General features: G+C 74.6%; 44 protein-coding genes. 11 read left to right on the top strand and 33 right to left on the bottom strand.

Going from position 1 to position 44768, the window contains the following annotated elements; all coding sequences use genetic code 11:
• Nucleotides 1–150: 150 nt before the first annotated feature.
• From ACFWH7_RS10935 to ACFWH7_RS10920, 4 genes are all read left to right on the top strand, one after another.
• Nucleotides 151–522 carry a DUF1844 domain-containing protein gene (locus tag ACFWH7_RS10935; RefSeq protein ID WP_371861946.1) on the top strand — a complete coding sequence of 124 codons (372 nt, stop codon included), beginning with the start codon at nt 151–153 and terminating at the stop codon, nt 520–522.
• A gap of 344 nt (nt 523–866) precedes the next feature.
• The gene (locus tag ACFWH7_RS10930; RefSeq protein ID WP_378216531.1) at nt 867–1358 is read left to right on the top strand and encodes a hypothetical protein; all 492 of its coding nucleotides are present in this window, start codon (nt 867–869) and stop codon (nt 1356–1358) included.
• Nucleotides 1355–2146 (top strand): S1C family serine protease, encoded by a 792-nt coding sequence (locus ACFWH7_RS10925; protein ID WP_378216530.1) that lies wholly within the window; start codon nt 1355–1357, stop codon nt 2144–2146. The genes ACFWH7_RS10930 and ACFWH7_RS10925 overlap by 4 nt, the downstream gene beginning before the upstream one ends.
• A gap of 91 nt (nt 2147–2237) precedes the next feature.
• On the top strand, nt 2238–2765 hold the full coding sequence (locus ACFWH7_RS10920; RefSeq protein WP_378216529.1) for a hypothetical protein: 528 nt from the start codon (nt 2238–2240) through the stop codon (nt 2763–2765).
• A gap of 45 nt (nt 2766–2810) precedes the next feature.
• Here ACFWH7_RS10920 and ACFWH7_RS10915 read toward each other — a convergent pair whose 3' ends face one another.
• The 7 genes from ACFWH7_RS10915 to ACFWH7_RS10885 all read right to left on the bottom strand — a co-directional run bounded on the left by ACFWH7_RS10915 (nt 2811) and on the right by ACFWH7_RS10885 (nt 7985).
• A complete protein-coding gene (locus tag ACFWH7_RS10915; protein ID WP_378216528.1) occupies nt 2811–3551 on the bottom strand; it encodes an SseB family protein in 741 nt (246 codons plus the stop codon).
• Nucleotides 3548–4279, bottom strand: coding sequence for a bifunctional 1-(5-phosphoribosyl)-5-((5-phosphoribosylamino)methylideneamino)imidazole-4-carboxamide isomerase/phosphoribosylanthranilate isomerase PriA (gene priA / locus ACFWH7_RS10910; protein ID WP_082141424.1), 732 nt, complete (start codon nt 4277–4279; stop codon nt 3548–3550). Before priA ends, ACFWH7_RS10915 begins: the two co-directional genes overlap by 4 nt.
• Before the next feature lie 85 nt (nt 4280–4364).
• Nucleotides 4365–5042: an imidazole glycerol phosphate synthase subunit HisH gene (gene hisH, locus ACFWH7_RS10905; protein ID WP_378216527.1), complete on the bottom strand. Its 678-nt coding sequence runs from the start codon at nt 5040–5042 to the stop codon at nt 4365–4367.
• Nucleotides 5039–5551: a hypothetical protein gene (locus tag ACFWH7_RS10900; protein ID WP_378216525.1), complete on the bottom strand. Its 513-nt coding sequence runs from the start codon at nt 5549–5551 to the stop codon at nt 5039–5041. Before ACFWH7_RS10900 ends, hisH begins: the two co-directional genes overlap by 4 nt.
• On the bottom strand, nt 5548–6147 hold the full coding sequence (gene hisB, locus ACFWH7_RS10895) for an imidazoleglycerol-phosphate dehydratase HisB (RefSeq protein ID WP_021482124.1): 600 nt from the start codon (nt 6145–6147) through the stop codon (nt 5548–5550). The genes ACFWH7_RS10900 and hisB overlap by 4 nt, the downstream gene beginning before the upstream one ends.
• Entirely contained in the window at nt 6144–7307 is a 1164-nt protein-coding gene (locus tag ACFWH7_RS10890; protein WP_378216524.1) for a histidinol-phosphate transaminase, read from the bottom strand. Before ACFWH7_RS10890 ends, hisB begins: the two co-directional genes overlap by 4 nt.
• Before the next feature lie 105 nt (nt 7308–7412).
• Entirely contained in the window at nt 7413–7985 is a 573-nt protein-coding gene (locus ACFWH7_RS10885; RefSeq protein WP_378216523.1) for a Rieske (2Fe-2S) protein, read from the bottom strand.
• 148 nt (nt 7986–8133) lie between these two features.
• Between ACFWH7_RS10885 and ACFWH7_RS10880 the strand changes: the two genes are divergently transcribed.
• The 3 genes from ACFWH7_RS10880 to ACFWH7_RS10870 all read left to right on the top strand — a co-directional run bounded on the left by ACFWH7_RS10880 (nt 8134) and on the right by ACFWH7_RS10870 (nt 12308).
• Nucleotides 8134–8565 carry a hypothetical protein gene (locus ACFWH7_RS10880; protein WP_378216522.1) on the top strand — a complete coding sequence of 144 codons (432 nt, stop codon included), beginning with the start codon at nt 8134–8136 and terminating at the stop codon, nt 8563–8565.
• A 118-nt stretch (nt 8566–8683) separates the two neighbouring features.
• Nucleotides 8684–9715 (top strand): alcohol dehydrogenase AdhP, encoded by a 1032-nt coding sequence (gene adhP / locus ACFWH7_RS10875; RefSeq protein ID WP_378216521.1) that lies wholly within the window; start codon nt 8684–8686, stop codon nt 9713–9715.
• A 343-nt stretch (nt 9716–10058) separates the two neighbouring features.
• Nucleotides 10059–12308, top strand: a complete 2250-nt coding sequence (locus ACFWH7_RS10870) for a RecQ family ATP-dependent DNA helicase (protein ID WP_378216533.1) — start codon at nt 10059–10061, stop codon at nt 12306–12308.
• Between the two features lie 16 nt (nt 12309–12324).
• On the opposite strand, the gene ACFWH7_RS10865 is transcribed toward ACFWH7_RS10870, so the two are convergent.
• Nucleotides 12325–12774, bottom strand: a complete 450-nt coding sequence (locus ACFWH7_RS10865; protein ID WP_378216520.1) for a GNAT family N-acetyltransferase — start codon at nt 12772–12774, stop codon at nt 12325–12327.
• A gap of 26 nt (nt 12775–12800) precedes the next feature.
• A complete protein-coding gene (gene hisD / locus ACFWH7_RS10860) occupies nt 12801–14126 on the bottom strand; it encodes a histidinol dehydrogenase (protein WP_378216519.1) in 1326 nt (441 codons plus the stop codon).
• A gap of 119 nt (nt 14127–14245) precedes the next feature.
• On the opposite strand from hisD, the gene ACFWH7_RS10855 reads away from it, so the two are divergent.
• Nucleotides 14246–14482 carry an RNA-binding S4 domain-containing protein gene (locus ACFWH7_RS10855; protein WP_378216518.1) on the top strand — a complete coding sequence of 79 codons (237 nt, stop codon included), beginning with the start codon at nt 14246–14248 and terminating at the stop codon, nt 14480–14482.
• Between the two features lie 8 nt (nt 14483–14490).
• Here ACFWH7_RS10855 and ACFWH7_RS10850 read toward each other — a convergent pair whose 3' ends face one another.
• The 24 genes from ACFWH7_RS10850 to mraZ form a co-directional block, all read right to left on the bottom strand.
• Entirely contained in the window at nt 14491–14895 is a 405-nt protein-coding gene (locus tag ACFWH7_RS10850) for a pyridoxamine 5'-phosphate oxidase family protein (RefSeq protein ID WP_378216517.1), read from the bottom strand.
• A gap of 100 nt (nt 14896–14995) precedes the next feature.
• A complete protein-coding gene (locus ACFWH7_RS10845) occupies nt 14996–15511 on the bottom strand; it encodes an NUDIX domain-containing protein (RefSeq protein ID WP_378216516.1) in 516 nt (171 codons plus the stop codon).
• A 5-nt stretch (nt 15512–15516) separates the two neighbouring features.
• Nucleotides 15517–19053 (bottom strand): DNA polymerase III subunit alpha, encoded by a 3537-nt coding sequence (gene dnaE / locus ACFWH7_RS10840; protein WP_378216515.1) that lies wholly within the window; start codon nt 19051–19053, stop codon nt 15517–15519.
• Between the two features lie 99 nt (nt 19054–19152).
• Nucleotides 19153–19674 (bottom strand): GNAT family N-acetyltransferase, encoded by a 522-nt coding sequence (locus tag ACFWH7_RS10835; protein ID WP_378216514.1) that lies wholly within the window; start codon nt 19672–19674, stop codon nt 19153–19155.
• Nucleotides 19671–20603, bottom strand: coding sequence for an RluA family pseudouridine synthase (locus ACFWH7_RS10830; RefSeq protein WP_378216513.1), 933 nt, complete (start codon nt 20601–20603; stop codon nt 19671–19673). Before ACFWH7_RS10830 ends, ACFWH7_RS10835 begins: the two co-directional genes overlap by 4 nt.
• Nucleotides 20600–21265, bottom strand: coding sequence for a signal peptidase II (locus ACFWH7_RS10825; protein WP_378216512.1), 666 nt, complete (start codon nt 21263–21265; stop codon nt 20600–20602). Before ACFWH7_RS10825 ends, ACFWH7_RS10830 begins: the two co-directional genes overlap by 4 nt.
• Nucleotides 21266–21334: 69 nt before the next feature.
• A complete protein-coding gene (locus ACFWH7_RS10820) occupies nt 21335–21796 on the bottom strand; it encodes a TraR/DksA family transcriptional regulator (RefSeq protein ID WP_378216511.1) in 462 nt (153 codons plus the stop codon).
• Nucleotides 21797–21930: 134 nt separating this feature from the next.
• Complete coding sequence (locus tag ACFWH7_RS10815) at nt 21931–22599, bottom strand: DivIVA domain-containing protein (protein ID WP_154798860.1); 669 nt, start codon at nt 22597–22599, stop codon at nt 21931–21933.
• Between the two features lie 226 nt (nt 22600–22825).
• Nucleotides 22826–23116, bottom strand: a complete 291-nt coding sequence (locus ACFWH7_RS10810) for a YggT family protein (protein WP_255318802.1) — start codon at nt 23114–23116, stop codon at nt 22826–22828.
• 155 nt (nt 23117–23271) lie between these two features.
• Complete coding sequence (locus ACFWH7_RS10805) at nt 23272–23757, bottom strand: cell division protein SepF (RefSeq protein WP_047234000.1); 486 nt, start codon at nt 23755–23757, stop codon at nt 23272–23274.
• 140 nt (nt 23758–23897) lie between these two features.
• Nucleotides 23898–24710, bottom strand: a complete 813-nt coding sequence (gene pgeF, locus ACFWH7_RS10800; RefSeq protein ID WP_378216509.1) for a peptidoglycan editing factor PgeF — start codon at nt 24708–24710, stop codon at nt 23898–23900.
• A gap of 27 nt (nt 24711–24737) precedes the next feature.
• Nucleotides 24738–26081 carry a cell division protein FtsZ gene (gene ftsZ, locus ACFWH7_RS10795; protein ID WP_047234002.1) on the bottom strand — a complete coding sequence of 448 codons (1344 nt, stop codon included), beginning with the start codon at nt 26079–26081 and terminating at the stop codon, nt 24738–24740.
• 161 nt (nt 26082–26242) lie between these two features.
• Nucleotides 26243–26968, bottom strand: a complete 726-nt coding sequence (locus tag ACFWH7_RS10790) for a cell division protein FtsQ/DivIB (RefSeq protein ID WP_378216507.1) — start codon at nt 26966–26968, stop codon at nt 26243–26245.
• A 347-nt stretch (nt 26969–27315) separates the two neighbouring features.
• Entirely contained in the window at nt 27316–28797 is a 1482-nt protein-coding gene (murC, locus tag ACFWH7_RS10785; protein ID WP_378216506.1) for a UDP-N-acetylmuramate--L-alanine ligase, read from the bottom strand.
• Nucleotides 28794–29948: an undecaprenyldiphospho-muramoylpentapeptide beta-N-acetylglucosaminyltransferase gene (gene murG, locus ACFWH7_RS10780; RefSeq protein WP_378216505.1), complete on the bottom strand. Its 1155-nt coding sequence runs from the start codon at nt 29946–29948 to the stop codon at nt 28794–28796. The genes murC and murG overlap by 4 nt, the downstream gene beginning before the upstream one ends.
• A gap of 99 nt (nt 29949–30047) precedes the next feature.
• Nucleotides 30048–31400, bottom strand: a complete 1353-nt coding sequence (locus ACFWH7_RS10775) for an FtsW/RodA/SpoVE family cell cycle protein (RefSeq protein ID WP_378216504.1) — start codon at nt 31398–31400, stop codon at nt 30048–30050.
• 12 nt (nt 31401–31412) lie between these two features.
• The gene (gene murD, locus ACFWH7_RS10770) at nt 31413–32861 is read right to left on the bottom strand and encodes a UDP-N-acetylmuramoyl-L-alanine--D-glutamate ligase (protein ID WP_378216503.1); all 1449 of its coding nucleotides are present in this window, start codon (nt 32859–32861) and stop codon (nt 31413–31415) included.
• Nucleotides 32861–33943, bottom strand: a complete 1083-nt coding sequence (gene mraY / locus ACFWH7_RS10765) for a phospho-N-acetylmuramoyl-pentapeptide-transferase (RefSeq protein ID WP_378216501.1) — start codon at nt 33941–33943, stop codon at nt 32861–32863. Before mraY ends, murD begins: the two co-directional genes overlap by 1 nt.
• Entirely contained in the window at nt 33940–35388 is a 1449-nt protein-coding gene (locus ACFWH7_RS10760) for a UDP-N-acetylmuramoyl-tripeptide--D-alanyl-D-alanine ligase (RefSeq protein ID WP_378216500.1), read from the bottom strand. Before ACFWH7_RS10760 ends, mraY begins: the two co-directional genes overlap by 4 nt.
• Nucleotides 35385–37052: a UDP-N-acetylmuramoyl-L-alanyl-D-glutamate--2,6-diaminopimelate ligase gene (locus ACFWH7_RS10755; protein ID WP_378216499.1), complete on the bottom strand. Its 1668-nt coding sequence runs from the start codon at nt 37050–37052 to the stop codon at nt 35385–35387. Before ACFWH7_RS10755 ends, ACFWH7_RS10760 begins: the two co-directional genes overlap by 4 nt.
• Nucleotides 37053–37200: 148 nt before the next feature.
• Nucleotides 37201–38910 carry a peptidoglycan D,D-transpeptidase FtsI family protein gene (locus ACFWH7_RS10750; protein WP_378216498.1) on the bottom strand — a complete coding sequence of 570 codons (1710 nt, stop codon included), beginning with the start codon at nt 38908–38910 and terminating at the stop codon, nt 37201–37203.
• A gap of 293 nt (nt 38911–39203) precedes the next feature.
• Nucleotides 39204–39647 carry a cell division protein FtsL gene (gene ftsL, locus ACFWH7_RS10745; RefSeq protein WP_378216497.1) on the bottom strand — a complete coding sequence of 148 codons (444 nt, stop codon included), beginning with the start codon at nt 39645–39647 and terminating at the stop codon, nt 39204–39206.
• On the bottom strand, nt 39644–40675 hold the full coding sequence (rsmH, locus tag ACFWH7_RS10740; RefSeq protein ID WP_378216496.1) for a 16S rRNA (cytosine(1402)-N(4))-methyltransferase RsmH: 1032 nt from the start codon (nt 40673–40675) through the stop codon (nt 39644–39646). The genes ftsL and rsmH overlap by 4 nt, the downstream gene beginning before the upstream one ends.
• A gap of 160 nt (nt 40676–40835) precedes the next feature.
• On the bottom strand, nt 40836–41270 hold the full coding sequence (gene mraZ / locus ACFWH7_RS10735; RefSeq protein WP_141389714.1) for a division/cell wall cluster transcriptional repressor MraZ: 435 nt from the start codon (nt 41268–41270) through the stop codon (nt 40836–40838).
• Nucleotides 41271–41643: 373 nt separating this feature from the next.
• Here mraZ and ACFWH7_RS10730 point away from each other — a divergent pair, with 373 nt between their 5' ends.
• The 3 genes from ACFWH7_RS10730 to ACFWH7_RS10720 form a co-directional block, all read left to right on the top strand.
• Complete coding sequence (locus ACFWH7_RS10730) at nt 41644–42651, top strand: AAA family ATPase (RefSeq protein ID WP_378216532.1); 1008 nt, start codon at nt 41644–41646, stop codon at nt 42649–42651.
• Nucleotides 42652–42733: 82 nt separating this feature from the next.
• The gene (locus ACFWH7_RS10725; protein WP_378216495.1) at nt 42734–43993 is read left to right on the top strand and encodes a DUF58 domain-containing protein; all 1260 of its coding nucleotides are present in this window, start codon (nt 42734–42736) and stop codon (nt 43991–43993) included.
• Nucleotides 43990–44768: hypothetical protein (locus ACFWH7_RS10720; protein WP_378216494.1), on the top strand; the 779-nt coding region annotated here is incomplete at its 3' end. The genes ACFWH7_RS10725 and ACFWH7_RS10720, both read left to right, overlap by 4 nt.

The following is a 44768-nucleotide window of genomic DNA, read 5'->3' as shown; positions in this document are numbered from 1 at the left end:
GGCGGCGCCGGGGCGCGTCTGAGCCTGGGGCCCGGGGGGTCGGCCCCCCCCGCCCCGCACGCCGGGCCGTCGCCCCCGGGGGGGCGGCGCCCGGCGTCGTCGCGGCACGTCCCGCACGGGGGGCGTGCTCCCCCGCCGCCGGATGGAAAGATGGTCGCCATGAGTACCGAGAACGCCGCCGTGCCCGACCCCGCCGCCGACGCCGTGCGCGACATCGCCGACGTCGCCGCCGTGGAGGTCATCACGTCCGCGGCTGTCCACCTCATGAGCGCCGCGGCCGTCAAGTGCGGCCTCGCCGAGGACGCGCAGGAGCAGGGGCACCTCGACCTCGACGAGGCGCGCAAGCTCATCAACGCGCTCGCCGCGCTCGTCACGGCGAGCGCTCCCGACATCGGCAACCAGCACGCCCGGTCGCTCCGCGACGGGCTGCGCTCGCTCCAGCTCGCGTTCCGCGAGGCGTCGGTCTACCCCGACGCCCCCGGCGAGGGCCCGGGCGAGAAGTACACGGGTGCCGTGAGTTGAGCACCCCTCCGGCGCCTCCGCCGCACGGCGGACCCTCCGAGCCGCCGCCGGGTCCGCCGCCGTCGCCGACCCGGCCCGAGAGCGTCCCGCGGGGGACGACGCCGCCCGCGGTCCCGGGCTCGCCCTCGTCGGCGGGTGGACCGCCGTCGTTCGCCCCGGCCTCCGCGGCGCCCCGGGTCACGGCCTCGGACGCCCCGCTCGGCACCGTCGGTGCGGGCGCGGTCCCCGGGGCCGCCGTCCCCCGGAGCGTGGGCGCACCGGGCAGCGGTGCACCCGGACCGGACGGTGCGCCGTCCGCCGCCGGGAACCCGGCGGCGCCTCGGCGCCGCCGCCGCGGCGCCGTCGTGGCGATCGTGGTGCTGTCCGTCCTCCTCGCGGCCGCCCTGGGGGTCGGGGCCTACCTGTGGGTCACGACGACGCGCTGGCAGGAGTCGAGCGCGGACTGGGAGGGCGAGGCCCGCGGCCTGGGCGAGGACGTCGCCCGGCTCCAGACCGAGCTCGACGGCGCGAACGCGGAGCTCGAGTCCGCGCGCACCCAGCTCACCGCCGCGCAGGACCGTATCAGCGACCTCGCCAACGAGAAGGCGCAGCTCGGCGACGAGAACGAGGCGTCCCAGCAGTACCTCGACTACCAGAGCCGGGTCTCCGAGGCGGCGGGCAAGGTCGCGGCCGCGCTCGGCCAGTGCACGACGGCGCAGACACAGCTCATCGGCTACCTCAACAACCGTGACGCGTACGACCCCGCCGACCTGGAGCGGTTCGCCGACCAGGTCGACCTGCTGTGCCAGGAGGCCACGGACGCCAACGCGCAGCTCCAGCAGGAGCTCGCCGGATGACCCGGCGCCGAGCCTGGCCGGCCGCCAGGGACGACGGCTCCGGACGCTTCGTCGCCCGGCGCGTCGTCGGGTCGCTGGTCTCCGTGGCCCTGCTCGCCGGCCCGCTCACGGCGTGCGGCGTCCTCCCGGAGCTCCCCGAGCCCGTGCCCGACTCGGTCGTGCCGTCCCTCGTCGCGCCCGACGACCCGGCGGGGTCCGAGAACCTCTCGCCCGACGGCTTCGACGCCGTCCGGCGCATGGCCGTGCGCATCCGCAACGTGCGGTGCGACGGGCTGTCGACCGGCTCGGGGTTCGCCGTGGACTCGCGCACGCTCATCACCAACAAGCACGTGGTCGACTCGTCGCGCTCGTTGCAGCTCCTCACCTACGACGGCCGCGACATCGCGGCCCAGACCGCGAGCGTGGCCGGCCTCGCGGACCTCGCGATCGTCCGGACGTCGGAGGACCTCCCGTCGGCCCCGACCCTCGCGGCGGCCGACCCGGCGCCGGGCGACCCGGTGACGGTCGTGGGCTACCCCGAGGGCGGTCGGCTCACGGTGACGCAGGGCTCGGTCATCGGCACGACCACGGACCCGCTGCACGAGAACCTCGGCGAGGTGCTGGTCACCGACGCGCCGGTCGAGCCGGGAAGCTCCGGCTCCGCCGCGCTCAACGACGCCGGCGAGGTGATCGGCGTCGTCTACGCCAAGACCTCGACCGACAAGTCGCTGCTCGTCCCGGTGAGCACGCTCCAGACGCTGCTCGGCGACGAGTCCGCGTTCACGGCTCTCCCCGAGTGCGACGCCTGACCGGTCCGGTCGCGGCAGGCCGCGGGTCCCCGGCGCGACCCGCCGAGGCGCCCCCGCGCGCACCCGTGACCCCGGGTCTACCCTTCCTGCCATGAGCACACACGCGAGCTCGGACACGTCCCCGGTCGACCCGGCGCACATCACCCACGCAGCACGCGACACGCTCACCGTGCGTCGCGTCTTCGGAGAGTCCTACGAGCGCGACGGCACGCTCGTCATCCCCGTCGCGACCGTCTGGGGCGGCACCGGCTCGGGCTGGGGTTCCGGCGCGGGAGAGCTCTCCGGCAAGGGGGCCGCCGACTGGCGCCGCCGCGTCGGGGCGGCCGCGGCCCCCGCTCCGGAGGCCGAGCCGGCGTCGACGACGCCGGACGCGGGCGGCTCGTCCGACCCCGGGTCGGGCAACGCCGGCGGCGAGGCGGGCGGCGAGGGCTCGGGTGGCGGTGGCGGCTTCGGGGTCCGCGTCGTCGCCAAGGGCGTCTACGTCGTCGACGACCAGGGCGTGCGCTGGCAGCCCGCGCTGGACCTCAACCGCGTGATCCTCGGCGGCCAGGCCCTCGGCGCGGTCGTCGCGTTCTCGGCCGCGCTCGCGTGGGGGATCAGCCGCCTGCGCCGTCGCTGAGCCACCCGACGCGCGGCGGGACCACGCGGACACCCGCGTGGCGGGTCAGTCCGCGCGACCGACCCGCAGCTCGAGCCCGTCGACGCGCTCCGACACGACGGCGTCCGTCGCGAGCGCGGCGTTGACCTGACCGAGCACGGCGTCGAGCCCCGCCCGGTCCAGCCCCGCGTCGATGCGCAGCACGACGGCGACCTCGGCGCGCCGTCCCGGCTCCGCCCAGACCCGCGCGACGTGCGGGATCCCGGCGAGCGCGCCCTGGACCGCGTCGACCACCTCGGGGACGACGGTCCCGTCGACGACCGCGGGCGACCAGTCCTTGCCCTGGGCGAGCGCCCACACGGCCGGGCGTGGCACGAGCGCCGTCACCGGACCGCCCGGGTCGAGGACGAGCAGCGACCAGTCCTCGCTCACGGCGGACAGCGCCGCCCGCCGAGCGTCCACGGGCACGGGCCGCGCGCTCGCGCGCCACGCCGCCATCGCCGCGACGGAGGTGAACACCGGGAGCGCGCGACGCCCGTCCGGCGCCTCGATCGCGACGACCCCGGCGGAGGCCTCCTTGTCGACCGTGTGCCCGTGCTCACCCTCGCCCGCGCTCTCGAGCTCGGCGAGGATCGGGACGAGGACGCGCGTGTCGCCGAGCCGCGCGACGACGTCGGCCAGCGACGCCGACCCCGCGGCGTAGGCGGCGAGCAGCGCGGCCAGCGCCGGGTCGGCCGACCCGTCGTCGCCGGCGAACCCGGACGACGGCGGGAGCGCCTTCCCCGGGGAGTCCGGGCCCACCGTCACGGCCGACCCGCGACGTCGAGCGCCTGGGGCAGCGTGAACGCGCCGGCGTAGAGGGCCTTGCCCACGATCGCGCCCTCGACGCCCGCCGGGACGAGCGAGCGCAGCGCCTCGAGGTCGGCGAGGCTCGAGATGCCGCCCGACGCGACGACCGGCGCGTCCGTGCGCGCGGCGACGTCGCGCAGCAGGTCGAGGTTCGGCCCGCGCAGCGTGCCGTCCTTGGTCACGTCCGTGACGACGTAGCGCGCGCAGCCGGCGGCCTCGAGGCGGTCGAGGACCTCCCACAGGTCGCCGCCCTCCTGCGTCCAGCCGCGCGCGGCGAGCGTGGTGCCGCGCACGTCGAGGCCGACCGCGATCGCGTCGCCGTGCTCCGCGATGACCTTCGCGGTCCACTCGGGGTTCTCGAGCGCCGCGGTGCCGAGGTTGACGCGGCGCGCGCCCGTGGCGAGCGCGCGCTCGAGCGACGCGTCGTCGCGGATCCCGCCGGAGAGCTCGACCTGGACGTCGAGGCGCGCGACGACGTCGGCGAGCAGCTCCGCGTTGGAGCCGCGTCCGAACGCGGCGTCGAGGTCCACGAGGTGGATCCACTCCGCACCGCCCGACTGCCAGTCGAGCGCGGCGGCGAGCGGGTCGCCGTACGAGGTCTCGGAGCCGGCCTCGCCCTGGACGAGGCGGACGGCCTGGCCGTCGGCGACGTCGACGGCGGGGAGCAGCACGAGGCGGTCGGTCACGGGGTTCTCCATCGGTGTCGGTGGCGCGTCGTGGGCGCCGCAGCGGGTGTACGTCGGGGATGCGGGGAACCGGCGTCCGGGTCGATCAGAGCGAGCGGACCCAGTTCTCGAGCAGGGTCGCGCCGGCGTCGCCCGACTTCTCGGGGTGGAACTGCGTGGCGGACAGCGGCCCGTTCTCCACGGCCGCGACGAACCGGCCGCCGTGGTCGGACCACGTGACGAGCGGTCGCCGGATCGGCGAGTCCGCGGGCAGGTCGTGACCCGTCGTGAAGGACCGGGCCGCGTAGGAGTGGACGAAGTAGAAGCGCTCGTCCTCGACGCCGCGGAACAGGACGCTGCCCTCGGGGACGTCGACCGTGTCCCAGCCCATGTGCGGCACGACGTCGGCCTCGAGCCGGTCGACGAGGCCGGCCCACTCCCCCAGCCCGTCGGTCAGGGTGCCATGCTCGTCGCCCTGCTCGAACATGACCTGCATGCCCACGCAGATACCGAGCACGGGCCGACCGCCGGCGAGGCGGCGGCCGACGAGCTCGTCGCCGCGGACGCCGCGCAGACCTGCCATGACCGCGGCGAACGCGCCGACGCCCGGGACGACGAGGCCGTCCGCGTCCTGGGCCCGCGCGCGGTCCGCGGTGAGCTCGACGTCCGCACCGACGCGCTCGAGCGCGCGCACGGCCGAGCGGACGTTGCCGAACCCGTAGTCGAGCACGACGACGGACGGGCGCCGCACGCCCGACGTCTCGCGGGTCGTCGCCTCGGTCATGCGCCGTCCTTCCGTGCGCGTCGCGCCGCCGACGTGAGCAGGCGCATCGCCTTCCAGCGGGAGATCGACGAGCTCGCGACGACGCCGTCCTGGTCGGCGAGCGTCGTCGTGCCGGTGAGCAGGTCCTCGAGCGCCTCCGGCGCACCGCCGAGCACCAGGCCCGGGGCGAGCTGGTCGCCCACGGCGCCGTCGGCCCAGCGCGTCATGGTGAGCTGCTCGCCGCTGCGCACGACGAGCACGAGCGGGACGCCCTTGACCAGGGTGGTCAGCGCGGCGGCGGCGTGCGCGGGGGCGTCGCCGGCCGTGTCGCGCAGGACCGCGACGGCGCCCACGTCGGTCGGCACCACGTCGGCCTCGACCTGCGCGAGCGAGCACGCGGCGGCGAGGGGCTCGGCCCCGGCGATCTGCGTGATGAGCGCGACGAGGTCGGGCCGCGCCGGGCCCGTCAGGGACGAGAGGTCGTCCGGGATCTCGACGCCGTCCAGCGCGTCGTCGCCGTGCGTGCTCACAGGGCCCCCTTCGTGGACGGGACGCCCTCGACGCGCGGGTCGGGGGCCACCGCGGCGCGCAGCGCGCGGGCGAGCGCCTTGAACTGCGCCTCGACGATGTGGTGCGGGTCGCGGCCCGCGAGGACGCGCACGTGGATGCAGATGCCCGCGTGGTGCGCGATCGACTCGAGCACGTGGCGCGTCAGGGACCCCGTGAAGTGCCCGCCGATGAGGTGGTACTCCTGCCCCTCCGGCTCGCCCGAGTGCACGAGGTAGGGACGCCCGGACACGTCGACGACCGCGAGCGCGAGCGCCTCGTCGAGCGGGACCGTCGCGTCGCCGAAGCGCCCGATGCCCACCTTGTCGCCGAGCGCGACGCGCAGCGCCTCGCCGATCGTGATCGCCACGTCCTCGACCGTGTGGTGCGCGTCGATGTGCGTGTCGCCCGTCGCGACGACCTTGAGGTCGATGAGCGAGTGCTTGCCCAGCGCCGTGAGCATGTGGTCGTAGAACGGGACGGTCGTCGAGATCTCCGTCCGCCCCGTGCCGTCGAGGTCGAGCTCGACGAGCACGCTCGACTCGGACGTCGCGCGCTCGATGCGCGCGGTGCGCTTCACAGTCCTGCCACCTCCACGAGGGCCTGTCGGAAGGCCCTCATCTCGTCGCCGGTGCCGATCGACACCCGCAGCCAGCCGTCGGGACCAGTCTCCCGGATGAGCACGCCCCGCTCCAACAACGCCGCCCAGACCGCGTGCCGGTCGGCGAACGTGCCGAACAGGACGAAGTTGGCGTCGGACTCCGCGACGTCGAGCGGACGACCGTCCGGGTGGCGCAGCGAGCGCAGCCACGCGACGGTCTCGTCGCGGCGCTCGCGCAGCGCGGAGACCTGCGCGAGCAGCTCGCCCGAGTGCGCGAGGGCCGCGCGCGCGACCGCCTGCGTCACGGCCGACAGGTGGTACGGCAGGCGCACGACGCGCAGCGCGTCGACGAGCTCGCGCGACGCCGCGAGGTACCCGACGCGGGCGCCCGCGAGCGCGAACGCCTTGGACATCGTGCGCGTCACCGCGAGGTTCGGGTAGCGATCGAGCAGCTCGAGGGCCGAGGGCGTCCCGGCCCGGCGGAACTCGCCGTACGCCTCGTCGACGACGACGACGGCGGGGGCCTCCTGCCCGTCGGGGAGCGGGACGCGCACCGCGAGCGCCGCCTCGCAGACCGCCTCGACGGTCGCGGCGGGCAATGCGGTGCCGGTCGGGTTGTTGGGGCTCGCGAGCAGGACGACGGACGGCTGCTCCCGCGCGACGACCTCGCGGGCGTGCTCCGGGTCGAGCGTGAAGTCCTCCGCGCGGCGCCCCACGACCCAGGCCGTGTGGGTGTCGCGCGCGTACTCCGGGTACATCGAGTACGTCGGGGCGAAGGAGACGGCCGTGCGTCCCGGCCCGCCGAACGCCTGGAGCACGTGGAGCATGATCTCGTTCGACCCGTTGGCGGCCCAGAGCTGCTCGGCCTCCCGCGCGACGCCGGACTCCGTGCCGAGGTACGCCGCGAGGTCGGCGCGCAGCCCGAGGAAGTCGCGGTCGGGGTAGCGGTTGAGGCCCGCGGCGGCGTCGCGCACAGCCTGCGTGATCGTCGCGACGACGGCCTCGCTCGGCGCGTGCGGGTTCTCGTTGACGTTGAGCAGGACCGGGACGTCGAGCTGCGGCGCGCCGTACGGCTCGACGCCGGCGAGCTCGGGGCGCAGCGGGAGCAGGGGCCGTCCCGCGACGGAGGGTGGGGTCACCCGGACAGTCTACGAACCGCGCGCGCACCCCCGTCCGTGACGTCCGGCACGCGGGCAGGCGGCTCCTGTCGCCGCACCCGGACGGGGCGGGCCCGGGCCGCCGCGTCAGGCCGAGGTGACCTCGCCGCCGTCGACCGTCACGGGCACCTCGGGCAGGGGCGACGGCGCGGGCCCGCCGAGCACGGCGCCGGTCGCGAGGTCGTAGCGAGAGGCGTGGCACGGGCAGAGGAGCTCGCCGTCCCCGGGCGCGACCGTGCACCCCTGGTGGGTGCAGATCGCGCTGAAGGCCGCGAAGGTCCCCTCCTCGGGCTGCGTGACGAGCAGCGGCGCGCCGTCCACGGTGACCGCGAGCGCCCCGCCGACCGGGACGTCGTCGACGCTCGCGAGCGCCTGCCCGGGCCCGACGTCGGGCCCGCCACCCCCGGAGCCCTCGCCGCCGCCCGTCCCGCCGTCCTGGGTCCCCGAGGGGCCGCCACCACCGCACGCCGCGAGGAACGCGAGCGCGGCGCCCGCCCCCGACCCGGCGAGGACGACCCGTCGCGTCGGCGTCGCCCCGCACGGGACGCGCAGGGTCGGGCCGGGCCGCCGGGTACGCGCGGCACCGGGCGCGGCGACAAGGGTGTCGTCGCGGCCGTCGACCACGGCGCCCGGGGGGACGGCGGGGTGCGGTGCGTCCATGTCCGGCCTCCTTGCGCGGTGCGTGGACGGGCGGGCCCTCGGCCCGCCCCGGCCGCCCGGCGAGCGAGACGTCGACGTCGGCGGTTCCATTGAAGCACCGGGGTGCGGGAGCGCGCCCCCCGACCGCACCCGAGCGGAGGAGACGACCATGTCCGCGACCACGGGGCCCCCGACACCACCCGTGCGCGAGGGTCGAGCGCTCGGTGCGTGGGTCCTGCGCGGGCTGACCGCCGCCGGCCTCCTGCTCTCCGCCGACGTGCACCTCGTGCTGTTCGTCGAGGGCTACCGCGACATCGGCGTCGTCGGCCCGCTCTTCGCGCTCAACGCCGTCGCAGGGCTCGTCCTCGGCCTCCTCGTCCTCGTGTGGCGGCACTGGCTGCCGCTGCTCGGCGCGGTCGGCTTCGGGGCGCTGACCCTCGCCGCGTTCTACCTGTCGACGACGGTCGGCTTCTTCGGCGTGAACGAGACCGTCGGGGGGACGCAGCAGGTCCTCGCCGCGGTGAGCGAGTGGGTCGTCGTGGTCGCCGGGACGCTCGCCCTCGTCGTGGAGAGGCGAAGGTCACGAGCAGCACGGTCGTGAGTCGCGCGTCGCGCCGTCCGCCGCGACGGCCGGCACCCGCGCGCGTAGCGTCGAGGACGAGGCAGGACCGCCGGCACGGTCCGGCCCGCCACTCTCCCCGAGAACCGAGGTGATCGTCATGCCCACCATGCGTGCCGCCGTCGTCCGTTCGTTCACCGACCCGCTGAGCGTCGACGAGATCGAGGTCCCCACCCCCGGACCCCACGAGGCGCTCGTCAAGGTCGACTACACCGGTGTGTGCCACACAGACCTGCACGCCGCGCACGGCGACTGGCCGGTCAAGCCCGCTCCCCCGTTCGTGCCCGGGCACGAGGGCGTCGGCACGGTCGTCGCGGTGGGCGACCAGGTCACGCGCGTCCAGGTCGGGGACACGGTCGGGAACGCGTGGCTGTGGAGCGCGTGCGGCGAGTGCGAGTACTGCGAGACGGGGTGGGAGACCCTGTGCCCGAACCAGAAGAACGGCGGCTACTCCGTCGACGGCTCGTTCGGCCAGTACATGCTCGTCGACTCGCGCTACTGCCCGGTGGTCCCGGACGGGGTCGACCTCTCCGCCGTCGGCCCGATCCTGTGCGCCGGCGTCACCGTCTACAAGGGGCTCAAGGTCACGGACACGCAGCCCGGCGAGTGGGTGCTGATCTCCGGGATCGGCGGCCTCGGTCACATCGCGGTGCAGTACGCGGTCGCGATGGGTCGTCGCGTCGCCGCGGTGGACGTGGACGACGAGAAGCTCGCGCTCGCGCGCAAGCACGGCGCGGAGGTCACGGTCAACGCGGCCACGTCGCCCGACGCGGCGGCCGAGATCCAGGAGCAGACGGGCGGCGGTGTCCACGGCGCGCTCGTCACCGCCGTCAACGCGCACGCGTTCCCCCAGGCCGTGGGTGCGCTGCGCCGCGGCGGCACGGTCTCGCTCGTCGGGCTCCCGCCGGAGAAGTTCCCGCTCGACATCTTCACGACCGTGCTCTTCGGGCTGACCGTGCGGGGGTCGATCGTCGGGACGCGCAAGGACATGGCGGAGGCGCTCGACTTCTTCGCCCGCGGGAAGATCAGCCCGACGTACACGGTGCGCCCGCTCGACGACGTCAACGCGATCTTCGCCGAGATGGAGGAGGGCAGGATCGACGGGCGCGTGGTCATGGACATGCGCTCCTGACGCCCTGCGTCCACGCTTCTCGCGGCCCGCGACCCCGTCCCCGGGGTTCGCGGGCCGCACCCTGTGCACGACGACCCGAGGGTCGGCAGGTGCGCCTACGATCGTGCGGGTGAGCCCCACCGACCCGTACGCCGACCTGCCCTTCGACCCGGCCGACGAGCCGCCGCTCGACGAGCCCGCCGACGCGTTCGGCGACCCGTGGGCGGGGGCCGCGCCGTCGGGGCCCGCGCCGGAGACGACGCAGCCCGCGGTCGCCGGGCCGCGCGCAGCCGCCCCGGTCGACGGAGGTGCCCCCGCCACGGCGCCCGACGGCGGGGAGGCCGCCAAGCGGGCCAAGCTCGCCATGCTGCGCGGCCTGCTCGACGGGCAGTCGCTGCGCGAGGACGCCGAGACCGCGCTGCGCGCGCTCGTCGGGCGCGACGACGCGGTGCTGCGCGAGGACCAGTGGCGCGCGATCGAGGCGCTCGTGGCGTTCCGGCGCCGCGCGCTCGTCGTGCAGCGCACCGGGTGGGGCAAGTCCGCGGTGTACTTCGTGGCCACGCGCCTGCTGCGCGACCGCGGCGCCGGGCCGACCGTGATCGTCTCCCCGCTCCTCGCGCTCATGCGCGACCAGATCTCGGCCGCGGCGCGGGCGGGGATCAAGGCCGTGACCATCAACTCGGCCAACGTCACGGAGTGGGACGACGTCCACCGGGCGATCGCGGCCGGCGAGGTCGACGTGCTGCTCTGCTCGCCCGAGCGGCTCAACAACCCCGGCTTCCGCGACGAGGTGCTCCCCCGGCTCGCGGCCGACGCCGGGCTCGTCGTCATCGACGAGGCGCACTGCATCTCCGACTGGGGCCACGACTTCCGCCCCGACTACCGGCGCATCCGCACGCTCCTCGCCGACCTGCCGCCCGGCATCCCCGTGCTCGCGACGACCGCGACGGCGAACGCGCGCGTGACCGCGGACGTCGCCGAGCAGCTCGGCGTGACCGCGGCGCACGCCGCCGACGGCACCGACGGCGAGGCCGGGCACGAGGACGTGCTCGTGCTGCGCGGCGGGCTCGACCGCGAGTCGCTCCACCTCGCCGTCCTGCGCCTGCCCGACCAGCCGACGCGCGTCGCGTGGCTCGTCGAGGCGCTCCAGGACGTCGACGGCTCGGGCATCGTCTACTGCCTCACCGTCTCCGCGGCCGAGCAGGTCGCGAGCCAGCTCCGCGCCGCCGGCCTCGCCGTCGCGTCGTACACGGGCCAGACCGACCCGGCCGAGCGCGAGCGCCTGGAGGAGGACCTCAAGGAGAACCGGGTCAAGGCCCTGGTGGCGACCTCGGCGCTCGGGATGGGCTTCGACAAGCCCGACCTCGCGTTCGTCGTGCACCTCGGCGCGCCGAGCTCCCCCATCGCCTACTACCAGCAGGTCGGGCGCGCGGGACGTGGCGTGGACTCCGCCGTCGTGGTGCTGCTGCCCGGCGAGGAGGACCGGCGCATCTGGGAGTGGTTCGCGTCGACCGCGTTCCCGCCGCAGGCCCAGGTCCGCACGACGCTCGACGCGCTGGGCGCGGGCGGCACGCAGTCCGTCGCGCAGCTCGAGACGCAGGTCGACCTCAAGCGCTCGCGCCTCGAGGGCATGCTCAAGGTGCTGGACGTCGACGGCGCCGTCCGGCGCGTCAAGGGCGGCTGGGAGGCCACGGGCGAGCCGTGGACGTACGACGCCGAGCGCTACGAGCGCGTCGACGCGACGCGCACGGCCGAGCAGCAGGCGATGCTCGACTACGAGGCGACGGACGGGTGCCGCATGGCGTTCCTGCGCGCCGCGCTCGACGACCCGGAGCTCGAGGACGGGTGGCGGTGCGGGCGCTGCGACACGTGCGGCGGCGTGACGCTGCCCGCGCTCCCGGACGCCGAGGCCGTCGCCGCTGCGCGCGCCGACATGGACCGGCCCGGGGTCGAGGTCGTCGCGCGTCGGCAGTGGCCGAGCGGCATGGACCGCCTGGGACTCGATCTGCGTGGGCGCCTCGGCGCCGACGAGCTCGCGGAGACCGGGCGAGGCGTCGCGCGGCTCGACGGGCTCGGGTGGTCCGCCCCGTTGCGCGAGCTCTTCGCGCCAGCGACGCCCGACGGCGACACGCCCGTCGCGCTCCGGCGCGCGGCCGCACGGGTGCTCGACGAGTGGCCGGAGCTGTACGAGGCCGCCGCGCAGACCGAGCCCGCGACGGACGTCGGCGAGGACGCCGCGGCGAGCGCGCCGGAGCGTCGGCTCCTCGTCGACGGCGTCGTCGCGGTGCGTTCCGCGACCCGCCCGCGCCTCACCTTCCACCTCGCGAACGGGCTCGCGAGCTACCTCGGCAAGCCGCTCATCGGCGCCGTCGGTCCCGTCCCCGGGCGCGAGGAGCCGGGCCGGCACGACGTGAACTCGGCGACGCGCCTCGCGGGCGTCACCGGCCGCCTGCAGCTCGAGCTGTCGGACGCCGCCCGGGCCGGTCTGGCCGGGCGGCGCGTGCTCCTCGTCGACGACTACACCGAGTCGGGCTGGACGCTCACGGTCGCGGCGCGTCTGCTGCGCCAGGCGGGCGCGGCGGCCGTGCACCCGTTCGTCCTCGGCGTGCGCTGAGGCGGCGGGAGCCGGGTCACCACCGCAGGCGCAGCTCTGTGTACGTCGTGTCGACGAAGCCCAGCGCCCGGTAGAGCGACTCGCCGTCGGCCGTGGCGTGCAGCGAGACCGAGTCGGCCCCGCTCTCTCGCGCCCAGTCGAGCGCCGCCACGACGCACGCACGCGCGTAGCCCTGCCCGCGCTCTCCGGGCACCGTGCAGACGTTCGACAGGTGCGCCGTCGTGCCGTGCGGGTTCCGCGCCGACGGCGCCGACCGGTGCAGCTCGACGAGCGCGCACGCCGCGACCCGTTCCGGCCCGTCGACGACGAAGGCCACGACGTCGTCCGATCCGAGCGCCCGAACGAACCACTCGCGGGCTCGCTCCTGCCATTCGGGCTGGTCCGCGTCCGTCTCCCCCATCGCACGCATGAGGTGGACGCGCAGGCCGACGAGGTCGCCGGCGTCGCGCGGGACCGCGCGCCGCACCGGCGCACGGTCCTCGCGCGCGGCCGTCACAGGAACCGCGCCCGCACCGCCTCGCCGTGGGCCGGGAGGTCCTCGTCGTTCGCGACGGCGACGATCCGGTCCGCGAGCTCTCCGAGCGCGTCGCGGTCGTACTCGATCACCTGCACGGCCTTGACGTAGCTGTGCACCCCGAGCCCGCTCGAGAAGTGCGCGCAGCCGCCGGTCGGGAGCACGTGGTTCGAGCCCGCCATGTAGTCGCCGAGCGAGACGGGCGACCACGGCCCGACGAAGATCGCGCCGGCGCTCGTGACACGCTCGGCAAGCTCGGCCGCGCCGTCGGCCTGGATCTCGAGGTGCTCGGCGCCGTAGGCGTCGACCACCTGAAGACCGTTCTCGAGGTCGTCGACGAGCACGATCGCGGACTGCGGCCCGGCGAGGGACTGCGCGACGCGCGCCGCGTGCTTCGTCGCCGTGACGAGGTCCGCGAGGCGCGCCTCGACCGCGGCGGCGAGCTCGACGGACGGCGTGACGAGGACGGCCGCGGCCAGGGGGTCGTGCTCGGCCTGGCTGATGAGGTCGGAGGCCACGTGCCCCGGGTCGGCGGTGCCGTCCGCGAGGATCGCGATCTCCGTGGGACCGGCCTCAGCGTCGATCCCGACGACGCCGCGGACGAGCCGCTTCGCCGCGGCCACGTAGACGTTCCCCGGTCCGGTCACGACGTCGACCGGCTCGCAGAGCACGTCCCCGTCCTGCGGCTCGCTGCCCGCCGCGCCGTACGCGAACATCGCCACGGCCTGCGCGCCGCCCACCGCGTAGACCTCGTCGACCCCGAGCAGCGCGCATGCCGCGAGGATCGTCGGGTGCGGCAGGCCGCCGTTCTCCTTCTGGGGAGGCGACGCGACCGCGAGGCTGCGGACGCCGGCCTCCTGCGCCGCGACGACGTTCATCACCACGGACGACGGGTAGACCGCGAGGCCGCCCGGTGCGTAGAGCCCGACGCGACGCACCGGCACCCAGCGCTGGCGGACCTGCGCGCCGGGCGCGATCTCGACCGTGAAGTCCTGCGGACGCTGCGCGGCGTGCACGAGGCGCACCCGACGGATCGCCTCCTCCAGTCCCGCCCGCACGTCCGGGTCGAGACGCGTGAGGGCGTCGGCGAGCGCGTCGCCAGGGACGCGTAGGTGCTCGGGCCGGACGCCGTCGAACCGCTCGGCGTACTCGCGCAGCGCGTCCGCGCCGCGCCCGCGGACCGCCTCGACGATCGGGGCGACCCGATGCGCCGCGTCCTCGACGCCGAGCTCTGCGCGCGGCAGGGTCTCGACGAGCTCGCGGGCGGACAGGGAACGTCCTCGAAGATCGATGCGGGTGATCATGGGTCGAGTCTAGGAGCCCGCGCGACCCCGCGACGAGGCGTTTCGCCCACCGGTCGCACCGCGCGGGTCGCGGGACGCCGCGTCGCGCCCAACCCGCGCGGACGGGGAGAATGGGTCGCATGAACGCCCCTCACGACGCCCGCCCGGTCGAGATCTCCGACAACGTGATCCGCCTCGGGCAGTTCCTCAAGCTCGCCGGCCTCGCCGAGTCCGGCGCCGAGGCCCGCGAGCTCGTCACGGAGGGCGAGGTCCGCGTCAACGGCGAGGTCGACACGCGGCGCGGCCGCCAGCTGCACCGCGGCGACGTCGTCTCGGTCGACCACCCCCAGGGGACCGAGAGCGCGACGGTCTCCTGAGCGGACCGTCAGGCCATGTAGGTCGAGGCCATGACCTTGTCGGGCGTGAGCCGGAGCACGACGCGCTCGGGGTTCGGGGAGAGTGTCCGGTAGCGACGGCCGTACCGCACGACGGCGTCCGCGACCTCGTCCGCGTCCTCGACGACCTCGATCGTGCCCTCGAGAGTGATCCATCGGCCGCCCTCGACCTGGCACACCGCGGCTCTCGGTGCGCCGCCGTCCGCTCCCGGGAGGCGCGCGTTGCGGGCCTTGACCGAGGCACGGTTGGTGGTGATGCGCAGCACGCCCGCGTCGGCGTCCCACGTGAAGGCGACGGGGACGACGTGCGGCGTGCCGTCGGCGCGCAGCGTGGTGAGCGTCGCCAGGTGGCGCTCGGTGACGAAGACGAGCTGTTCGGGGTTGAGGCGGATCACGGCGTCGAGCCTACGGGTTCCGTCGCCGGGTGCGGCGGGCGCCCGGTCGCCGGACGCCCGGTGCGTGGGCGGCCGGTGCGTGGACGCCGGTCGCTCGGTGTCAGGCGTCGAACCCGAAGGTCATGATCGGCGGCACCGCGCCCGCACGCAGCGCCCGCAGGACGTGGAGCTCGTGCGGGACGACAGGGTCCGGCAGGTCGTCGAGCGTGAACCACCGCAGGTCGGCCGCCTTGTCCCGCTCCTGGAGCACCGCGTCGCCGTCCCAGGCCTCGGCCGTGAAGAAGAAGTCGGCGCGCTGCTCGAGCGCCGGTCCTCCGGGCACACCGCGGTGCAGCACCGTGAGTGGCCGCAGGTCCGCGAGCGCGATCTCGACGCCGAGCTCCTCGCGCGCCTCGCGCGCCGCGGCCGCCACGACCGACTCCCCCGGCTCGACGTGCCCGGCCGCCGCGGCGGCCCAGTACCCGTCCCGGTAGCCGGTGCCCTGCCGGAGCTGGAGCAGCACCTCGTCGCCCCGGCGGAGCAGGACGTACGCCGCGGGGACGACCCGGAACCGGTGCGACGCCGAGCCGTCGTCCCACGACGTCCGGGCGGCGCCGTCGACGGCATGCTCCGTCATCCGGGTCAGCCGACCAGGCACGACGGCCCGAGGAGGGCCTTGAGGTCGCCGAAGAGCGCCGGGGACTTCTCGACGCGCAGCCCGTCGCCGGCGCGCACGACGGTCGTCTTGCCGGGCTCCAGCACCTGCACGTGCACCTCCGCCGACCCGGGGTGGGTCGCGAGCACCTCCCGCAGGCGCAGGATGATCGGCTCGACGCACCGCGTGTGCGACACCTTCACGGCGAGCGGCGACTCCGCGCCGACGGTGATGTCGGGCAGCGACACCTCCATGGCCTGGAGCTGCATCGTGTCGTCGCGACGGCGCACGCGCCCGCGCAGCACGACCACCTGGTCCTCCGCGAGGATCGTGGAGTAGGCGAGGTACGTCTCGCCGAAGAACATGACCTCCACGGCGCCCTCGAGGTCCTCGATGGTCACCGCCGCCCACGGGTTGCCGTTCTTGCTCATCTTGCGCTGCAGCGACGTCACCAGACCCGCGATCACGACCGTCGACCCGTCCGGGCGGCCCTCGTCGGCGAGCAGGTTCGCGATGCCTGTGTCGGCCGCCCGCGTGAGCACGTGCTCGAGCCCCGAGAGCGGGTGGTCCGAGACGTACAGGCCGAGCATCTCGCGCTCGAACGCGAGCCGCTGCTTCTTGTCCCAGTCCGGGAGGTCGGGCACGTCGACGGAGAACGACATGCCGTCCTCGGCGTCGCCGCCGAAGTCGGCGAACAGGTCGAACTGCCCCTCGGCCTCCTTGCGCTTGACGCTGATGACCGAGTCGACGGCCTGCTCGTGCACGACGAGCAGCGCGCGCCGCGGGTGACCGAGCGAGTCGAACGCGCCCGCCTTGATGAGCGACTCGATGGTGCGCTTGTTGCAGACGACCGCCGGGACCTTGTCGAGGAAGTCGGTGAACGACGTGAACGCGCCCTTCTCCTCGCGCGTCCGGATGATCGCGTCGACGACGTTCGCGCCGACGTTGCGCACGCCCGTGAGGCCGAAGCGGATGTCGTTGCCGACGGCCGTGAACTTCGCGGCCGAGTCGTTCACGTCAGGCGGGAGCACCGTGATGTGCATGCGCCGGCACTCGTTGAGGTACAGGGCGAGCTTGTCCTTGTCGTCCCGCACGCTCTGGAGGAGCGCCGCCATGTACTCGGTCGGGTAGTTCGCCTTGAGGAACGCCGTCCAGTACGCGACGAGGCCGTACCCCGCCGAGTGCGCCTTGTTGAACGCGTAGCCCGCGAACGGGACCAGCGTGTCCCACACCGCCTGGATCGCCCCGTCGGAGTACCCGCGCTCGCGGCAGCCCTCCTGGAACGGGATGAACTCCTTGTCGAGGATCTCCTTCTTCTTCTTGCCCATCGCGCGGCGCAGCAGGTCGGCCTGGCCAAGCGAGTACCCGGCGAGGATCTGCGCGGCGCGCTGCACCTGCTCCTGGTAGACGATGAGCCCGTAGGTCTCGTCGAGGATCTCCGCGAGCGGCTGCTCGAGCTCGGGGTGGATCGGCTCGATCTTCTGGAGGCCGTTCTTTCGCAGCGCGTAGTTCGTGTGCGAGTTCATGCCCATGGGGCCCGGGCGGTACAGCGCGATGACGGCCGAGAGGTCGTCGAACTTGTCCGGCTTCATCTGGCGCAGCAGCGCGCGCATCGGCCCGCCGTCGAGCTGGAACACACCCAGCGTGTCGCCGCGTGCCAGGAGGTCGTAGGACGCCTTGTCGTCGAGCGTCAACGACTCGATCTCGATCGGGTCCTTGCCGTTCATCTCGATGTTCTCGAGCGCGTCGTCGAGGATCGTCAGGTTGCGCAGCCCGAGGAAGTCCATCTTGATGAGCCCGAGGCCCTCGGACGTCGGGTAGTCGAACTGCGTGATGACCGCGCCGTCCTGCGGGCGGCGCATGATCGGGATGATGTCGATGAGCGGGTCGCTCGACATGATGACGCCGGCGGCGTGCACGCCCCACTGCCGCTTCAGGCCCTCGATGCCGCGTGCGAGCTCGACGACGCGCTGCGCCTCGGGGTCCGTGTCGTGGAGCTGGCGGAACTCCGCGGCCTCGGGGTAGCGCTCGTGCTTGGGGTCGAAGATCCCGGACAGCGGGATGTCCTTGCCCATCACCGCAGGCGGCATCGCCTTGGTGAGCTTCTCCCCCATGGCGAAGGGGAAGCCCAGCAGGCGCGCCGAGTCCTTGAGGGCCTGCTTGGCCTTGATCGTGCCGTAGGTGACGATCTGCGCGACGCGGTCGTCGCCGTACTTCTCCGTGACGTACCGGATGACCTCCCCGCGCCGACGCTCGTCGAAGTCGACGTCGACGTCGGGCATCGACACGCGCTCGGGGTTGAGGAACCGCTCGAAGATCAGGCCGTGCTCGAGCGGGTCGAGCTCCGTGATGCCCATGAGGTAGGACGCCATCGAACCGGCCGCCGAGCCACGGCCCGGCCCGACGCGGATGCCCTGCTCCTTGGCCCAGTTGATGAAGTCGGCGACCACGAGGAAGTACCCCGGGAAGCCCATCTGGATGATGACCTCGGTCTCGTACTGCGCCTGCTTGCGCGACGCGTCCGGGATCCCGTTCGGGTACCTGCGGTGCAGCCCCCGCTCGATCTCCTTGACGAACCAGCTCGTCTCGTCCTCGCCGTCGGGGACGGGGAACCGCGGCATGTAGTTCGCCTTCGTGTCGAACGACACCTCGCACTGCTCGGCGATGAGCAGCGTGTTGTCGCACGCCTCGGGCAGCTCCGCGAACACGCGACGCATCTCCGCCGCCGACTTCACGTAGTAGCCGGTCCCGTCGAACTTGAACCGGTCCGGGTCGTCGAGCGTCGAGCCGGAGTTGATCGCGAGCAGCGCCTCCTGGCTCGACGCGTCGTCCTCGCGCACGTAGTGCAGGTCGTTCGTCGCGACGAGCCGCGCCCCGATCGTCTCCGCGAGCCGCAGCAGGTCCTGCGTGACCCGGGTCTCGATGTCGAGGCCGTGGTCCATGAGCTCGACGTAGAAGTTCTCGCGCCCGAAGACGTCCTGAAGCTCCCCCGCCGTCCGGACCGCCTCGTCCCACTGGCCCAGCCGCAGGCGCGTCTGGATCTCCCCCGACGGGCAGCCGCTCGTCGCGATCAGTCCCTTGCCGTAGGTCTGGAGCAGGTCGCGGTCCATGCGGGGCCACTTGCCCATCTGCCCGTCCAGCGACGCGAGCGACGACGCCCGGAACAGGTTGTGCAGACCCTCGTTGTCCTTGGCGAGGAGCGTCATGTGCGTGTAGGCGCCGCGCGCGGAGACGTCGTCGGACTCCTGCCCCTGCTGCCCGAACCGCACGCGCGTCTGGTCGAACCGGCTCGTCCCGGGCGTGATGTACGCCTCGACACCGATGATCGGCTTGATGCCCTTCGCCTGCGCGCGGGACCAGAACTCGAACGCGCCGAACACGTACCCGTGGTCCGTCGTCGCGATCGCCTTCTGCCCGAGCCGCTCGACCTCGTCGAACAGGTCGCCGATCCGCGCCGCGCCGTCCAGCATCGAGTACTCGGTGTGGACGTGGAGGTGGACGAAGTCCTCAGTCGCGGTGGGCATGCACCGATCTTAGGCGTGCACCACCAACACTCCGCCGAGGTCGCGGCGGGTCGTGCGGTACGTCACGCGGACGGCCCGGGACACCCGCCGGACGACGGGTCAGGCGTCGGTCGTGAGGGTCTTCGCGGCGTCGCGGTGGTCGATGCCCGCGTCGAGGTAGACGGGGCCGGACACCACGTATCCGAGGCGCTCGTAGAACCCGATCGCCTGGACCTGAGCGGACAGCAGGACGCGCACGGCGCGGCGCCCGTCCGTGCCCGACGCCGCGTGCTCGGCGAGCGCGATCTCCTCCAGGGCGCGCATCACCGCGGCACCCGCACCCGTGCCGCGCGCGGACGCCGACACCGCCACCCGGCCGATGTGGACCTCGCCCGGGTGCGCCGGGTCCGTGAGGAGCCGACCGGTGCCGACGACCACGCCGTCCTGGTCGCGGTCGCGCACGAGGACGTGCGTCGTCGTCGCCGCGGTGTCGAGGTCGTCGATCTCCTCCTCGGCGGGCACGCCCTGCTCGTCGACGAACACGGCGAGCCGCAGCGCGTGCGCGGCGGCCAGCCCGCCGTCGTCGACCACGCGCTCGACGACGAGCCGGCGCGTGCCCGCACCGGGCACGTCGTCGCTCACGCGTACGCCCCGCGCAGGACCTCGAGGGCGTGCGCGAGATCCTCCGGGTATTCGCTCGTCAGCTCGAGCCACTGCCCGGTCGACGGGTGCTCGAACCCGAGGCGTACGGCGTGGAGCCACTGCCGCGTCAGGGCCACGCGGGAGGCGAGCACGGGGTCGGCGCCGTAGGTGAGGTCGCCGACGCACGGGTGGCGCAGCGCCGAGAAGTGGACGCGGATCTGGTGCGTGCGCCCCGTCTCGAGGTGCACCTCGACGAGCGACGCGGCGGGCAGCATCTCCTGGACCTCGTAGTGCGTGACCGAGGGCTTGCCCTCCGCGGTGACCGCGAACTTCCAGTCGGCGCTCGGGTGGCGCCCGATGGGCGCGTCGATGGTCCCCGTCGTCGGCTCCGGGTGCCCCTGGACGAGCGCGTGATAGACCTTCTCGACCGTGCGCTCCTTGAAGGCACGCTTGAGAGCCGTGTACGCGACCTCGCTCTTCGCGACGACCATGAGGCCCGACGTGCCGACGTCGAGGCGGTGCACGATGCCCTGGCGCTCGGCGGCGCCGGACGTGGAGATCCGGTAGCCCGCCGCGGCGAGCGCGCCGACGACGGTGGGGCCGGTCCAGCCGGGCGACGGGTGCGCCGCTACTCCGACGGGCTTGTCGACGACCACGACGTCGTCGTCGTCGTAGACGATGCCCATGCCGGGCACGGGCTCGGCGACGACCTCGACCGCCGCCGGCGCGGCGTCGGGCACGTCGACCTCGAGCCACGCCCCCGGGACGAGGCGGTCGGACTTGCCGACCTCCCGGCCGTCGAGCCGGACGGCGCCGTCCGCCGCGAGCTCCGCCGCGCGCGTCCTCGAGAGGCCGAGGAGGCGCGACAGTCCGGCGTCGACCCGCTCGCCCGCGAGGCCGTCCGGGACCGGGAGGGAGCGCAGGCTCACCGCTCCTCCTCGCCCTCGGAGCGCACCGTCGTCGGGCCGGGCTCGGCCGTCGACCGTGTGTCCGCCGCGGGCGCCTCGTCGCCCCCGTGGCGCGTCCCGTCGAGCCCGATGCCGAGCACGGAGAGCACGGCGATCATCACCGCGGCGGCGACGATCGCGATGTCCGCGACGTTGCCGACGAACCAGTTCGCGTAGGCGATGAAGTCGACCACGTGGCCGCGCGCGAAGCCGGGCTCGCGGAAGAACCGGTCCACGAGGTTCCCCAGGGCCCCGCCGAGCAGCAGCCCGAGCGCGACTGCCCAGGCGCGCGAGCCGATCCGGCTCACCATGCGCACGATGACGACCACCACGGCGACGACGACGATCGTCAGGAGCCAGGTCATCCCCGTCGCGATGGAGAGCGCCGCACCGGGGTTGTAGATCAGCCGGAGTCCCAGGAGGGAGCCCAGGAGCGGGATCGTGTCGTCGCCGAGCGTCAGGCTGGACTCGGCCCACCACTTGGTGAGCTGGTCCAGCACCAGGACGAGGGCGGCGAGGACGACGGTCCAGACCACCAGCACGCGCCGCGGACCGCGGCGTGCAGTGCTGGTGTCGGTGCCGGACGCGGTGCCGGCGACGGCGTCAGCGGGTTCGGTGGGCTCGGGGCGCGCGGAGGTGGACATCGGCGGCAAGTCTGCCACGTCGGCCCCGGCCTCGGCGCGCCCCCTGTCCGACCGACGGGAGGACGGACCTCAGCGGCGCTCGGCGCGCTGCTTCGCCTCGACGGAGAGGTTGGCCCGCGGGAAAGCCTGGAGACGCGCCTTGCCGATCGGAAGCCCCGTCTCCTCGCAGGTCGCGTACGTGCCCGCCGCGATGCGGTCCAGGGCGTGCGACGTCTGCGCGAGGAGGTCCCGCACGTTGTTGACCAAGGTCAGCTCCTGCTCCCGCTCCAGGGCGCTCGAGCCGGAGTCGGCCTGGTCGTCACCCGCACCGTCGCCGGAGTGCCGCAGGAGGTTGGAGAGCTCCTCGTCGGCGGACGCGAGCTCACCCTCCAGCCGCTCCTTCTCGGACAGCAGCTCGGCGGCGAGCTCCTCGACCTCCCGCAGGGTCCAGGGCTCCTCCCCGTCGCGGACGGGGAAGGACTTGACGTCCTTCGACAGGTTGGGAAATCGGTCGCGCACGGCCGTTCGGGCCGCGGTGGTGAGCTTGGTCATGTCGCCCCTCCAAGTTCGAGTCACGCGAGAGTAGACGCAGCGGCCGGTACGCACAACACACCACGCCGGTCCGCCGAGGCGGGAAGACGCAGGTGCGAGGCGTACCGGCCGCTGCCGGACGGTCGACGCAGGTGCTAGATGCCGGGTGCGAGGTCGCTCGTGCGGCTCGCCCCGCCGACGTTGCTCCGCGGCGGGAGGGCGCTGCCCCGGTTGTCCAGGTCACCCAGCAGGTTCTGCAGGTAGCTCTTGAGGCGCGTGCGGTAGTCGCGCTCGAAGATTCGCAGCTCGTCGATCTTGCGCTCGAGGAGCGAGCGCTCCTGCTCGAGCTGCGACAGCGTGCGGTGCGAGGTCTCCTCGGCCTCGCGCACGATGCGCGTGCCCTCCTCCTTCGCCTCCGCGATGAGCCGGTCGCCCTCCTCCTGGCCCGAGCGCACGTAGTCGTCGTGCAGCTTCTGGGCGAGCTGGAGCATGCCGGTGGCCGACTCGGGCTCGGCGCCGTTCTTCGCGACGACGGCCTGGGAGATCGGCGCGACCGGGGCCGGCTCGGGCTCGGGCGCCTTGGGCGTCTCGACGACGGCGGGCTGCACCGCAGCGCTGGACGCGTCGGCCCGGCTGAGCTCGGCGATACGACGCTCCGCGGCAGCGAGCTTCGACTTGAGGTCCTCGTTCTCCTCCTGCACGGAGTTGAGGGTCCTCACCACCTCGTCCAAGAAGTCGTCGACCTCTTCGACGTCGTAGCCCTCGCGGAACTTCGTCGCCGAGAACTTCTTGTTCAGGATGTCCTCTGCAGTGAGCAGTGCCATCGGTTCACCTCATAGCGTTTGCGTGTCGGTCCGGGCGACCTCGCGATCACCAGAGTCCAAAGTAGCGGAGTTTGCCCGTGGGGGCCGGGAGCGGCCGTGCGTTCGCGCGCCGCGCGCCCGTGTGGATGACGTGACGGTCCGGCGTCGGGCCGGTCGCGGTCGGGGCGAACCGGACGTAGCGCACCCCGTCCGGCGGGGCACGCGCCCAGGGCGCGTGACGTGCGTCTCAGAGCGACGACACGATCTGCGCGGCGATCGTCACCGCGAAGAAGAGGATGATGAACGCCAGGTCGAGGCGCACCTGCCCCAGCGAGAGCGGCGGGATGAGACGGCGCAGCGCACGCAGGGGTGGGTCGGTCGCCGAGTAGATCACCTCGGCGATCACGAGGACGGCACCCCGTGGCCGCCAGTCGCGCGCGAAGAACTGCACCCAGTCGAACACGAGCCGACCGATGAGCAGCAGCAGGTAGAGCCAGAGCAGGAATCCGACGATCCCTGTGATGAGGTCCCAGATCACGGGTCAACTGTGCCAGACGTACGTCCCGCGACCGGGCACGGGACACGCTCCTCCCGTGCGCGGACAGCGCAGGAGGGACGGACGTGTCGCCACGTCCGTCCCTCCTCAGCCGTGCGGGGCGCGTGCTCGGCGGGCGCGGTGCGCCCCGCACGTCGTCAGCTCTGGTTGTAGAACCCGGCGCGCCCGGGAGCCGGCGCGGCGGCCTGCTCCTCGCCGGTGATCTCCACGTGCTCGGGCGAGAGCAGGAACACCTTGTTGGTGACGCGCTCGATCGCGCCGTGGAGCCCGAAGATCAGACCCGCGGAGAAGTCGACCAGGCGCTTCGCGTCCGCGTCGTCCATGTCCGACAGGTTCATGATCACGGGCGTCCCACCACGGAACGCCTCGCCGATCACGCGCGCGTCGTTGTAGGAGCGCGGGTGCACCGTCGTGATCCTGCGCAGCTCGGCGGCCGACATGCTCGTCTGCGGCACCTCGCGCGGTCCGAGCGCGCGGTGCAGCGGCGTCACCTGGGCCTGGTAGTCGTGCGACACGTCCGCCCCCGTCTCGTCGAGCTCGTCGACGTACTCGTCCTGCTCGTCCTCGCCGCGATCATCAGCGAGGCCCAGATACAGCATGGTCTTGCGCAGCGCTCCCGCCATGGGCCTTGCTCCGTCCTCGATCGATCCGTCGGTCCACCGGCCGTCGGACCGGTGCGTTCACGCTAACCGAGGGCGTCGGACGATCCGGGGACGACACGCCCGGGGTCCTCAACCTCACCCGGAGGTCGAGACCGTGACGGTCACGCGGCGGAGAACGCCACCAGCCCGGCGAAGCGACCGGTCGTCGTCCCACCGCGTGCGGCGCGGCGGTGCGAGAAGAACCGGTCGTCCTCGATCGTGCACGCGTCGACGTGCACGACGTCCTCGACCCCCGCGGCGACGAGGTCGGCGACCACGCCCGCCGGCAGGTCGAGCGCGGGGGTGCCCCACGACGTCGTGGACCGTGTGGCCGGCCGCGCGAGCGCGACGTCGTCGCGCATGGTCGCGGGGACCTCGTAGCACCGGCCGCACGCGCTCGGTCCCACGGCGGCCCGGACGTTCCCGGTCCGGGCACCCGCCGCGCGCATCGCCTCGAGGACCGCCGGGACGACACCGTGCGCGAGCCCGCGCCGCCCGGCGTGGGCGACCCCGACGACGCCCGCGTCGGCGTCCGCGAGGAGCACCGGCACGCAGTCGGCCACGAGCACGCCGAGTCCCACGCCCGGGGCGGTCGCGACGATCGCGTCGGCCTCGCCCACCGAGTCGACGGGCGCACCGTCCGGGTCCCGGGCCGGGGAACCGAGCCGCACGACGTCCGTGCCGTGCACCTGGGAGGAGAAGGCGACCGGAGCCCCGAGCCACGCGGTGGCACGCGCACGGTTGCTCCGGACGCGCGTCGTGTCGTCGGTCACGTTGAGGCCGAGGTTGAGCGAGTCCCACGGTGCCGGTGAGACACCACCCGTGCGGGTCGTGAACCCGGCACGCACGCCGGGACCGAGGTCCACCTCGAGCACGACGGGAGGGGCGGCGTCGAGGACGCCACTCCTTCCGTCGGGCGCGGGTCGGGTGCTCATCGGGTCCGGCCCCGGGTCAGCACCGGGTCACTTGAGGAAGTCGGGGACGTCGAGCTCCTCGACCTTGCGGCGCGCGGGCTCCTCGTCGAAGATCCGCGGCGGCACCTCGACACCCGCGTTCTGGCCGCCCGGCACCGCGTCGGCGTTCTGGTTCGCCGCGTCGCCCGAGCCGACCACCGTGAACGTCGGGGCGGGCGTCGGCTGGACCGGGACCGGGCCCGAGCCGCCGTCGAGCGTGACGGGCACGTCGTCGGCCTCCGGCTGGATCGGCACCACCGGGCGAGGCAGCGTGTGCGCGCCCGTCGTCGGTGCCGGTGCCGGCGGCACCGGGCGCGCGGCCGGGACGACCGGGATCGCGCTCGTCGCCGGGCGCTGCGCCCCGGCCACCTGGCCGAGCGCGCGGGCGTCGCCGCGGACCTGCGGCGCTCCGCCGTCGAAGCCCGCAGCGATGACGGTGACGCGCACCTCGTCGCCCAGCGCGTCGTCGATCACGGCACCGAAGATGATGTTCGCCTCGGTGTGGGCGGCCTCGTGGACCAGCCGCGCCGCCTCGTTGATCTCGAAGAGCCCGAGGTCGGAGCCACCCTGGATCGACAGGAGCACGCCGTGGGCGCCGTCGATGCTGGCCTCCAGCAGCGGCGACGAGATCGCCATCTCGGCGGCCTGGACCGCGCGGTCGTCGCCGCGCGCGTTGCCGATGCCCATGAGGGCGCTGCCGGCCCCCTGCATCACCGACTTCACGTCGGCGAAGTCGAGGTTGATGAGGCCGGGCGTCGTGATGAGGTCGGTGATGCCCTGGACACCGGAGAGCAGCACCTGGTCGGCCTGGTGGAACGCCTGGAGCGCGCTGACGTTGCGGTCGGACATCGACAGGAGTCGGTCGTTGGGGATGACGATGAGGGTGTCGACCTCGTTGCGGAGGTTCTCGATGCCCTGGTCCGCCTGGACGGAGCGGCGACGACCCTCGAAAGTGAACGGCCGGGTCACGACACCGACGGTGAGCGCGCCGAGCGAGCGCGCGATCCGCGCGACGACCGGCGCGCCGCCCGTGCCGGTGCCACCGCCCTCGCCCGCGGTGACGAAGACCATGTCCGCGCCGCGCAGCACGTCCTCGATCTCCTCGGCGTGGTCCTCGGCGGCCTTCTTGCCGACCTCGGGATCCGCGCCGGCGCCCAGCCCGCGCGTCAGCTCGCGGCCGACGTCGAGCTTGACGTCGGCGTCCGACATGAGGAGCGCCTGCGCGTCCGTGTTGATGGCGATGAACTCGACGCCCTTGAGGCCGACCTCGATCATCCGGTTGACGGCGTTCACGCCCCCACCGCCGATGCCGACCACCTTGATCACTGCTAGGTAGTTCTGCGGAGTTGCCACGTCAATGCCTCTCGATCGGTCAGCCCTGAACCTTCACCCTCAACTAGAGGGTTATAGTTATGTCAGGTCGTTCATGGGTCGACCGTAGGTGTCGACGTGCCCATCATCAACGACCGCCTCGCGCGTGTCGGGTATCGCCGTCCACGGCGCTTCCGTGCTGCTCATCGCGTCACCGGCATCGTGGGTGCCGAGACGTCGTACAGCGTCACGCCGGCGTTCTCCGGGACCGCCCGCAGCGTCTGGAGCACGCGCACCTTGAGCGCCGCTTCCTCCGAGCTCCCCCACTCCACCACGACGCCGTCCCGGAGCGTCATCCGGACCGCGTCGCGCGTCGGGGCCGAGACCTCGGCGACCTGCGCGTGGAGATCCGCCGGCAGGGCGTTGAGGAGCACGAGCGCCGCGTCGAGCGCCTTCGCCCCGCGCTCGTCGAGCGGGGCGTCGATCTCCGGCAGACCCTCGGGGACCGCGGGGTCGGTCCGGACCTGGACGCCGTCGGCGTCGAGGAGCGCGAACCCGCCGTCCACCGGGACGGCGACCACGGGCTCGCGCGACTCGAGCAGCACGCTCAGCCCCGTGGGCCAGGTACGGCGGATCTCGACGTCGCGGACGCCGTTGAGGGCCAGGACCCGCTCGCGCAGCGCGACCGTGTCCAGCCGCGGCAGCGGTACCCCGGCCGCCTCCGCGACGACGGACTCGACCTGGGCCGGGTCGATCACCGTCCCCTCTCCCGAGATCGTCACGTCCTCCGGGTCGAGCCCGAGCACCGAGGAGAAGAACGCGACCCACACGAGCGCGGCCACGACGAGGACGCCCGTCGTCCACCCCAGGATGCGGGTGCGCACCCGGTGCCGACGCATCGCGTCGCGCTCGGCCAGGCGCTCGGTCATCCCGTGCGACACGACGCCGACGGGAGCCGTCGGAGTCCCGCGCGGCGCGGTCGGCGTCCTGGCGCCGCCGTTCCCCCGCCCCCCGCCGTTCCCCTGTCCCCCACCGCTCCGCGGGCGCGTCGCCCGGCCCGCCCCGGGACGCTCGGCGGTCGACGGCACGAGCTCGCGCCCGGACGCGGCCACGCGCCGGACCGGTCGCGTGGGCGTCTCCTCGGCCGGTGCCCGAGGAGCCGGCGTCGACGCCCCGGACCGCGACGCCCCCGGGGCCGCCGGCCGCGCGGCGCGCTCCCCCGCGACCGACCGGTCCGGTCGGGGTGCGGCGGGTCGGGGCCGGGGCGGCGGGCGCATCAGGCCTCGCCCCCTCCGGAAGCCCCGGCGCCCACGGCCCGCTCGGCGATCCGTGCGAGGACGACCGTGCCCAGCTCCGTCACGTCGCCGGCGCCGACCGTGAGCACGAGGTCGCCCGGCCGCGCGGCGTCCGCGACGCGGTGCGCGGCCTCGACCCGGTCCTCCACGGCCGCCACGACGACGGCGGGGGCGTCCATCAGATCCGTGATCGTGTGCGCGCCCACTGCCGGGTCGGGGTCCTCCCGCGCCGCGTAGACCCCCGTGACCACGACCTCGTCCGCGGCGCCCAGCGCCTCGGCGAACTCGCGCGCGAACGTCGCGGTGCGCGAGTACAGGTGCGGCTGGAAGAGCACGAGCACCCGGCCGCCCGCGGCGACGGGTCGCGCGGCGGCCAGCAGCGCCGCGACCTCCGTCGGATGGTGCGCGTAGTCGTCGACGACGCGCACCCCGCCGGCCTCCCCGCGCGCCTCGAACCGGCGCCCCGTGCCGAGGAAGCCGTGCGCCGCAGCGACCGCCGCCGACGCCTCCACGCCGAGCACGACCGCCGTCGCGACCGCGGCCGTGGCGTTGAGCGCGTTGTGGTGGCCGGGCACGCGCAGCCGGAGCTCCAGCCCGTCGAGCGCCGCGGTGCCGACGGCCCCCGTCAGCGACGCCCGCACGCCCGCACGCCCGTCGTCGGTCGTCGGGCGCACGTCCGACACGCGCACGTCCGCGTCGGCGGACGCGCCGTACGTGACGACCGCGCCCCCGCCCTCGGCGTGGGCGGCCGCGAGCGCCCGGGCCCCCGGGTCGTCGGCGCAGGCGACGAGCGTCCCGCCCGGGACGATCCGCGCCGCGAAGTCGACGAACGCCTGCTCGAACGCCGCGCGCGAGCCGTAGTGGTCGAGGTGGTCCGGCTCGACGTTCGTCACGACGGCGACGTCGGGCGCGTAGTTGAGGAACGAGCCGTCAGACTCGTCCGCCTCGGCCACGAGGACGTCCGACCCGAGGTGCCCCCCGGCGACGGGGCCGTCCGCGGTGAGCACCGTGCCGCCGATCGCGAACGACGGGTCGAGGCCCGCACCGCGCAGGACCGTCGCGATCATCGCGGACGTCGTCGTCTTGCCGTGCGCGCCCGCGACCGCGACCGAGCGGCCGCGCACCATGAGCGACGCGAGCGCCTGCGAGCGGTGCAGCACACGCAGACCCGCGGCACGCGCGGCGGAGAGCTCCGGGTTCGACTCGCGGACCGCGCTCGAGACCACCACCGTGTCGGCGCTCGTGACATGGGCGGCGTCGTGCCCCGCCCAGACCTGCACGCCGTCGGCCCGGAGCGCGGCGAGCGTCTCGCTCTCGCGCGCGTCCGAGCCCTGCACCCGGACGCCGTGGGCGGCGAGGAGCCGCGCGACCACCGACATGCCGGCGCCACCGACCCCGACGAGGTGGACGGTGCCGAGGTCCTCGAGCGGGACCGGGGCGGCGGCGGCGCCGTGGGTCGTCACGAGCGCGCCCCGGTCTGGCCGACGGCGGCTACCGCCTCGGCGACGAGGTCGGCGACGCGTGCCGCGCCGTCGCGCACCCCCGCGCCTGCCGCCGCACGCGCCATCGCGTCGAGGCGACCCGGGTCGCCGAGCAGCGCCGGGACCTCGCGCGCGACCCAGGACGCGTCGAGCTGCGCGTCGTCGACGAGCAGGCCGCCGCCCGCGCCGACCACCGGGCCCGCGTTGAGCCGCTGCTCGCCGTTGCCGATCGGCAGGGGGACGTACACGGCGGGGATCCCCAGCGCGGCGAGCTCGCCCACGGTCCCGGCGCCTGCACGGCACACGACCAGGTCCGCGACGGCGAGCGCGAGCTGCATCTCGGCGAGGTACTCGCGCACGTCGTACCGCGCACCGGGTCGGACCTCGACAGCTGCCGCGGCCGCGTCGCGGACGGCGGCGTCCTTCCCCTTGCCCGTCAGGTGGAGCACCTGCGCGCCCGCGCCGAGGAGCGCGTCGGCCGCCCCGGAGACCGCCTCGTTGAGGCTCTGCGCCCCGAGCGACCCGCCCGTGACGACGAGCGTGCGCCGACCCGGGTCGAGCCCGAGCCGCGCCGCGGCGTCGGCGCGGACCGCTACCGCGTCGGCGGCCCGGGCGGCCACGAGGTCCTGGATCTCGCGGCGCAGCGGCAGGCCGGTCACCACGCCACCCTTGAGCGGCGTGCCCTCGAAGGTCACGCCGACGCGCGCGGCCCACCGGGCGCCGAGCCGGTTGGCGAGCCCGGGCCGCGCGTTCTGCTCGTGGATCACCACCGGGACGTCACGACGGCGCGCGGCGAGGTAGGCAGGGGTCGAGACGTAGCCGCCGAAGCCGACGACGACGCGTGCGCCCGTCTCGTCGATCACGGCGCCCGCCGCGTCGACCGCCGACTTGAGCCGCCCCGGGAGGTTGACCCACTCGGCGCTCGGCCGCCGCGGGAGCGGGACGCGCGGCACGTGCCGCAGCGGGTAGCCGCGCGCGGGCACGAGGTCGTCCTCCAGCCCGCCCGCGACCCCGAGCGCGGTCACCACCACGCCGGGCTCACGCGCCCGCAGCTCGTCCGCCACCGCCAGGAGCGGGTTCACGTGCCCCGCCGTCCCGCCGCCTGCGAGCACCACCGAACCGATCGTCGTCACGTACCTCGTCGTCCTTCCCTGCGGCGGGTGCCGCGTCCTGACTGTGGTCTGTATCTGTGGGCCGCGGGGACCGGGCGTCGCCCGGTCCTCGAGCGGGGGTCATCGCGCCCGGCGCCGGGGTCGGGCCGCCCGGCCGACGACCGCGAGCGAGCGTCGCACGACGCTCCCCCGCGCCGCCAGCGCCTCGGCCGCCCCGGGCTCGGTGCGCGCGAACGAGATCACGACGCCGAGGGCGGCCATGGTCGTCACGAGCGCCGTGCCTCCTGCGGAGACGAGCGGCAGCGGGACGCCGATCACGGGCAGAAGCCCGATCACGACGCCGATGTTGATGAAGGCCTGCCCGACGATCCAGCAGCCGATGGCCGCCGTGACGATCTTGACGAACGGGTCCGGGTGGCGCCGCACGATCCTGCTCATCGCCAGTCCGAGGACCACGAACAGGCCGAGGACGAGCAGCGTCCCGAAGAGCCCGAGCTCCTCGCCGATCACGGCGAAGATGAAGTCGTTGTGCGCCTCGGGCAGGTACAGCCACTTCTCCCGGCTCGCGCCGAGCCCCACGCCCGTCAGCCCCCCGGTGCCGAGCGCCCACTGCCCGTGCAGAGACTGGTAGCACTCGCCGAGCGGGTCCGTGCACTCCCCGTACGCCGACGCGATCCGGCCGAGACGGTCGCCGCCCTCCTGGAGGTAGATCAGCCCGTAGCCCACGGCGAAGGCCGCGATCGCCGCGCCCAGCCCGAGCAGTCGCGCGCTCGCCCCGGACACGACGAACGCACCGGCCGCGAGCATCATGATGACGAGCGCCGTGCCGAGGTCGTGGCCGGCGAGGACGAGGCCGACGACCGCGAGCGTCCCCGGCACGGCGGGCACGAGGACGTGCCGCCACTCGCCGAGCAGCCGCTGCTTGCGGCCGAGGACCACCCCGAGCCACAGCGCGAGCGCGAGCTTCGCGAGCTCGGAGGGCTGGAACCGGAACCCTCCGATCGGCAGCCAGTTCTGGTTGCCTCCGGTCGCGTCCCCGAACACCACGACGGCGGCGAGCAGGCCGATGGCGACGACCAGGCCTGGCCAGGCCAGTCGCTTGTACCACCGGACGGGAACACGCGTGGCGATCAGCAGCACGGGGAGGCCCATGAGCGCGAACCGCGCCTGCTCGACGAACGCGCCGAACGGCGACTTGCCCGCCGCGATCTGGGTGACGGCCGAGCTCGAGAACACCATGACGAGCCCGATGATCGTCAGCAGCGCGGTCGCGCCGACGAGGAGGTAGTAGCTCGTCACGGTGCTGTTCCACTGGCCGAGCCAGGGCCGCTCGGTCGGAGCCGTGGTCGTGCGCGGGCGCGCCTCGCGGCCCGTCGCGGCCTTCGTCCGGCCTCGCGTCGCGGTGCGGCCCGCGCCCGTGCGAGGGGTCGTGCGCGCCGACGGCGCCCCTCGTCCGTTCGCGGTCTGTGTCATGGCCGGACCGGCCTACCCGTGGTCGGGGCGCAGCGCACGCGCCGCGTCGGCGAACGCGTCGCCGCGCGCGGCGTACGAGCGGAACTGGTCCATCGACGCACCGGCCGGGGCGAGCAGCACCGTGTCGCCGGCCTGCGCGAGGCGGCGGGCGGAGTCGACGGCGCGGGGCATCACGGTCCCAGTGTCGCCAGGATCGACCCGGACCACCGGGATATCGGGCGCGTGTCGGGCGAGCGCGCCCACGAACGGCTCCGCGTCGACGCCGATGAGCACCACGGCCCGCAGCCGGTCCGCGCGCGCGGCGACGAGCTCGTCGAACGAGGCGCCCTTGGCGAGACCGCCCGCGACCCACACGACCGTCCCGGGCGCGAACGACGCGAGCGACGCGGAGGCCGCGTGCGCGTTCGTCGCCTTGGAGTCGTCGACGTAGGCCACGCCGTCGACCGACGCGACCTGCTCGATGCGGTGCGAGCCCGTCCGGAAGGCCCGCAGCCCGTCGCGCACCGCCACGGCGGGCACGCCGTGCGCACGGGCCAGGGCGGCCGCGGCGAGGGCGTTGGCCACCACGTGCGCGGGCACGACGCCGTCGGCCCCGGCCAGGTGGGCGAGGTCGCCCAGCGTCGCGAGCTCGGCGGCGTGGGTGTGCCGGTCGGGCGCGTCCGCGGGCGCGTGGAACGCGCGGTCCACGAGCACGTCCTCGATGACGCCGAGCTGGCCGCGGGCCGGGGCGCCGAGCGTGAAGCCGACGGCGCGCGCGCCCTCGACCACGTCGGCCTCCCGCACGAGCGCCTCCGTGCGCGGGTCCGCGGCGTTGTAGACGCACGCGACCTGCGCATCCTCGAACACGCGGCCCTTGTCCGCGGCGTACGCGTCGAGGCCGCCGTGCCAGTCGAGGTGGTCGGGGGCGACGTTGAGCACCGCGCCGGCCTCGGGCGACGTCGTGTGCGTGAAGTGGAGCTGGAAGCTCGAGAGCTCCACGGCGAGCACGTCGAGCGTCGGGTCGAGCACGGCCTCCACGACCGGCGTGCCGACGTTGCCCACCGCCGCGACACGCAGCCCCGCGGTCCGCAGGATCGTCTCGAGCATCTCGACGGTCGTGGTCTTGCCGTTCGTCCCGGTCACGGCGAGCCAGGGCGCCGGACGCCCGGACGGGCCGTCGACGCGCAGCCGCCACGCGAGCTCGACCTCGCTCCACACCGGCACCCCCCGCTCCCCGGCCGCGACGAGCAGCGGGTGGGACGGCGGCCAGCCGGGCGAGACGACGACGAGGTCGGTCGCCGCGAGGTCGACGTCGTCCGCGTCGCGCAGGTCCGCGTCCTCGGCGCGGTCGTCCAGCGTGACGACGGCGGCGGCCCGGGGCGCGAGAGCGGCCGCGGCGGCCCGGCCCGAGACACCCAGGCCGGCGACGACCACGCGCGCCGCGTCGAGCGGGACCGCGAGGTCGTGACGGTCGCGTGCCACTAGCCGACCACCCACTCGGCGTAGAAGATGCCGATGCCGAGCGCGGCGAACAGCCCGGCGATGAGCCAGAAGCGGATCACGATCGTGACCTCGCCCCAGCCCGACAGCTCGAAGTGGTGGTGCAGCGGCGCCATCTTGAACACGCGTCGACCGGTCATCTTGAAGAAGCCGATCTGGATGACGTCGGAGAGCACGATGATGACGAACAGGCCGCCGATGATGAGCGCGAGGAACTCGGTGCGCGTGAGGATCGACAGGCCGGCGAGCGCGCCGCCGAGGGCGAGCGAGCCGGTGTCGCCCATGAAGATCTTCGCCGGGCTCGCGTTCCACCACAGGAAGCCGAAGCACGCGCCCACGATCGCGGCGGCGACGATCGCGAGGTCCTGCGGGTCCCGCGTCTCGTAGCAGCTCGGGCCGGCCGAGGCGAGACGCTGGCACGACTGGTTGAGCTGCCAGATGCCCACGAGGACGTACGAGCCGAACACGATGAGCGAGACGCCCGTCGCGAGGCCGTCCAGCCCGTCGGTGAGGTTCACCGCGTTCGACCACGCCGTGATGAGGAAGTTGGCCCAGATCACGAACAGGATCAGCCCGACGGTCGCGCCCGCGAACGCGAGGTCGAGGTTGGTGTCGCGCAGGAAGGAGATGCGCGTGGACGCGGGGGTCCGGCCGTGCTCGTTGGGGAACTGCAGCGCGAGCACCGCGAAGGCGATGCCGACGGCCCCCTGGCCGATGATCTTGGCCCGCGCCGTGAGCCCGAGGCTGCGCTGCTTGCGGATCTTGGTGAAGTCGTCGAGGAACCCGACGATCCCGAGCCCGGTCATGAGGAACAGCACGAGCAGCGCGGACACGCTCGGGAACCGCCCCGACACGACGTACGACATCGCCCAGCCGAGCAGCGTCGCCCCGATGATCACGACGCCGCCCATGGTGGGCGTCCCGCGCTTGGTGAAGTGCGCCGTCGGGCCGTCCTGGCGGACGAACTGCCCGTAGTTGCGGTGGACGAGGAACCGGATGAACAGCGGCGTCCCGAAGAGGGCGACGAGCAGGGAGACGCCCGCCGCGACGATGATCGCGATCATGCGCGGTCACCTCCGGACGCGTCGCCACCGGCCGCGGCCAGCTCGTCGCCGAGCCGCCACAGCCCGGACCCGTTCGAGGCCTTCACGAGCACGACGTCCCCTTCCCGCAGCTCGTCGCGCAGCAGCTCCGAAGCCGCCTCGACGTCGGGCACGAAGCGCGTCTCGTCGCCCCACGACCCCTCCTGGGTCGCGCCGTCGTGGATCCCGCCGGCGCCCTCGCCGACCACGACGAGCAGCTTGACGTTCAATCGCACCACGAGACGGCCGATGTCGTCGTGCGCGACGCGCGAGTCCTCGCCCAGCTCGAGCATCTCGCCGAGCACGGCGACGGAGCGGCGGTCGCGGCCCGCCATGACGGCGAGCGCCTTGAGCGCGGCGCGCATCGAGTCCGGGTTCGCGTTGTACGAGTCGTCGATCACGGTGATGCCGTCGGGCCGCTCGGTGACCTGCATCCGGTGCGGGCTCAGCGCGTGGGCGTCCGAGAGCCGGGCCGCGACGTCGGACAGCGCGACGCCGAGGCGCAGCGCGGCCGTCGCCGCCGCGAGGGCGTTGGTCACGTGGTGCTCGCCCACGAGACCGAGGGTCACGCGCGCGTGCGTCTCCTCGGCCGGCTGCGCGTCCCCGGCAGCTCCGGGACGCACGCGCAGCGTGAAGGACGCGCGGCCGGTGCGGTCGATCCCGAGGCCCTCGGCACGCACGTCGGCGGCGGGGATCGTCCCGAACGTCACGACCTCGCCCGGCGCGAGGTCGACCATCGCGGCGACCCGGAGGTCGTCGGCGTTGAGCACCGCGACCCCGCCCGGCGCGAGACCCGTGACGAGCTCGGACTTGGCGCGCGCCACGGCCTCGATCCCGCCGAACTCGCCCAGGTGGGCGCTGCCCACGACGAGCACGATCGAGACGTCGGGGGGCGCGATGCGCGTGAGGTAGGTCAGGTGACCGACGCCGCTCGCGCCCATCTCGAGCACCAGGAACCGCGTGCACTCGTCCGCCTCGAGCACCGTGAGCGGGAGCCCGATCTCGTTGTTGAACGAACCGCGCGGCACGACCGTCTCGCCCTCGGGCCGCAGCAGCTGACCCAGCAGGTCCTTGGTCGTCGTCTTGCCGACCGAGCCGGTCACGGCGACCACGCGCAGGTCGCCGCGCTCGCGCAGCGTCGCGAGCACGTGCCGGGCGAGCTCGCCGAGCGCGGTCTGGACGTCGTCGACGACGACGCACGGCACGTCGAGCTCGCGGGCGGCGAGGACCAGGGTCGCGCCGGCGGCGACGGCACCGGCCGCGAAGTCGTGCCCGTCGACGTGCTCGCCGGGCAGCGCGACGAAGAGCGATCCCGGCGCGACCCGGCGCGAGTCGACGACGACGGGCCCCCCGACCCGCACCTCCGGGTCGGCGGACAGCCGTCCACCGGTCGCTGCGGCCACCTGCGCCGCAGTGAGCTCGATCATGCGTGGTGCTCCTTCAGGTCGTCGGGGGTGCCGTGGGGTGCGCGGGCCGTGTCCCGCTCCTCGAGCGCGGCGCGCGCCTCGACACGGTCGTCCAGGGGGTGGTCGACGCCGGCGATCTCCTGCCACACCTCGTGGCCGCGGCCCGCGACGAGCACCGTGTCGTCGGGGCCGGCGGCGGCGATCGCCTCACGGATCGCCCGGGCGCGTGGCGCCACCTCGAGCACGACGACGTCGCGCGGCTCGGGCGCGGCCGCCGCCGCCTCGCGCGCGGCGTGCGCGCCCGGCAGCACCTCCGCGCGGATCGCGGTCGGGTCCTCGCCGTGCGGGTCGTCGTCCGTCACGACCACGACGTCGGCGCCCTCGACCGCGACGCCGCCCATCGTGGGCCGCTTGCCGCGGTCGCGGTCGCCCGTGGCACCGAACACGACGACCAGGCGGCCTGCCGTCGTGGGGCGCAGCGCGTCGAGGGCGAGCGCCAGCGCGTCCGGGTTGTGGGCGAAGTCCACGACGACGCGCGGACGGTGCGGCGGGCGAGAGACGAGCTCCATCCGCCCCGGCACCGCCGGGACGAGCCCGCCCGCCGCCTCGAGCGCCGCCTCCACGTCGCGCGGGTCGTTCCCCGCCTCGAGCACGAGCGCGAGGGCCAGGGCAGCGTTGGCGACGTTGAACGCGCCCGGCAGGGCCGTCGTCGTGCGCACGCTCCGGCCGTCGCGGTGCCGCAGCGTGAACGTGGAGCCGCCCGCTGCCGAGGGCTCGACGTCGTGCACGGTCCAGTCCGCGACGGGCTGCTGGGCCTCCGGGCTCGGCGCGCCGACGCGCAGCGTCGCGACGGGGATGCGCGCGGCCGCGACCATGCGCTCGCCCCACGCGTCGTCGACGACGACGACACCGCGGCGGGCGTGCTCGGGCGTGAAGAGGAGCGCCTTCGCCTCGAAGTACTCCTGGATGTCGCCGTGGAAGTCGAGGTGGTCCTGGCTGAGGTTGGTGAAGCCCACGACGTCGAACACGAGCCCGTCGACCCGGTGCAGCGCGAGCGCGTGCGACGAGACCTCCATCGCGAGGGTGCGCACGGCGTCCTCCCGCATCGCCGCGAGCAGCGCCTGGAGGTCGGCGGCCTCGGGCGTCGTGAGCCGGCTCGGCAGGACGCGGTCGCCCGACCGCATCTCGACCGTGCCGATGAGCCCGCCCTTCCAGCCGAGCGCGCGCAGCGCGTGGTCGACCAGGTAGGTGGTGGTGGTCTTGCCGTTCGTGCCCGTCACGCCGAACGTCGTGAGGTCCTGCGCGGGGCTGCCGTAGACCCAGGCAGCGACCGGGCCGAGCAGCGCGCGCGGGTCCGTGGCGACGAGCACGGGGACCCCGAGGCCCGCCTCGGCCACGAGCGCGGCGCCCTGCTCGTCCGTGAGGACGGCGTGCGCCCCGCGCGCGACGGCGGCGGGCGCGAAGCGCGCCCCGTGCGCGCGGGCGCCGGGGAGGGCGACGAAGAGGTCGCCCGCGTCCGCCGTCCGGTCGTCGGACGCGACCGACCACACCTCGACGCCGTCCGGTGCGGACGAGCCGCCGGGCCCGCCACCTGCGCGGACGTCGAGACCGAACCGTGCTGCCAGGTCCTCGACCGACCGACGGGTGGTCGCGGCAGGACGAAGACGGTCGATCGGGGATGTCACGTGTAGAACCTACCGTGCCGGGGCCGCCACCCTCGCAAGCCGTCGTGCCCCGGCCACCGCAGCGGTGCACGCTTCACCGGACCTTCACCGACGTCGTCACGGACGACGCGACGGCCTCGTGGCGCGAGGTCGGCCGACGGGGTGAGGTTCACCACGTCGTCGGGAGCGGCACGTACGGCTCCGTGCTCGGCTGCACGCCCTGATGCTCGAGCGTGAAACCCATGATCTCGCTGAACACGGGCGCCGCGACGACACCGCCGTAGATCGACGAGTGGGGGTTCTTGAGGAACACCGACACCGTGTACCGAGGGTCGTCCGCGGGGGCCACGCCGATGAACGACGCCATGATCCCCGACAACCGGCCGTCGTCACCCGCGGCCTCCGCGGTCCCGGTCTTGCCCGCCACGCGGTAGCCGGGTACCGCAGCGCTCGACCCCGTGCCCTCCTCGACCACCGACTCCATCATGTGCAGGACCGTGTCCGCGGTCTCCTGCGAGACGACACGGACCGGATCGGGACGATCCGCGGGCACGAGCTCCCCGCGCTCGTCCGTCGTGCCCGCGACGATGCTCGGCGTCGCCCGGACGCCTCCGTTGGCGATCGTCGAGAAGACGCTCGTCGCCTGGATGGCGTTCACCGACACGCTCTGGCCGAACAGCACGGCGTACTCGGTGCGCCCGTCCCACGCGTCGGCGGGGTGCAGGATCCCGGCGGACTCGCCGGGCAGGCCGAGCCCGGACTTCTGCCCGAAGCCGAACTTGTGCAGGTAGTCGTAGCGCACCTGCTTGGGGATCTTCTCCCCGACCTGGACCGTCCCGGTGTTCGAGGACTCGGCAAGGACCCCGGCGAGGGTGAGGCGCTGCACCGGGTGGTCGTGCGAGTCCTTGAACGTCTGTCCGTTGGGCGTCGTGTAGCGGTCGGGCACCTCGAACTGCGTGCCGGCGTCCGCGTAGCCGCTCTCGATCGCGGCCGCCATCGTGACGACCTTGCCCGTCGACCCCGGGTCGAAGACGTTCGACACGGCCCGGCTCGGCCGGGCGACCGCGTCGGTCGTGCGGTCGTTCGGGTTCACCGTCCCCGAGTCCGCGAGCGCGAGGACCTCGCCCGTGCGGACGTCCTGCACGACCGCGATCGCGTACTCCGCCCCCGTCTCGCTCACCGCGCGGTCCACCGAGTCCTGCGCCTTCCACTGCACGTCGCGCGCGACCGTGAGCTGCACGTTCCGCCCGGGCACCGCGTCCACGACGTCGCACCGGCCGGTCGGGATGACCTGCCCGCCCAGCCCGGCCTCGCACTCGCGCGACCCGGAGACGCCGGCCAGGACGTCGTCGTAGGACGCCTCGACACCGCCGCCCCCCGCCTGCTCCTCGTTGACGAACCCCACGAGGTTGCCCGCGACCGTGCCCGCCGGGTACGTCCGCTCGCTCGTCATGGTGGTGCGCACGTAGGCGGAGAGCTGGAGGTCCGCGATCTGGCGCTGCACCTCGGGCGTGACGTCCTTGGCCAGGACGACGTAGCGCGACGTCCCGTTGAGCTGCGCGGCGAGCTCCGGGGAGGACTTCCCGAGGATCGGGGCGAGCAGCTTGGCCACCCCGACGGCGCCGCCCTCCTCGAGCGGCTCCCCGTCGACCAGGTCGGCGCTGCGGGGCTCGAACTCGGCGATCGTCTTCGGGTCCGCCGCGACCGTGTACCGGTCCACGGACGTCGCGAGCACCACACCGTCGGCGTCGGTGATGTCGCCACGGTGGGCCAGGAGGGTCGAGCTGCGCGTGCGGTCGGCGCGCGCGTCGGCCGCGAGCGCCGGCCCGCGCAGCACCTGGACGTTGACGAGCTGGCCCACGAAGACCGCCGCGATCACGCCGGCGACCACGATGAGCCAGCGCTGGCGCCGCTCGGGGCGGCCCGGCTCGCGGGTCGCCCGCGCGGGGCGGGCCGGCGGGCGGGCGCCACCCCGCGGCGACCGGGAGGCGGTGCTCCTCGACGGGCGGGCGGTCGCCGCGACGCGCGTGCTCGTGCCCGCCGTCCTGCGCCCGTCGCCGGAAGCACCACGGCCTCCCGGCGAGGGCCGGGAGGCCGTGGGGGCGGGGCGGGACCGCTGCGTGCTCGCCGCGGGTCGCGACCGGCGGTCGCGTCCGGCTCCGGTCTCACCCGTCACTGCCCGGCCTCCTCCTGCGCCCCGCCGAGGACCGTGCCGTCGGACAGCCGGAGCATCGCCGGGTCCTCCGCGGGCACCATGCCGAGGGAGGCCGCGGTGTCCGGCAGCGAGGTCTTCTGGGCGGCGACCTGCGCCTCCAGGGTCTGCGTGTCCTGGGCCACGCGGCTCACCTCCCGGCGCAGCTCCGACATCTCGTAGGAGTTGCGCGCCATCGTCGTGTTCACCAGGAGAGCACACAGGAGCGCCGCACCGAGGATCGACATGCAGACGACGAGGAACGGGATCTTGGACCGCGCCTGGAGCGGCGCCCGGACGAGCTCGAGCCGCGAGCGGAGGGCGCGCTCGGACGCGCCGCCCGGCAGCGCCGTGAGCGACGGGCGGGGTGCCGGGCGCGCGGTGCGCGGGAGCGGGCGGGCGGCGGTCGACCTCTGTGCGCTCATCGTGTCCTCTCCCCCGGGTCGTGCGGTCGGTCGGTCGGTCGGTGCGGGCGGCGGTGCGGCGGCGTGGGCCGGGTGCGCTCGGCGGCGCGGAGCCGGACGGACGCCGAGCGCGGGTTGGTCTCCCGCTCGACGGCCGACGCCTCCTCCGCGCCCCGGGTGAGGAGCCGCAGGTACGGCTGGTCCTCCTCCGGCACGACGGGCAGCCCGGGCGGTGCGCTGATCGTCGCCCCCGCGGCCAGCACGCGCTTGACGATCCGGTCCTCGAGCGAGTGGTACGACTCGACGACGAGGCGCCCGCCCACGGTCAGGACGTCCACGGCGGCGGGGACCGCGCGCTCGAGCACCTCGAGCTCGCCATTCACCTCGATCCGCAGGGCCTGGAAGGTCCGCTTGGCCGGGTTCCCGCCCGTCGTGCGCGTCGCGGCCGGGATCGCGCCGCGCACGACCTCCACGAGCTCCGCGCTGCGCTCCCACGGGCGCTGGTCGCGGCGCCGGACGATCGCGCGGGCGACGCGCTGCGCGAACCGCTCCTCGCCGTAGTCGCGCAGGATCCGGGTGAGCGCGCGCTCGTCGTAGGTGTTGAGGACGTCGGCGGCCGTCCGGCCGGTCGTCGGGTCCATGCGCATGTCGAGCGGCGCGTCGTGCGCGTAGGAGAACCCGCGGTCGGCCTCGTCGATCTGGAGCGAAGACACCCCGAGGTCCATGAGCACGCCCTGGACCGGCCCGCCGACGACGTCGGCCACGACCTCGCCGATGTCGTCGTACACGGCGTGCACCGCGCGGAACCGGTCGCCGAACCGCTCGAGACGGCGCGACGCGCGGGCGATGGCCTCGGGGTCGCGGTCGATGCCGACGACGCGCGCCGTCGGGACCTGCTCCAGGACGGCCTCCGTGTGCCCGCCCATGCCGAGCGTGCAGTCGACGAGGACGGCGCCGGGCTCCGCGAGCGCCGGGGCGAGGAGGTCGACGCAGCGCTGGAGGAGGACCGGGACGTGCCGCTCGGCGGCGTCGTCGGGGGCGCTCGTCATGTCCGTCTCCTCTCCGTGCTGGTCGTGGCCGTGCCGTCCGGTCGTGCGCCTCGCCGGTACCCGTACGGTCAGGTCTCCCTCCGCGTCCTTTCTGGCGCCGGGGAAGTGCGTCAGACCGGGCGGGAGGAGGCCTCACCGTGCGGGAACCGTGGGTCGTGCTCTAGAAGCGCAGGTCAGGGAACACCTCCTCCGCGGTGTCGGAGTACGCCGACTCCTGCTCCGCGAGGTACGTCTCCCAGGCCTGCGCGTCCCAGATCTCGACCCTCGTGCCGGCGCCGATCACGGCGACGTCGCGATCGAGCCCCGCGTACGCCCGCAAGGGCGCGGGGATCGAGATGCGTCCCTGCTTGTCCGGGATCTCGTCGCTCGCCCCCGAGAGGAAGACGCGCAGGTAGTCCCGGGCCTGCTTGCTCGTCACCGGCGCCTGCCGGATCTGGTCGTACATGCGCCGGAACTCGTCCATCGGCAGCAGGAACAGACAGCGCTCCTGCCCCCGCGTCATGACGAGACCCGGTGCGAGCCGCGACCGGAACTTCGCGGGGAGGATGAGCCTCCCCTTGTCGTCCAGACGTGGCGTGAAGGTGCCCAGGAGCAGGCCGGAGGAACCGCCGAGCACGTCGTCCACGAAGCCGGACATGCACCTGGCACCTCCCTTCCTGCTCCCTTCTCCTCCACGGTACTCCACTTCCCTCCACCGCTCTCGGTGAATCCACGGGCTTTCACCCGCCTTCGCAGGATCTCCGCAGGTCACGCCGGGTGGAGCGGGGTGGAGGGGAGCTCTCCCCATGGCGCGTCGCGACGTCGGTCCGGGGGTGGGGCGCACGCTGCGGTCGCGCGGCCTGCGCGGCGTCCCGCCCTCGCACCGGCGCTCGGCGCAGGGCCGGCGGTCCACTAGGCTCTTCCCACCCGCGGTCTCCCTGGTCCGCGGCACTGCGCCACCGACGACGGAGGTCTCCGTGCTCCCCGACATCGCCCCTGTCGCGCCCTCCGACGAGCCCGGGGGTGACGCCCTCGCCGGCCTCGACGAGCTGGTCGAGACCACGGGCCGGATCCGCTCCGGCATCGAGTCCGTCGTCACGGGTCGTCCCGACCTCGTGACCGTCACCGTCGCCGTCCTCCTCGCCCAGGGCCACCTCCTCATCGAGGACGTCCCCGGCGTCGGCAAGACGACGCTCGCGAAGGCGCTGGCCCGCACGATCGACTGCAAGGTCGGCCGCATCCAGTTCACGCCGGACCTGCTGCCGAGCGACCTCACCGGCGTCAACATCTACCGCGCGGCGAACCACGAGTTCGAGTTCCGACCGGGACCGGTCTTCTCCAACATCGTCATCGGCGACGAGATCAACCGCGCCTCGCCCAAGACGCAGTCGGCGCTCCTCGAGTGCATGGAGGAGGGCCAGACCACGGTCGACGGGACGACCCACCCGCTGCCGAGCCCCTTCCTCGTCGTCGCGACGCAGAACCCCGTCGAGATGGAAGGCACCTACCCCTTGCCGGAGGCGCAGCGGGACCGCTTCATGGCGCGACTGACGGTCGGCTACCCCGACGTCGACGCCGAGCTCCGGATGCTCGACCGGCAGGAGTCGGACAACCCGCTGGCCCACCTCCGCCCCGTGACCACCGGCGCGGCCGTGCTGCGGTTCGCCGAGGTCGCACGCGCCGTCTACGCGTCGACCGCCGTCAAGCGGTACGTGCTCGCCCTCGTCACCGCGACGCGCGAGCACCCCGGCCTGCGGCTCGGGGCGTCGCCCCGGACGACCCTCCAGCTCCTGCGCGCGGCGAAGTCCCTCGCGGCGATGGCGGGGCGCGACCACGTGCTCCCCGACGACGTGCAGTACCTCGCCGTCCCCGTGCTCGCGCACCGGCTCGTCATCACGACCGAGGCCCGGCTCGCGGGCCAGGACGCCGAGGCCGTCGTCGCGTCGATCGTGGCGCAGACGCCGATCCCCGCCCTGGACGCGACCGAGCGACGCTGACGTGCGTGCCCCGTCGTTCCTCGCGCGGCTCCGAGGCAGAGGCAGGAGCGTCGCCAGCGCGCGACTGACCCGTCGCGGCACGGTGGTGCTCGCCGCCGGCGTCGCGCTCGCCGTCCTGGGCGTCACGCTCGGGCTGCCCGACCTCGTCGGGCTCGGCGTCGCCGGGGCGCTCGCCGTCGGCGCCGCCTGGTGCTGGATGGCAGTCCGCCGGATCGACCGCGGTCGCGGCGCCCTGCACGTGACGCGCCGCGTCCAGCCGAACCCCGCCGTGCGCGGGCAGTACACGACGGCACGACTCACGGTCGCGGCCACGCGGGCCACGTCGTCCACGGCCACGACGCTCGCCCGCCTGCGGATCAGCGAGCAGGCGGCGCACGAGTTGTGCGACCAGGGCTCCCTGCGGGCACAGGTCGCGACGGTGGGCGACCACATCGCGGTCCGCTACCGCCTGCGCCCGCTCCGCCGCGGCCGATGGCCGCTCGGCCCGCTCCTCACGACGCGGGTCGACCTCTTCGGCCTGGTCAGCGCGACCCAGGAGCTCGGCGACCCCACCGCCGTCGCGGTGTGGCCGCGCACGGTCGAGCTGCCCGTCCGCGGGTCGCGGGCGTTCGGCGAGCACGAGCGCTCCGCGTCGGGTGCTCGGCTCGCGTCGAGCGACGACTCGGTGCTGCGCGACTACGTCGCCGGCGACGACCCGCGCCGCGTGCACTGGGCCAGCGCGGCCCGGCGCGGCCAGCTCATGGTCCGCGCGGACGAGAGCGCGGGCCTCCCGCCCGTCAGCGTCCTCCTGGACCGCGGGCTCCTGCCCCACCCGGAGCTGGCCGCGTCGAGCCCCCGCGCCCTCGCCGACGGCGAGTGGGCGGTCGAGTGCGCGGCGTCGATCGGCGTGTCCCTCCTCCAGGCCGGGCACCCCGTCCGGCTCGTCCCGACGTCGCTCGCGCCGGTCGTGTCGGGCACGGGCTTCCGCGTCAACCGCTCGGGCGAGGGGCCGGCCGACCTCCTGGACGCCACCGTCGACCTCCACGGGCACCACGTGGTCGCGGACGCCGACCGCTCCGTCGTCGCGACCTCCGAGGCGCTGCGGCGGGACCGGCGCCCGGGCGAGATCACCGTCGCGGTGCTCGGCCCGCTCGGCTCCGTCGCACGGCACACGGTCGCGGCCATGGCCGGGGACGGCCTGCACCGCGCACTCGTGGTGAGCGCACGACCTTGGGCGCCCGAGCACGCCGACGCGCTCGAGACCGTGGCCGCCCTGCGGTCCACCGGGTGGCACGCGGTGCTCGTCGACCCGTCGGCGTCCCTGGAGCACGCCTGGACCCTGCTCGTGGAGGGCTCGCGATGACCACGTCCCGACCGGACACCTCGACCCCCGTCGGCTTCCGCGTGCTCGCGACGAGCGGGCTCGTCGCCGTCGCGGTCGTCGCGTCGACGTACGCGCTCGGGAGCGTCATCGGGCCGGGTGGCTGGACCGGCACCGCGGTGCGCACCGTCGCGGTCCTGGCGCTCGTGACCGGGATCTCGCGCTACGCCCTCGAGCGGGGCCACGCGGCACGGGGCGAGGTCCTCGCCCCGCCGGCAGCCCTGCTCCCCTCGCTCGCGGGTCTCGTCGTCGGCCTCTGGGCCCTGCTCGGGCTCTACGGGGGCCCGACCGACCGCTTCTCGCTCCTCATCGGCCTCTCCAACGTCGACCGGGTCCTGTCCCGGCTCTCCACGGCGCGGGACCTCACGCTCGCAGAGGTCGCCCCGATCGACCCGAGCCTGCCGATCGCGCTCATGGCGGTCGGCGGCGCGGTCGTCGTCTTCCTCGTCGCCGACCTCATGGCGGGCGGGCTCCGCCTGAGCGCCGGGGTAGCGCTGCCGCTCCTCGCCCTGTGGATCCCGGGGCTCGTCATCATGGGCGAGATCCCACCCCTCGCGTTCGTCGTGACCGTGGTCGCGCTCGTCCTGCTCCTCGCGGTCGACAACCCGCACCGCACCGTGCGCCGCGGCGCGTCCGCGCGCCGCGCGGAGGACCGTGCGGCCGGCGGGCGGGGGGGGGCCCGCGCGCACGGGGGGGCGGGGGCCCGCGCCGGGGTCGGCCAGGGGGGGGGGTGGGCGCGCGCCGCGCGGCCCCAGGG

Source organism: Cellulosimicrobium cellulans (assembly GCF_042723955.1).
Classification (GTDB): domain Bacteria; phylum Actinomycetota; class Actinomycetes; order Actinomycetales; family Cellulomonadaceae; genus Cellulosimicrobium; species Cellulosimicrobium cellulans_H.
Note: the sequence above shows the minus strand (reverse complement) of the source record. Positions and strands in the feature narration are given on the sequence as shown.

Excerpts from the sequence above, each read along its gene's own strand:
- dnaE (WP_378216515.1), bottom strand. The coding sequence starts at position 19,053 with ATGCCCACCGCGACTGAGGACTTCGTCCACCTCCACGTCCACACCGAG.
- ACFWH7_RS10935 (WP_371861946.1), top strand. The coding sequence starts at position 151 with ATGGTCGCCATGAGTACCGAGAACGCCGCCGTGCCCGACCCCGCCGCC.
- ACFWH7_RS10790 (WP_378216507.1), bottom strand. The coding sequence starts at position 26,968 with ATGACCGAGCGCCTGGCCGAGCGCGACGCGATGCGTCGGCACCGGGTG.
- ACFWH7_RS10815 (WP_154798860.1), bottom strand. The coding sequence starts at position 22,599 with ATGGCACTGCTCACTGCAGAGGACATCCTGAACAAGAAGTTCTCGGCG.
- ACFWH7_RS10845 (WP_378216516.1), bottom strand. The coding sequence starts at position 15,511 with ATGACGGAGCATGCCGTCGACGGCGCCGCCCGGACGTCGTGGGACGAC.
- ACFWH7_RS10925 (WP_378216530.1), top strand. The coding sequence starts at position 1,355 with ATGACCCGGCGCCGAGCCTGGCCGGCCGCCAGGGACGACGGCTCCGGA.
- ACFWH7_RS10870 (WP_378216533.1), top strand. The coding sequence starts at position 10,059 with ATGCTGCGCGGCCTGCTCGACGGGCAGTCGCTGCGCGAGGACGCCGAG.
- ACFWH7_RS10760 (WP_378216500.1), bottom strand. The coding sequence starts at position 35,388 with ATGATCGAGCTCACTGCGGCGCAGGTGGCCGCAGCGACCGGTGGACGG.
- ACFWH7_RS10805 (WP_047234000.1), bottom strand. The coding sequence starts at position 23,757 with ATGGCGGGAGCGCTGCGCAAGACCATGCTGTATCTGGGCCTCGCTGAT.
- pgeF (WP_378216509.1), bottom strand. The coding sequence starts at position 24,710 with ATGAGCACCCGACCCGCGCCCGACGGAAGGAGTGGCGTCCTCGACGCC.
- ACFWH7_RS10825 (WP_378216512.1), bottom strand. The coding sequence starts at position 21,265 with ATGTCCACCTCCGCGCGCCCCGAGCCCACCGAACCCGCTGACGCCGTC.
- adhP (WP_378216521.1), top strand. The coding sequence starts at position 8,684 with ATGCCCACCATGCGTGCCGCCGTCGTCCGTTCGTTCACCGACCCGCTG.
- ACFWH7_RS10775 (WP_378216504.1), bottom strand. The coding sequence starts at position 31,400 with ATGACACAGACCGCGAACGGACGAGGGGCGCCGTCGGCGCGCACGACC.
- rsmH (WP_378216496.1), bottom strand. The coding sequence starts at position 40,675 with ATGACGAGCGCCCCCGACGACGCCGCCGAGCGGCACGTCCCGGTCCTC.
- ACFWH7_RS10920 (WP_378216529.1), top strand. The coding sequence starts at position 2,238 with ATGAGCACACACGCGAGCTCGGACACGTCCCCGGTCGACCCGGCGCAC.
- ACFWH7_RS10880 (WP_378216522.1), top strand. The coding sequence starts at position 8,134 with ATGTCCGCGACCACGGGGCCCCCGACACCACCCGTGCGCGAGGGTCGA.
- ACFWH7_RS10820 (WP_378216511.1), bottom strand. The coding sequence starts at position 21,796 with ATGACCAAGCTCACCACCGCGGCCCGAACGGCCGTGCGCGACCGATTT.
- ACFWH7_RS10885 (WP_378216523.1), bottom strand. The coding sequence starts at position 7,985 with ATGGACGCACCGCACCCCGCCGTCCCCCCGGGCGCCGTGGTCGACGGC.
- hisH (WP_378216527.1), bottom strand. The coding sequence starts at position 5,042 with ATGACCGAGGCGACGACCCGCGAGACGTCGGGCGTGCGGCGCCCGTCC.
- ftsL (WP_378216497.1), bottom strand. The coding sequence starts at position 39,647 with ATGAGCGCACAGAGGTCGACCGCCGCCCGCCCGCTCCCGCGCACCGCG.
- mraY (WP_378216501.1), bottom strand. The coding sequence starts at position 33,943 with ATGATCGCGATCATCGTCGCGGCGGGCGTCTCCCTGCTCGTCGCCCTC.
- hisD (WP_378216519.1), bottom strand. The coding sequence starts at position 14,126 with ATGATCACCCGCATCGATCTTCGAGGACGTTCCCTGTCCGCCCGCGAG.
- ACFWH7_RS10855 (WP_378216518.1), top strand. The coding sequence starts at position 14,246 with ATGAACGCCCCTCACGACGCCCGCCCGGTCGAGATCTCCGACAACGTG.